This is a genomic window from Melioribacter sulfuriphilus (genome assembly GCF_052656625.1).
In genome coordinates this window covers 1-57,671 of the sequence record NZ_JBQXXK010000001.1, presented here as the reverse complement: position 1 = coordinate 57,671, position 57,671 = coordinate 1, and the positions used below count along the sequence as shown (strand labels likewise).

Genomic DNA, 57,671 nt, shown 5'->3' with positions numbered 1-57,671 from the left:
CACTTTTTCAAATACTAACGACGACATACAAGGTTATATTAGTCAGACAAATGGACTACTTACTAATACAGTTACTGCACTCAAAGTTGACAACAGAGGACAACTGTGGGTCGGTACAAGTCTCGGGATGAACATTATACCCGATCCATCGAATCCGTCCGTATTAAATATTTCCATACCTTCACTACGAGGACTTTCTGTAACCTCGATAGCTGTAGATGCCATCGACCAGAAATGGGTTGGCACCAATAAAGGATTGTTACAACTATCATCTGACGGATTCGAAGTGATCAATTATTTTACATCGCTTAACAGTCCGTTACCCGATGACATGATACGTTCAATTACAATCGACAAAAAGAGAGGAATTGTTTACGCAGGTACAGATTATGGTCTTGTAAAAATTGAGACTACATTTTTACAGCCTTTAGAATCTTTTGGCGAAATTTTTGCTTATCCCTCTCCTTTTATAATTGATAATTCTTCCGAGAACACTTTAATTATCGATGGTCTAATTGACGATTCTTATATCAAGATAATTGATATAAACAACCAATTGGTCAGAGACTTTAAAGCACCGGGCGGAAGGATTGCATATTGGGACGGTAAAGATAACGATGGCAAGTACGTCTCTTCGGGAGTGTATTTAATCGTTGCATACGACAGAGAAGCCAACAACGTTGCGGTTTCAAAAATAGCAGTAATTCGGAAATAAGATTTTTTATGATCGACATAATAAACTTATCCGTTCAATTTACTGGTGAAAATTTATTCGAAGACGTAAGCCTTAAAATCAACAGAAACGATAAAATTGCTCTTGTTGGGTCAAACGGCAAGGGTAAATCAACTCTGTTGAAAATAATTTGCGGACAAGAGCTATCTGAAACGGGCAAAGTACTTATTCAGAAAGGGATAAGAATTGGTTATCTGCCGCAGGAACTAATAAGTTTCAAGGGAAGGACTCTTCTCGAGGAAGTAAAGTCCTCCATGCCCGATATTAAAGAACTCGAAGAAAAAGAAGCTTCGATAATTTCTCAACTGGAATCTACTGAAATACTCGAAGATGAAAAGAGATTGCTAATCGAGGAATTAGGAGAAATACATCATCGCAAGGAACAATACGACTATTACTCGCTGGAAGCGCGTGCAGAAAAAGTTCTTACCGGTCTGGGTTTCAAGAATACCGATTTTGACCGTCGGACTGAAGAGTTTTCTGGCGGCTGGCAGATGCGAATTCAACTGGCTAAAATTCTATTGGGAGAAAACGATTTAATTTTACTGGACGAACCAACAAACCATCTCGATATCGACACTTTAATGTGGCTCGAAAACTTCCTCAATAATTACCGTGGAGCTTTAATAATTGTATCTCACGACAGACATTTTATTAATAACGTAACCAATAAAACTCTCGAAATTTTCAACAGAAAAATCAATTTCTTTCCTGGTACTTACGAGCAGTATTTAAGATTCCGCAAGGAAAGAGAAAAACAATTAAAAGAAGCGGAAAAAAATCTCGAGAAGAAGATTAAAGAAACTGAAAGGTTCATTGAAAGATTCCGATTTAAAGCCACAAAAGCGCGTCAGGTTCAAAGTCGCATCAAGCAACTGGAAAAAATCGAAAGAATTGAAATCGAAGACGAAGAAAAGCAAATCAACTTTCGCATTCCAGAAGTCGAACAAAGCGGAGCTGTTCCAGTTGAATTAAAAAAGATTTTCAAATCGTACGGAAACATAAGCGTTCTTGAAAATATTGATATTAAAATAGAGAGAGGCGAAAAGATTGCCATAGTCGGTCCTAATGGAGCTGGTAAAACAACCCTTGCAAAAATAATTGCAAAGAAAATCTTACCTTCTGCAGGTGAAGTAATATACGGCCATAATACTTTAGTTTCGTACTACGAACAGGAAGTAACTGAATCTTTAAATGGCGAGGAAGACCTTATCGATTCATTGCAGTCTGTAAACGACCAGCTTACTCCTGGACAATTGAGGTCGTTGCTCGGATCGTTTCTTTTTACAGGTGATTCGATATTTAAAAAAGTAAAAGTTCTTTCGGGAGGGGAAAAAAGTAGACTTGCTTTAGCCCGGCTTCTGCTTACAAAAAGCAATCTAATAATTCTGGACGAACCGACAAACCATCTCGACCACTCATCAAAAGAAGTCCTGCAAAACGCACTTATTGATTTCAACGGTACTCTTATCATAGTTTCGCACGACATCGATTTTCTCAAACCAATAGTTAGCAAAGTTTATGAATTGAGAGACAAATCACTTAGAGTTCACTATGGTGGTATAGAATATTATTTATCGAGAAGAGAAGAAGAAAAGACCATTGAAGAATCTGCAAAACAGATTCAATCAAATAAATCAACACGGAAAGAAAATAAAAGAAAAGAAGCAGAACTACGACAGCAAAAATATAATGAGACCAAAGAACTGAAAGAAAGACTCAATTATTACGAAAAAAGAATAAACGAACTGGAAAAAAGCAAACTTGAATTGGAACAAGAACTTGCCACTCCCGAAATATTTAACAACCCGGTAATGTTAAAAGAAAAAAACATCAGCTATAACAATGTCAAAAAAGAACTCGACTTGATTTTTAACGAATGGACTGAATTGTTTTCACAGCTTGAATCGATTGAAGAAAAATATAAAGAACAACTCAATTAAATTAATTCAGAAATTCTTCAGCAAGAGCTATACCGCCGTAGATTGCAGCATCGTCGCCGAGTTTTGTTGCTTTGATTTCGACAACTTTTCCGGGTGCCAGCAAAACGCTGTTGTAAAACGAAGCTTTAACTATTGGAAGCCAGAAGTCTTCCATTGCTTCCACCACTCCACCACCCAGCACAATCGTATCGAAATTTAGAAGAGTTGTAAGACTACCGAGAACTGTACCTGTAACAGTTGCAGCCCTGGATAAAACTTTCACCGTCAGTTTATCCTGTTTTTTTAATGCCTCCAGCAGCATTTTACTTTTCAATTTTCTACCGGCATCGATATGACTTTTGAGTATGGAGCTTTTTCCTCTCTTAATTTCCTTGATAATTGTTTCTTCGATTGCCGTTCTGCTGGCAGTTTTTTCAAAAGTCCTTCTTTTCGGCTTAGTTGCAAGTGCGCCTTTTTTGTCCACCAGCATATGCCCAATTTCGCCTGCATAGAAACTTGAGCCTCTATAAATTTTACCGTCGAAGAACAAAGCGCCTCCAATTCCCGTTCCAATAAACACTACGAGCATATTCTTAATTTTGTCATGAAACTCAAATTTTTTAATGCCGAGACCGGCAAGATTAACATCATTTTCAACTAAAATAGGTAGTGAAATTCTTGAAGTGAGTGCATCTTTTATATTAAAATTGTTGATTCCAAGATTGGGTGCTGTATCGATTATGCCTGTAAAAGGATTCACCGTGCCGGGTACACCCAGAGCAACAGCTTTAACATTTCGTTGCGATAGTTTATTATCTCTTATAATTGTAGCAATAGAGTTTGAAATTGCATCGACCAACCCATCAGCTCCTTTATTTAGCATAGTCGGAATTTTAATACGTGATTTAATATTATTTTCTTTATCGATCAATGCGGTCAGAATTTTTGTGCCTCCAAGGTCTACGGATATAATAAATTCTTGCGGCATGAAGATCTCCCTTTTCAATTTATCGATTTTAGTCTAGTGGATTTTTTATTATTTTGATATCGTAAATCTGTATCTTATTTCTTCGACAAATATAAAATATTTTTCATTAAGTCTGAGGTCTATAATGTACATAAATTATTCGGACATACCCGGTCATCCGAATTTATTTCTCGACTATCTTTATGAATTCGAAAACGTAGAAAAATTTTATGGTAAAAATTTTCGTAATGAACAAGGATATGACAATCACTTTAATTCTATTCTGTCTTACGAACGCCCCCACAGAGAAAAATTAACCACAATAATTAAAGAGCAGTATAGAAACATCCGTGCATCGAAATTGACTCTTTCCAACATCGAAGAATTAAATTCCTCAAATACTATAGCGATTGTTACCGGACAGCAATTAGGAATATTCGGAGGACCTCTTTACACATTTTATAAAACGATCACAGCCATCAAGCTGGCAAATTATTTAAATGATAAATACGACAGCTTTAATTTTGTGCCAGTTTTCTGGCTTGAGGCCGACGACCACGACTTCGAGGAAGTAAGGAAAATAAATATACTCGACAGAGATAATTCACTTAAGACTCTCGTCTACAACGATGGACTGGATGAAAGCATTAACAGAGGGAGCGTTGGAAATATCATTTTCAACCAAAATCTGAGGCAATTACTGGACGAACTATCTGCATCGCTCCGTGAATCTGAGTTCAAAATGACATTGATGGATTTGCTAAAATCTTTTTATCAACCCGATACAACTTTTCTGGAAAGTTTTAAAAATTTGCTTATACGTTTATTTGATGAATACGGCCTTATCGTTTTCAATCCTTCAGACCCTGAAGTGAAAAAAATATTAACGCCTATCTTCAGGCAAGAACTGACCAACTATAAAGAACATACCGTTTCCTTAGTGGAACGCAGTGCTGAGCTGGAAGAAATTTACCATGCTCAAGTTAAGGTAAAACCGGTAAATCTTTTTTACCTCGATGAAAATGAAAGACTTTCTATCGAACCACTCGAGGATGGTTTTAGATTAAAAGGCAGAAAGAAAAAATTTTCCTACGAAGATATGATTTCACAATTAGAATTTGCTCCCGAGAGATTCAGCCCTAATGTTTTATTGAGATCAATCTGCCAGGATTATCTTTTACCCACGGGCTTTTATATTGCCGGTCCTGCTGAAATTAGTTATTTCGCTCAATTGACACCACTCTATAAATTTTTTGACATCAATATGCCATATATTTATCCGAGAGCATCGGCAACAATTCTGGAAAATAATATTGGATCTCTGTTGAGTAAATACCAACTGAAAATTGAAGAGGTCTTCTGTCCGCAAGAAGAATTAATCGAAAAGATAATTGCCCGCACCAGCGATAATAATATCGATGCCATCTTTGAAGATACTCAGGATAAGATTAACACTGCATTAAACGAACTCGGTAATATCTTGAGCAATGTAGAAAAGACAATGCCAGAATTGACGGAAAAGACCAGAGCAAGAATTAACGAAAGTCTGAATCTTTTGAAAAATAAAGCCATCGATGCCGAAAAGCGAAAGCACGAGGTAACGATAAGGCAACTTAAAAAAATACAAAACGTTTTGTATCCCAATGAAAATCTTCAGGAAAGAGAACTGAATTTCGCCTACTTCGCAAATAAGTACGGCCTTGATATACTCAGATGGATATATAACGAATTGTCGATAAACAAATTCGAGCACCAAATACTCGAGCTGTAATTATTTAGCAATCTCGTTTAATTGCTTCAGAAAATCGGGATTTGAAATTGCTACCGATTCAAATTCGTTTATGCTACCTCCCTCTTTAATATTCATCGAGAGAACAGCCAATGCCATTGCTATGCGATGATCACCGTAACTTTCAAAAATTACATCTTTATTCTTTATACTTCCGCCTACTTCAAAACCATCTTCGAATTCTTCAACATAAAGTCCTAACTTCTTATAATTATTACAGAGTGCTGCAATACGGTCGGATTCTTTATAACGTAATTCTTTAGCATGGTTTATTCTGAAGTTCCCCTCAGCGAAAATACCGGCTACGGATAGTATTGGAATTTCATCGATTATATTCGGGATAATCTCTTTTGAAATTTCGGTATTTACAAGTTCGCTCGATAGAATACGGATGTCGCCCTTTTTTTCACCTCTCTCTAAAGATTCATTTTCAATTAAGATATTGGCACCCATCATTTTCAAAACGGATAGGATTCCCGTACGTGTTTCATTTAACGATACATTTCTTATTACAAGTTCCGAGTCAGGAATAAGGAGACTCAGAACGATGAAGAAAGCCGCTGTTGAAATATCTGAAGGAACTGTCATTTCAAAGGGTGTTGGATAATTTTTTATCGAAGCATAAATCTTTTTTTTAGTGCCGTCGTACTCGGTTTCCAAGCCCAGCATTATTTCGGTATGATTGCGTGTTGGAACAGGTTCGTAAATTACCGTTTTATCATTTAAATGCAGTGCAGACAAAATAATTGCACTTTTAACCTGAGCGCTGGGTACACTCATCTCATATTCGATTGCGTGAAGATTATCCGTCGGAGAAATTGTAATCGGGAGAGTGCCTGCTTCGGATGCTTCAATTATGGCTCCCATTTCTTGTAATGGTTCGATAATTCTTTTCATTGGGCGTTTTGATAACGAGTTGTCGCCTGTGATAACGGATTTAAAATTCTGAGCAGTCAATATGCCAGTCATCAAGCGTGCTGTTGTACCTGAATTACCTGCATACAATTCAGTTGTGGGTTCTTTGAATTTTTTTAGACCAACTCCATTTACAACCAGCAATTCGTCTTTTTTTTCTATATCGACACCCAATTTGCCGAAGCATTCGATGGTGGAGTTAACATCGGCAGAATTAGAACAATTTTTTATCAACGACTTGCCTTCAGCCATTGAAGCAAACATTACGGCTCTGTGAGAAATTGATTTATCACCGGGCAAACGGAGTTCACCTTTAATCTTATTGACTTTATGAAATCTCTGAATCATTTTTCGCACCAACTATCGATAAGTTTATTAATTTCTTCTTCTGTAAGTTCGCTTTTACCGTACATCCCTTTAATTTTTCTTTGTCTTTGAGCTTCGTAGAGCGCAACTGCAGCAGCAACCGAAACATTCAAACTTTGAATCATTCCGTACATAGGAATATAAAATTGTCCATCGGCATATTTTTTCATTTCCTCAGAAATTCCTCTGTGTTCATTAGCAAATACCAGCGCTACTTTACCAGTTAAATCAAGGTCGTACAAATTTCGGGCATTTTTATCGAGATTACTGGCAAAAACTTTGAAGCCTTCTTTATGTAGTGAATCAATTCCTTCAGCTACACTTTTGAATTTTTCCGTTTCAATCCACTTGTTAGCCGAAGCAGAAGTTACTTTACTAATTTTAGGAAATTCTTCTACAGTATAAATTAGTGTAACTTTAGGAACACCGACTGCATCGCATGTCCTGAAAATTGCGCTAACGTTATGTGGGTCGTGCACATTTTCAATTACAACTCTCAGTGAAAACTGCCTATTTCTGATAGTATCCGATATTTTTTTAATTCTACTCTCGGTACGAAATTTTCTCATGAAACCTTGTCGAAAATTACTTTATAAACAACCTTATTGCCTTCTTTCCTTGCTCTATCAATTTTGAATTTAAAATCTGGCTTTAGCTGAAGGTAAAATCGTAGCAATTCGAGAGTCTTTTCAATTGCATCATCTTCGTTATGAGCCCAGCTTTCACAACCTTTCATAGAAGGAATTTCAGCGGTATAGCCGTCGTCTGTTTTTAAAATAAGTAGATCTAAAACCATTAATAGCCACCACCTGTATTCGACTCTCCTTTGACAATTTTGACGCTTGCACTTGCACCAATTCGATCGGCGCCGCTTTTGATCATCAGCATCGCATCTTCTGTCGTTCTGATACCTCCAGAGGCTTTCACCCCGACTGAGGATCCTACGACATACTTCATCAAAGCAACGTCGCCTGCAGTTGCACCGCCTTTACTGAAACCTGTCGATGTTTTTACAAAATCCGCTTTAGCTTCTTTGCTTATCAGGCACGCTTTAACTTTTTCTTCATCTGTTAGTAATGCGGTTTCAATAATAACTTTGCAAACGGCGTTATATTTTTTTGCCGTAAGGACTACTTGATTAATATCATTGAAAACGTAATCATAATTACCCTTTTTTAGCATTCCGACATTGATTACCATATCGATTTCCTGAGCGCCGTTTTTCAAAGCTTGTTCGGCTTCGAATTTTTTAACTTCAGTAGTAGTGGCTCCGAGTGGAAAGCCAATAACTGTACAAACTTTTACATCCGAATCACGCAGCAAGTCCCGACATAAAGTGACATAACAGGGATTAACGCATACTGATGCAAAATGATAAGTTCTGGCTTCGTCGCACAATTTTTTTATGTCGTCGGGTGTGGCTTCAGGTTTTAAGAGAGTATGATCAATCATTCTTGCTATCGACCGATCCGGAATTTTATCGCCAATTCCGATGCCTGCGGCAATTCTGTCGGCTCCGTTGTCGATAATATTTTTTACAGCCATTGGTTGATCAACAACACTACGCTCCCAACCTTCGCAGGTATTACCTTTGCAATAAAATTCTTGCAATGATTTTTCAACAAGTACTTCTGAAATTATTTTATCAAGAAGATTCGAGTCCATCTTAATTACCCATTATCTTTTGGTATGCTTCGAATGTATTGCGCAAAAGCATTGCACGCGTCATCAATCCAACTCCACCTGGAACAGGCGTAATATAAGAAGCCTTATCAAATACTTCCTCAAAGTCCACATCTCCGACAAGTCGGTATCCAGCTTTTGTAGTACTATCTTCAATTCTATTAATACCTACGTCGACTACAACCACACCTTCTTTCACCATAGAGGCTTTAATGAAATTCGGTTTTCCGATGGCAGCTATTAGAATATCTGCATCTTTTGTGTAACGCGAAAGATCCTCAGCAGCTGAGTGACACACGGTTACAATGGAATTAGCTCCCTTTTTCTTTTGCAACATCATGTTTGCTATCGGTTTCCCTACAATATTGCTTCTTCCTACCACAACGACATGTTTACCCTGGGTTTCAATCTGATAACGTCTTAATATCTCCATAATTCCGTAAGGAGTACACGGATAGAAAGTGTTTTTGCCAATAACAAGATTACCAACATTTTGAGGGTGAAAACCGTCAACATCTTTCAAAGGATCAATGGTTTCAATGACACGATTTTCGTCGATATGATCCGGCAAAGGCAATTGAACCAGGATACCGTGATATTCCGGCTCGTTATTATATTTCTTTATTAAATCGAGCAATTCTTTTTCGGTTGTATTTTCGGGCAACGACTCTACTTTCGATTTAATGCCTATCTCTTCGCAATCCCTGCTTTTCGAGGACACATAAACTTTCGATGCAGGATTTTCGCCCACTAAAATGGCAACCAGTCCTGGAACAGGTTTCCCTTCGGATTTCAGTTTTTGAATATTTTCTCTCAGTTCGGCTTTAATTTCAGAAGCTATTTTTTTACCATCTAATATAACGGCCATCGAATTACACTCGATTTATTTAAAATCTAATACGAAAATTATTCATTTCATCTCAAAGAGAAAAATAACAAGCAGAAAAATGAAAATTTAGTTTGTCGGCGCCATTTTGTTAAATTCAGGGATAAGGATCCTCTCTATTTCAACCGTCTTGCCTGTTATTGTATCAATCTTTAAGAACAGTCCGCACAGATGCACATTATCATTTGCCACCTGATATTTTTGTGGAGTCTGATAAAGGAAACGATTAATAGCAGCTTCAGTTTTCATACCGATTACGGAATCGTACGGACCAGTCATTCCGCAATCGGTAATATAACCGGTGCCGTTAGGAAAAATTCTTTCGTCAGCAGTTTGAATATGCGTGTGCGTACCGATCAAAGCAGATATTCTACCATCAAGAAAATTTACCATTGCAAGTTTTTCGGCTGTAGCTTCGGCATGAAAATCGACAATTATAACTTTTGTGGTACCTTCAAGTTTTGAAAGCACCCACTCGCTGGCTCTAAAGGGACAGTCGATAGGAGCCATAAATGCCCTGCCCTGTAAATTAATAACCGCTACTTTTCCTTTCTTAGTTTCAGCCACGTAATAACCATTTCCGTAAGTTCCTTTCGGATAGTTAAGAGGCCTTATTACGCGATTATCTTTCCGTAAATATTCCTGTGACTGATGTTTATCCCACGTGTGATTTCCGCCAGTTATCACATCAACACCAAGGTCAAAAAGTGTCCTGGCTTCCTTTTCGGTACACCCTTTTCCGTCTGATGCATTTTCACCGTTTACAATCGTAAGATCTGCTCGGTATTTTTTCTGAAGACTCGGCAACCACATCTGAACAATATCAAGTCCGGGCTGCCCAACTATATCTCCTATAAACAATATATTAATATTCATAATTTTCTTTTTTAATTTAAATTGTATTTAAGGTAACAAGTATAAAGAATTGTTCATTTATAACCAATGATTTTTTTATGAAATAGTAGAGCATAATTAAATTATTAATTAACATTGAAAACAAAACAATTAATAACAGTAAAGTTGCCCAATTAATGTATATAACAAAAATTCATCCTATAAATATCGGCAATCAAGAAAGCGGTATAAAAAGTTACTCTGATTGTAAGTACCTTACCATATTCCTACAATTGCTAAAGTTGGCAAATAGATATCCATAATCACAAAAAACGTCTTCCTGGATACTTCACCTTAATAATAATTTTTTTGCTTATTTATAACATGATGGTAATATAAATTTTCTCTGTGTATTTTAGTTAGTTAAATTACTATATAAAACTAACGAATTAACTATTAGGCTATTCTTTGATGTAACATGGAATTAACGGAAATAAAACTTGACAAAGCAGAATACTGTGTATTTGACTTCGAGACTACTGGAGCATCGGCACGTAACGAAAGAGCAATTGAAATCGGTATTGTAAAGATAAGAAACAAAAAAATTATTAATACATTTTCTTCTTACATAAATCCAGGCAAACAAATACCGCATTATATAACTCAACTAACCGGAATAAGTGATGAAGACGTATCAAATGCGCCGTACTTTGAAGATATTTATAACAAGATAGTCGAATTCTTCGGGGATTCTATATTGGTAGCCCACAATCTTAAGTTCGACTATTCCTTCTTGAAATTTGAATGCTTAAAAACTGGACTTGAACTGCCGGAAAACCCGGCCATTTGCACACTGGAATTGGCAAAGCGTATTTATCCTGAACTGCCGAGTAAAGCTCTCGGAAGCTTAACGCGCCATTTGAAAATTCGCCACAGAAATGTTCATACAGGATTAGGCGATGCTCTGGCAACGGCTAAAATATTAATTAAAATGTTCGACAGGCTTATAGAAGAGCACCATGTAGAAACAGTTTCGGAGCTGATAAGCTTCCAGAAATTTGCTCCCACCCGATCTTATAGAATCATAAAGAAAAGTCTTGCTGAGGACTACATTAAAATTCCTGAAACACCTGGCATCTATTTTTTCAAAGATACAAAGGACGACATTCTTTATATCGGGAAAGCCAAATCACTAAAAAAACGACTGTCCAATTATTTTGTAAACAATGCGCCGCGTAAAACAAAAAAAATTGTTACAAAAGCCAACAAAATCGATTTCCTGCGTACAAATACCGAACTAACTGCGTTATTAGCAGAAGCTGAACTAATTAAGGAACACAAACCAGCTTACAATAAATTATTGAAAAAATATTCCCGAAATTATTTTATAAGAGTGACTTCACAGGAGAGCTTTCCGGTTGTTGAAGTAACTACAAAATTCGATTTTGATGGAAATGATTATTACGGGCCCTATCCAAATCGCGATATTGCCGGATTACTAAAAGAAATAATCGACAAAACTTTCAGACTCAGAGAATGTAAAAACAAAGAGTTTTCAAAAAAAAGGAAATGCTACCTGTTCGACATCAAGAGATGCACTGCGCCATGTATCAACCCAGCCAACAATGAATATGATAATGAACTGGAACTGGTAGACGAGTTTTTGAGAGGAAAGAATCAGTCGGCGCTCGACAGGCTATTACAAAAAATGAAAACACTAAGCGAAGAAAAAAAATTCGAAGAGGCAGCTGAAATTCGTGATGTAATTAATCTAATTTTGAAACAATTACAAAAAGCCTCAATTCTAAATGAGCCGATTAATAAAGCAAAAACATTGATAGAAATAGCAGGTATAGAAAAAAACGACTATTTACTTCTACTGGAAGGTAAACTTGTAATACGGAATTTCATTTCCGAATCTGACAAATATTTTGACGAAATACTAAAAGACTATTTTGACGGTACTATAGAACTGTTCAAGGAAATAAAAGAGAAAGACCTCGAAAGGCTGAAAATCACTTTGAACTGGCTTATAAAAAACAGAGGGAAAATCAAGATTCACGATCTAAACCAGATTAATTCGTATAATGAATTAGCTTCTAAATTATTTTTTCCCGCGCGCGATTAAGTCCAGTTTAGAATGGAAAAACGCAACGTTAAAAATTTCTAAAACGTTCTGAATTTGAATAAGGAATTTTACACAATTAGTAAAATATTTATTAACAATATCCATAGAGGCAAAATAGTAGATAGATACATTAAAGTATCAATTTTTCATTATGGAGTTATGCATAAGAATTGCGAAAACAGAATTGATTGGCGAAGAATTTATTTGAGCCAATCTTTAATATCGATGAGAAAAGACTAATTAATTAGCAACAAATCTTCCAATTAAAATTTTCACCACATAAGCTGTAAACAGTATCAAAAAGCTATAAACCAGAATTGCCTTAAACGATTCGGACGTAATTACTATAGTGGATAAATAGCCCCTCCATCCACATTGACGGCAACGATAAATTTTAAAATAGGTTATCTTTTTAATGATCTGTTCAATCATATTTCTGGCTCTTGAGCGATGCAGTGTAAATTCAGCATTACATTTTGGACAGCGGGAATACTGCGGATCTTTGCTGATAAAAATTTTGTAGTACTTCAAATCTACCCCCTTTTAACCGAGATTTAATGAAAAAAATAGCCCTATAGAAACGCTCAGAACTAATATAAGAACTACAGCAATTGTAATAAAGAAAAATTTTGTGTCTTTTATTTTGTAAAAATAATAACATGAAAAGAGAACCCTCATAATAGGAGTTAATATCAGCACCAACGTGCCGAGATAGAAAAAAGGTGCTGGATCCAGAGCAAAAAATCTCGTAAAAAAATCTTTTAAGGAAACGATGTTAGCTACTGAGAAGAAATCTTTGGCATCACCTTTTATAACGACAATTATAATTCCGCATAGATAAAAGAAAACGGTAGTATAAATTCCGATTGATAATACACCTGAGATATACTTTTTTAAATTCATAAGCCATCACATCAAATTAAAACCGGTAGCCAGGCCGCGTATTATCATTCTTACAGATAAATACCCGGCAACAACTATAAAGAGAATTTTGATATATTTTGTCTGAATACGATTCATAACCATACTTCCGAGTGTAGCTCCTGTAATTGTGCCGAGCGCAACTGGAGCAACGATAAATGAGTTAACTGCACCGTTCAGGAAATACAAAACCGCGCTTGCCGAAGCCGTAATTCCAATCATAAATTTACTGGTGGCCACTGCTACTTTCATTGGCACTTTCATATAACTATTCATAACAGATACTTTTATGATACCCCCACCGATACCCAATAAACCTGATCCGACTCCAGCAAGCATCGATATAAATCCGCCTTTTATCGGATTTAATACTCTATATTCAACTGTTCTTTTTTCGGCGCGGTCGTAAAAAGTATCTTCGAAATCCACCAAAGATTTTTTAGATAGCTTGTAATTATTATCGAGCTTAATTGTCTTTTCTTCTCTGTTTTTAAAGGAATAAAAAGCCATAACGAAAACAAGCACACCGAAAATTACACTCAATATCCAGCCGTGAAGTATAAGCGCCAGAAAAGCTCCAACAAGTGCACCTGCCGTAGTGAAAATTTCAAGAAACATCCCCAGTTTTAGATTTGTTATTTCTTGCTCGACGTATCTGTTTGCGCCTGCAATGGAGGTTGCAATAACTGAAATAAGGCTTGCAGCAATTGCATAATGGACAGGAATGTTAAAAACCAGAGTTAATGCAGGAACTACAATTATACCTCCTCCAATTCCCACAAGAGCTCCCAGTAGACCTGCGCCAATGGCTATCAAATACATCAGAAATAGTTCAGTCAGCATGAGGGTGCAATAATTTTTTGTATAATTTATCGTTATTCAGAACGGAGAGCGCAGTGTTGAATTGTGTATCGTGTTTCAAAGACTCAATTATCCTGGCAACTCTTCCGTTGCTTCTTGCACGTAACTCTTCTCTAATCAATCCCGCTATTTCACTGCTGTATTTTTCAATTTGTTCATCAACTCTCGAGAGTTGATTTTTTTCTTCATTTTTCAAAATAGTAATAAGGTTTTCGGAAAGGTCTTCAGTTTTAGCCTTTGTTAACAATTCTCTAATCAAACGCAACGAGGGAGATTCATACTTGTAATTAATATTTGACAGATATTTCTTGAACTTATCGATAAGATATCTATCAGACAGCGATTCGAAATTGGCATTTACATTGTTGTTGAATAAATTAGTAGCGAAGCGGAAGAACAATCCTTCAGCCAGCAAATTTTGAATAAGGTCGGATTTAATTGAATTGTCCACTATCGAATCTGGCATTATTCCACCGCCTGAATAAACTTTTCTATTATTGTCCGTTTTGAAAATTGTTCCGTTCTTTTCTTTTCGGTTTTCGAGAAGAATTTTTTGATCACTATAGTTAATTTTTTGTATCGAGCGTCCGCTGGGAGTGTAGTAACGCGCAGTTGTTATTTTAAGAGAAGTATTAAAAGAGAGCGGAACTACAGTTTGGACCAGCCCTTTGCCAAATGAATTCTCACCAATTATAACAGCGCGGTCGTGATCTTGAAGTGCTCCGGCAACAATTTCGGAAGCAGAAGCTGAACCTTGATCGATCAGCACTGCCATTTTTACTCTGGAAGCAATTGGTTCTTCTTCCGAATAATACTTCTTAGTTTGAGATGTGTCCCTTCCCTCGACAGAAACTATCAAATCTCCCTTTTTCAAAAATTTTTCGCAAACTTCAATTGCAGCATTTAACAGTCCACCTGGATTACCTCTCAAATCGAGTACGATGCTTTTAATCTCTTTTTTTTCTCCAAGTTCGATTAGAGCTTTTTTTACTTCTTCTCCTGCAGTACGTGAAAAGCCACTCAATTTCAAGTAAACATTATTTGAATTCGCCGGATAAAATCCATAAAAAGATAAATTTTTTACTTCAATATCTTCTCTTACCAAATTGAACACTATAGGTTCACTTGAGCCTTCTCTGATTACCGTAACCGTAACGAATGTGCCTGGTTCGCCTTTGAGCAGTTCGCTCAAAGTTTCATAATTATCTTTCGATACTTCGACTGAATCGATTTTAATAATAACATCTCCAATTCTCATGCCCTGACGTTGTGCTGAATATCCTTCTATTAAATCAACAATGGTAATGTTATCGTTACGCAGTCCAACAGTTGCACCAATACCGCCGTAAGTGCCTTTAGTAATAATGTCGATATCTTTTTGATGAATATCATCAATAAAGTTCGTATACGGGTCGAGAGATTCAAGCATACCTTCAATTCCTGCTTGCATTAATTTTTCTGGGTCGATGGGATCAACGTAGTTGAGAGAAAGTTCTTTATAGACTCGTCCGAATATATCAATGCTTTTATTTATTTTGAAATAGATATCGTTGTCACTGCGGAAAAACCCGCTGAACAAAAATGCAATTAACAAAACAAAGAATAACTGTCGTTTAGTCTTCATGCTTCTACCCGAATATTCTTTTCAATTTCTTCAACGATTATTTTGTGTATCTCTTCAATTGAAAGTGTTCCGTCAATCTTTTTAAATCGCTTTTCTTTATTGGAAAGTCGAAGATAACCTTTTCTCACATTTTCATAAAATTCTCTTCGTGAAGTTTCGATTCTGTCGAGTTCGTGTTTTTTTACAACTGACATTCTTTTGAAAACCTCGTCGATTGGTAAATCGATAAAAAAAGTAAAATTCGGCACTGCTTTTCCGATGACAAAACTCTGTAATTTTTCGACAAAAGTTCGGGGCAAACCTCGACCGTATGATTGGTAGGCAATTGTGGAATCGTGAAATCGATCCGATATTACCCAGATATTATTTTCGAGAGCTGGTAAAATTTTTTCTTTTACCAATTGAGCCCTGCTTGCTGAAAAAAGTAATAATTCAGTTTCATCGAACATTCCACTGTTCTTTTTATCGAGAAGAATGGAACGGATGCTCTCGGATATTTCTGTACCACCGGGTTCTCTTATTACCAGTACTTTTTCTTTTTTATTTTCCAGATATTTTTTTAACAATTTAACTTGAGTTGACTTGCCACAAAAGTCAAGACCTTCGAAAGTAATGAACATAAAATTATCTCTCTCTGATAATATATTTTAATTTAGACGGGGATGTACCAACTAACTCCATATACTTCGGAATAACGACACGTGGAGTAATCATTTCTTCATCATCTCTGATTGCATCTCTGTAATCGGCAAATACCATGATGTTTTCTTTTGATAGTTGCCCGAGCTTATTAAGTCCGCCTCTCAATATCACACTAACTTTTACAGGAAATACCAACAACTCTTTGTCAGGTGGAGTATTGATAACCTTCACTGGAATTTCTTTTAATTCAAGCTCAATTATTTTTTCCACATCGACTTTAAAACTGCATTTATCTATAGAGTAGTCAACGCCCTTATTTTGAAGCAGTTTAACTTCGCCTTCTAAGGATTCATTTACATTATCAAATTTAATCGAATCTGTTTTTACAGATTCAATATTCCTCAGAATCGACTTAGGTCCCGAGATTATAACCGAATCCGGTATAAGAATTATCTCTGAGGCAAGCCCGAAACCAGGAGCAAAATTTAATTTGAGATTTTTCTCAATAGGCACTTTTTTCGTCACTCGATCATCAATTCTCAGTCTAATTTCAGAAGGAATTATTTCAACTACCGAGACAGCAGAACCGATCCACGGATTGTTTTCAAATTCATTTTTCAGATTAATCGTGTGCCTCCCTCTGTTGTTAGGGGATGAAACATAGAATTTATGTTCGCCGCTCAAGCAGACTTTAGCCAGTTCCCATCCTTTGCCTTTTAAACGAATGTAGACGGATTTATTTGAAAGTAACACAGGTGCATGTTTTTGTGAATGTTTTAAAAATTCAATTGAAGCATTAATAGTGCAGACATAATCTTCCGATAGGGCGATGGAACCCCATAGCACAATTGAAATAATTATTACGGAAATAATCGGTAAAAGTCTATTCTTCATGGTTTAAATATAAAAAAAGGCTTTATCAAAAGCCTTTTACATAAATAATTTTGAGACTACAGTTAGCTTCTGAGGCTATCAAACAATTCAATAAGAGTTTCCCTATTGGCTTTCGAAATTTCTCTCCCTTTTATAGGAAAATTCGGGAAAGCACGAGCTAACCTTCTGAGCTTATGTACATTTAATTTAGATAATTCTTCGAGTGGTGGAACCACTGTTATCTCGCCGCTACTGAAGAAATTGTCTTCTTCCAATTCCTCGTTCTCAAGTTCTTTTATTGCCTCATGCTTTAGCGATGCCAGGTGATTATCAATTTTATTTGGCTCTTCGGAATTTTCCTGGATTGGTTGTTCGGTATTATTTCTTTGCTTTTCGATTTTATTTTCGTGATCGGGTATTAACAATTTGTCGATTTGCTCATCTGGCCTTGGGATTACATGAACCGATACTAACTCTCCTACACGTTGTGCTGCGGCTGCTCCTGCATCTACGGCGGCTTTAACAGCAGCAACTTCCCCAATAATTTCTATTGTAACAAGTCCGGCTTTTACTTTTTCTTTACGGAGTAATTTTACATTAGCTGCCTTGAGTATAGCATCGGCAGCTTCGATTGCTGCTACCAAGCCCCTGGTTTCAATTAATCCTAAAGCCAGTTGCATCTTTCAATTACTTTGGACGTTTGGGAAGGATCAATTCAACATCTGTATGAGGACGAGGAATAACGTGAACAGAAACCAATTCACCAACACGTTGTGCAGCTGCAGCACCAGCGTCTGTAGCAGCTTTGACGGCTCCAACATCACCACGAACCATAACGGTTACATAGCCGCCGCCAATGGTTTCTTTCCCGATTAATTCCACTTTAGCAGCTTTGACCATTGCATCTGCTGCCTCGATGGCTCCTACCAATCCTTTGGTTTCGATCATGCCAAGTGCATCAAGTGTCATATGAGGGCTCCATATTGTGTTTAAATTTTGATGTCAAAATAGCTTATATAACTAAAAATGTCAATTTGATTTTTTCCGGAGATAATCTTCAAGCAGAATTGCTGCGGCATTTTTATCGATCAGACCTTTATCTCTCCTCTTTTTCTTCGTAGGCACGCTTTCGATTATTCTCCTTTGTGCAATGTGCGATGTGTATCTTTCGTCTACGAATTCAATTTCAATACCGCATGCATTTTGAAGTTTCTGAGAAAAATCTTTTACTATTAGCGAGACTTTAGATTCTTCCCCGCTTTCTTTCAGTGGATTACCGATAATAATTTTTGTTACGTTATATTCGTCGATCAGTTTCAATATGTTGGTGATCAAATTGGCATCGTTGTCGAGAGTAGTAACGGGATAGGCAAAGATATTCAGCGGATCTGTTACAGCCACACCCACACGTTTTTCGCCGTAATCGAGCGACAATATACGGGATTCTGTTACAGACATATCATTGATTTTCGGCATCGAACCGCTCAACAGAGTAGACGCCCTTATTTTTTTTGAGTCGTTCAATCAATTTATTAAGGTGATTAAGATCCTTTACATAAACTGTTATAGTACCTTTAAACATTGAATCCGCAGTGGTAAAATTGACAGATTTTATATTTGTGTTTTCAAAAGTAGTAATGCTGTTGGAAATATCTTTCAGTACACCGGGCATATCTTCGCCCTTAATAATAATGCCTGCCACAAAGTAAGAACCATCAGTTTTGGGCCAGTTAACAGGTACAACTCTCTCTTCGTTGTTTTTTAACATATTGATGAGATTCTTACAATCTTTACGATGAACTTTAATTCCTTCGCCGATGGTCACATAACCAATTATTGGATCGCCAGGTATTGGGTTGCAACATTTTGCATAACTTATTGACAGTCCTTTCTGCTCGCCTTCAACCACCACACCACCGGCAGTATGACGCGCCATGTCTACAAAACGATCGAATTCAAGTTCACTGCTTTCTTTCTGGCTTTCTTGTGTTTGTAAATTTAGAGCTGTATTCAATAAATGGTCGAGGTCAATATGGTTCGAAGCAATAGCTTTATAAAAACTTTTTACATTTTCAAATTTCAGCTTTTTTGAAAGTTTAACAATATCGTCAGGGGTTAAGGTAAGTTTATATTTTTTTACTTTCTTCTCGAATATATCTTTACCGTTTTCAATTAATCGCTCTTCTTCTTTATTTAAATATTTGCGAATGTGACTTTTTGCTTTGTGAGTTTTTACGAACTGCAGCCAGCTCTTATTGGGATGTTGATTTTTGGAAGTGATAATTTCAACCTGGTCGCCGCTGTGTAATATTGTGTTCAAAGGAACAATTTTGCCGTTAACTTTGGCACCAATACAATGATTACCAATGTTACTGTGAATTTCATAAGCGAAATCGACCGGAGTGGAATTAATGGGCAACCTTTTAAGTTCACCTTTTGGAGTAAAAACGTAAATTTCATCCTGGTAAAGATTAAGTTTGAAACTGGCAAGTATTTCTTTTGTAGCTTCATCTTTTGAAGCATTTTCAAAAATATCTCTTACCCAGCTAACCCATTCTTCGAGTTCTTTATCTGTACTCGTAATATTTTCTTTATATTTCCAGTGCGCTGCCACACCTCGTTCAGCAATTTCATGCATCTTGCGCGTTCTAATTTGAACTTCGACAAGTTTTCCTTCGGGACCGATAACAGTAGTATGAATCGATTGATAATTGTTTTTTTTCGGTATCGAAATAAAATCCTTAAAACGATCCGGTATCGGTTTGAAAAGTTCGTTGACAATTCCCAGCACAAGATAACAATTGTTCTTATCGTCGCTTTCCAGAATTATTCGTATAGCAAGTTTATCGTAAATTTGTTCGAATGGTAGATTTTGAGTAACCATCTTTCTGTAGATACTGTAAAGATGTTTGGGCCGTCCACTGATTTCGAATTTTAGATTATATTCTTTCAGTTTTTCGGACACTGGTTTAATAACTTTGTTGAGGAAAGCTTCTCTTTCTTTACGAGTGTCGGATATTTTTTGGGCTATACTGTCGTATGCTTCTCTATTGAGATACTTAAAAGCGAGGTCTTCCATTTCCCATTTAATGGCGCCGAGACCGAATCGATGGGCAAAAGGAGCATAGATTTCGAGCGTTTCTTTTGCAATTCGTCGTTGTTTTTGAGGACTGACAAATTCAAGAGTTCGCATATTATGGAGGCGGTCGGCAAATTTAACAAGTATGACGCGCACATCCTTAACCATCGAAAGCAAAAGTTTACGGTAATTTTCGGCTTTTATTATCTCCTGCTCTTTAAACACGCCGCCAATTTTGGTTACACCATCGACAATTTCGGCAACTTCCTGCCCGAACTCTTTTTCAATAAATTCGATATTAATTCCTGAATCTTCTACGACGTCGTGTAACAATGCGCTTACGATTGAGATGTCGTCGAGTGGAATTTCTCTGGCAAGAATCATTGCCACTTCATAAGGATGATTGAAATACGGTTCACCGGAAGCTCGGAAGTCGTTTTTATGCGACTCGTAGCTTAAATGAAATGCTTTTTCAATCAGAGCTTCGTTAACGACTCTTAAATTTTTACGGCATACTTCAAGAAGCTCGTCAAGCATTTTTTTATGTTTAATACCGATTACCGTTTCCATGTTGAGCTAATTTTTATTGAAATTAAGCGAAAATATTTGAAAAAAACAATTGTCACGAATTTATACACCTTTGCAGCAAAATAAGTTCTTCAGAAGGTGCCAAACGTTCTATCTCCTGCGTCACCCAAACCGGGGACAATATAACCGACTTCATTTAATTCTCTATCGAGAGCGGCTGTAAAAATTTTAACATCGGGGTGCTCTTCTTCCATTTTTTTGACTCCCTCCGGCGCTGCTATCAGACATGCAAGGTAAGCTTCACCTGCATTTCGTTCTTTCAAATATTTAAATGCCGCTGTGGCACTTCCACCTGTTGCGAGCATTGGATCAAGCACAATGGTAATCGAAGTTGCAATCTCCTTCGGTGTTTTATAATAATAATCTTCCGGCATTAAGGTTTTTTCGTTCCGCTGCAATCCTATATGCCCCACTTTAGCGTCGGGTATCATATCCAGAAACGAATTGACCATACTGAGTCCTGCACGCAACACCGGTATAAGAACAACCTGTTTTTGTAATTTATAACCCGTAGTAGTCTCCAGCGGGGTAACAACTTTTATTTCGTCAAGTTGAAAATTTTTAGATATCTCAATTGCGATCGAATAAGAAATTCTATCCAGCGCCGCTCGGAAGTTAGGAGGGTCTGTATCTTTATTACGCAAAATTGTTATATCTCTTTTTACAAGTGGATTATCCACTATAGTAAGATTTTTCATTTTCTTGCCTCGTTTGCTTTTCTTCCCAAAATCGACAATAAATTTATGAATGGTGATAACGGTGGGGTGTAATTGTAATCGACATCGCTCAATTTAAAGACCGGTATTTTATTGTTTATAAAGACTGATATGATATCCGCATGACCTGCAACTTCCTTTCCACCCACGAACTGCGCACCGAGAATATTTCCGGTATATTTCTCGAATAAAATTTTTCCGAATCCATTTCTGCTGTCTGGCATAATCTTTACGAGATTAGGAGCTGTAGCGTAAACGGAATTGAAATTAAGATTATATTTGCGAGCCGTTGTGCAACTGATTCCAACTGTCGCAATGTAATAATCAAAAATTTTCAAAGTAACATTCGGGACAACACTACGTACAATAGCATTACCGCCGGCTGCATTTTCACCAGCGATATGACCGTAATCTCTGGCAATTGTTGCCAGCGGAATATAATCGTATCTATTTGTAATCCGATTTTTCACTTCGATATTATCACCTGCGGCAAAAATATTTGGATCGGACGTTTTGCATCGAGAATCAATTTTCAGCCCACCGTATTCGCCTATCATTAAGCCGGCAGCTATGGCTAAGTCGTTATTCGGTTTTACACCCGCTGTTAGCAACACTAAATCGATCTCGATATTCCAGCCCTGATATTTTATGGCTTTAATCCAATTGTCTTTGATGATTGGTTCAATACCAGCAGCCTCCCCATAAAATTCTATCTTGTTCTCTTTTAGAACTTCGTTTATAATATTTCCAATTTCCACACCTGAGTTTGGCAACGGTAAATTTTCTCTTTCAAAGAGTTTGACTGAAAAACCTTTCTTTCTGAAAGCTTCAGCTGCTTCCAGACCGATGTACCCAGCTCCTATTACAGCAACATTTCTAATTTGATCATTTTTATGCAGGAAGGTATCCAGCTTTATTAAGTCGGAAACGCTTTTTAATGTAAAGAGATTATCTAACGATTTGTCAAATTTTGGAATGTAAACAGGTTTTGAACCCGTAGTCAATATTAATTTATCGTATGGATATTCAATCTTTTGATTTGTTATTTTATTTAAGACTGAGACTATTTTATTACGTCTGTCGATTTTTTCCACGTGATGGTTAACATAAACTTTAACACCTTTTTTTTGTTCGAAACTTTCGGAATCAAAAAGAATTAATTCCCTGGCATCTGAAATTTCGCCTGAGAGTGCATACGGTATTTCACAGGTTCCTGTTGAGATGAAAGGACCGGCTTCGAATAAAACAACATTTGAATTGGGGTCTATTCTTTTAGCTTTTGCTGCTGCCGCTGGACCTGCTGCATTGCCACCAACAATAATTATATTTTTGGGTGAATACAAAACATAACCCACAAATTATTTCAAATAAATATAATCAATTCCGATGTGTTTTGGGTAGGTTGTGGTAATTTATTATTTGTCTTTTATACTGATAGTGATCGGTACACCTTCGAAACCGAAATGTTTTCTTATAAGCCTTTCAAGAAAGCGTTTATAATTTTCCGGCACATACTTATGTTCGTTTGCAAAGAAAAGGAAAATCGGGTAATGTTCGCCTACCTGAGTTATATATTTTATTTTTACTTCTTTGCCAGTAGGAGTGGCAGGTGGTGGAGTTTTTTGAATTTCCGGCAGTAGCGTTTCGTTTAAATGGTTCGTGGGAATTTTTTTCTTTCTTTCTTCGTGAATTTTAAGAGCCAGGTCTATTAGTTTAAAAATCCTTTGTTTGGTAAGAGCAGAAATTGTAATGATTGGCACATAATCGAGCGTGGCAAGTTCTCTTCGAACAGCATCTTCAAAAATCTTAGCAGTATTGGTATCCTTTTCAATTAAGTCCCATTTGTTGATGGCAATAATCAAACCTTTACGTCGACGTACTGCTTCCTGGATAATCCTTTGGTCCTGATTTTCAATGCCAACTTGGGCATCGATAAGCAAAACGGCAACGTCACTGTTCCAGAGAGCTTTGAAAGTACGAACGTTCGAAAAGAATTCCACGTTTTCTTTAATCTTCGATTTTCTTCTTAAACCAGCTGTATCGACAAGGATGATTTCCTGTCCGTAGTATTTCATAACCGAGTCGACACTATCTCTGGTGGTACCAGGAATATCGGTAACGATTGAGCGGTTGTAACCCAATAAAGAATTTACAAGGGACGATTTACCGACATTTGGTCTACCGATAATCGAAAGTCTCAAGCGAGGGTCGGGCTTTTCCGATACATTCGTAAAATCGAGGCTTTCGATCAGATCGTCGAGTAGATCGCCCAGGTTTCGTCCATTGATGGCGGATATATCGTAAATTTTTTCGATACCTAAACGGTAAAAGTCGTTTTTAATAATTTCAAGTTCGGGACTGTCAGCCTTATTGACTAACAGAAAGTTTGGTTTGGTAAACTTGCGAAGATTCTGAGCAATTTCAATATCGAGAGGAGTAAGGCCGCTCTTACCGTCTACGACGAAAAAAATTGCATCGGCTTCCTGGAAAGCAATTTCTACCTGTTCTTTTATAGCAGCTTCAAAAAGGTCTTGAGAATTTGGCACCAGTCCACCCGTGTCGATTACACGAAATTTTTTGCCGTTCCATTCTGCCTCGCCGTAGATACGATCGCGCGTAACGCCGGGTGCATCGTCCACAATTGAAGTTTTGCTTCGTGTCAATCTGTTAAAAAGTGTTGACTTGCCAACGTTCGGTCGGCCAACTATTACAACAACGGGTTCATTCATATCATCTTATAGATTAAAAATTATATTGCAAATTTAATTGAGGGAAATAGTAAGTTCTATATCCTACATTTATTTTATTGAGTTCAGCATTAACTTTGATATTTTTATTATAGCTATTTGCCGTGAGCGCCGCATCGATAGCACTAATTATATGATTCGTAAAAATAACAAGTACGGCTTTATATGCAACGTTATAGAAATCGTTGGCTTTACCTCGTTCTTTTGAATAGAAAATAAAATTTTCTGTCAGAGGGTCGCCATATTTATAAGGAGTATTTTCGTCGCCAAAGTCGTCCCAGCCTACATTAAACTGAGGATATTTACCGATCATTTCATAATATTGCTGGTCTCCATATGGGGCTAAGCGATGTGAATAGTAGCTGCCTAAAGCATTTTCCAATTTATTTAATTCTTTCCAATTGACTGTTCCGTCTGAATTAAACACAAAATAATTTCCTGGATCGACTGAAGGATTAATTTCACTTGCATGGGCAATAGTCCACTTAGCATAACGAGTTACGTCCCAATGTTGATCGGCAAAGTTCTGAAATTTTATCGTCTGGTCGTCGCCCTTTTTGTCATAAATCAATCCGACAGTAATTGCCGCAGCTTCCACTGCTACAAAAAGTGCACTCTTAAGATAGCTATTGGAATAAAATTGTCCCGCTCCAGGAAATGCAAAAGAAAGAAGCGCCGCTGTAAATGGAGCTTTCTTCTGATGATTATTGGATGCATCGTTGGTTAAATCAGCAGAAGTCTCTTTGAAAGAAATCTCTGAATCAAGATACAAGCTGCCGGTCAAGTTTGACTGCGCTCTTATTGAACTGGCAATAAGTAATATCAATAATACCTTTTTCATTTTCGTACCCAAATTAAAAATTAAAGTCGAACAAAATACCACCGTAAAAATTCCATTCTTTGCCGTAAGTTACATCTTCATTTAGAATAGTTCTTGTAAATCTGTCGAAAGAATATGCGGCATTTAAAAAGAAACTTGTCGGGAATAGGTAGAATGAATTCATCTTTATTCTAAGTTCTAAGCCGGCTCCTTTTTTAAAGTTATCCAGTTTAATACGATTGCCATGCCAGGCATTACCAAAATCTGCATAGAACGACATATAAATCTTATCTATATAAAGATGACCTAACCGTGTATCGATCTCCTTAAGAAGTGGGAACCGATATGTTAGATTTATCCATGCAACTTCATTACCGTTAACCGAATAAAACGGGTAACTTTTCATTCCGATCAAACCGCCAAGATAAAAATCGAAAAATTCCGGTACGTCTGGTCCTAGAATGCTACCAAAGCGCATTTGTGCTGTGAGCGTATGCTCCATATAGACCCGCATATACTCTTTCCAGTTTAATTCAATTCTGTGAAAATTGTAGTTTTTGTAGACCGGCTTCAATATGCCGTCGGCAACTTCATAAGTGCCGTCGGGATTATAGCGGTTAAATTCATAATCGTATTTAAGTTCAATTTTTCTACCTACTGGATTTATATCCGAGTCTTTTGTTGGAATAATACCTTCGTGACTGAATTTTAATTGGAAATCGTTGCCAATATAATACGTATCGTTTGTAGATGGATAGAGCAAACTTGTATTCGGAAATATAAATGCATCCAGTGTCGCGGTATAGCTGCTGAATACGTATCTAAACTCCAGCATATTCCCTGCCGTAATAATTTTATGCCGGGCAAAGAAATCGGCTTCGAATAAATTGTATGTGACGTCGGTACTCGTTCGCAGAGAAGTATCGAGCGAGTCGAAGATAATGTCCGTATTGGTTTTTCTACTAACACTATAAAGTTCGATACCCATTTCAGGTCTTAGTCCCAGGTTAAACAATAATGGAAGTTTATCCCTGTATTCAAAAGAGAGAAATAAATCGCGTTCGAATTTTTTATTTATAGCCCCACCGCCGAAAATGCTGAATCTGTTCAAATAATCGCTCGAAGCCGCATAAATACCTGGTTTTATTCTATCGGCAAAATTATTTGACGTAATATAGTTGTCGTAACGAATAAAAGGAATTATGCTGAAACGGGAAAAGTAGCCTGAATATTTAGAGGGTTTAACGTCGGGCAATTCATAATCGTTGTAGTTTTTTAGACGTTCTATATCGAATCGAACGAGATCGCCCTTCGGCTTATCCTTGTCCAATGGCGGATTACCGATCCAGACATATTTTTTATTGTCATCTACTTTAGCCTGACTTTCTTTATCGAGCAAGAATATTTTAAATCCATCAGAGGTGTAACCGGAATAAATAACATTCCCTTTTTTATCGACATCTGGTTGAAAGGCACCACCCACAACGTTTGAAATTCTTGTAGTTTTTTGAGTATTAAAATCATATCGATAGAGATTAAAGATGCCAGTAATATCAGAAGCAAAAATCAAATTACCTTCACTGTCAAAAACTGGATCACGGTTGTCGTGGCCATTTTGTATTAAAACACTATATCCGGTTCCATCTGTATCCACTCGGGCAATTTCTCTCGAATTTTTCAGAGAGTATCCAAATACAATATACGAATCGTCAGGTGAAAATTTAGGATTATAAACCTGTTCACCGTTATTAAAAAATGTCAGCTGTTTAAAATTCTTCCCGTCAATATCGACCGTACCGATATTGGATGTCCCATCTTTTTGAAAGACGAATACAATTTTAGATCCATCGTTGGATACACTGGGGTTGTTGGCTCTCAATCCGTACGTAAGCCTTGTCGATTCTTTATTGCTTATATCATAAACATACAGGTCATGAATATTATTCCAGCGGGGATTATCGTCGCTCAACTTTGCATAAATTATTTTGTCAGTACCGGGAATAAAAGCGACAGTAGAGCGCACCATAGGTATAAGCAATTTTTCTTCCTTAGTATTAAAATTGTACAAATAAACCGAAGAGACACCGAAATAGTCGCTGAATTTATTCGATACATAAACCATCTGAGAACCGTCTTCGGAAAAAGAAGGATAAAAATTTCCGAAACCAACTGGAGTAATTAAGTTACCTTCAATACGATTTTCTAATACATTTTTAATTCTTTCCTGGTAATCATTTCTAAGAAATGTGCTCCATTCCGTATAAAGTTGATTACCGGAAATATTGAGAGTTTGTTCAATGGCGGCATCAATAGTAAAATTTGCAAGTTCTCTCAAGCGATTGTTAATTTCAACTAATTTATCCTCGCCGTATTTTTGTGCGATATAACGAGTAAGAGCAAAACCGGCGTTATAAACAGATTCGTTGCCAAGACTTGTTTTTCCAAATACGCCCATTTGATTCCAGGAGAGCATATTTCCGTCGAGGGCATAACATCTAAGGATCATATCCCTGTGAGTATCCCAATTATCATAGTCAAATTCTTTGCGCATATATTGAGCAGTGCCTTCGGCAAACCAGGCAGGCACATTAACAGTGGCTATTGGATAAGAAGCTATAAAATTGGGGAAGCCGTATAAAATGTCGGGACGTCGTTTGTCTTCATAATTCATAAACTGAAGGTAAACGGCGGGTACTTTTCTTCCAACTTTCATTGCAGCTTGAATCTGAACCATGTGAGTAAATTCATGAGAGATAACGTTCCTCAACCAATTGTGCGAGCCGCGCAAATCGAAATCCAGTGCAGAAGCCCATATTTCAATTTTATTGTCGAAAAAATAGGTTGCGCCATTGGAATAATCGTCGATATCCTTAATTACAAAATGGACTTTTTCGGGTTCGTATCCGTATAATGACGTAATTGGTCCCCATACTTCTTCGGCTATCTTAAGTACTGTTCTAGCTGTTCTTTCGGCTTCTGTATGATAATGAACAAAAACATGCTCGCCTTTCAAAGTATACCAATCGTATTCGGGATTATACTCATTGAATTGGGCTATTAGAAGAAACGGGGTCAACAAAAAGAATATAAATATTCGCATAAGGCTTCTATTTGATGATTGCAATTTTGATTAGTTTAGTAGCTGTTTTATTTAACGAGGAAGCATTAATACGCGCGAAATAAACTCCACTCGGCACGTCGGAAACATCCCATCTTATTTCGTTATCAAATCCGCCTCGTCCGACACCACGAAGCTCTGTCACATAATCCCCAGCAGCATCAAAGATAATAACTTCGATTTCTGAATCTTCAGCCACAAAATACCTTATATACGTTTCGTTACCATACGCTGGATTTGGCCAATTGTAGGCTTTGCTCTCCGGGAAATATTCTGCACTTTCATTTCTTTCGGGCAATTGAATAGTATATGAATGATTTAGTCCACCAATTGAATGCCAGCCATTCGAAGGATTCTCAACAGCAATAAACCAGCTGTTTAAATAATTGTTTGAATCGATTGCAGCATAGATTATACCGGATTTAAAATCTGTGATGCTTTGACTATTTGTACGGAATAAAACAGGCGGGACTATTAAAGTCGCTCCCGTTGACAGCGGAAAATCACTCAACAACTCAGCGCTTGTAGCGTCCCATGCATAGAGATTGCCGTTAACAGAACTAGCTATTATATCCCAAACTTCATCATTGTTCAAATCAGTTGTTAATATGTAATCGTTTAATTTTTCTGTCACCGTTAGCGGAAAATTATCGTTTAAAATACCGTAACCGTTGTAGGACAAAATTTTATTGCTATCGGCTACAATTATCGAATATGTCCCCGCAATTTGATTTACTGAAATTGCAAAGTCTTTTATCTCAGCAGTTGTATTAATTGCAAAACTGTTACGGATGCCACCATCGGTTATTATATCAAATATATTATTGTCGTTTAAGACTATAAACTCGTCATTACCGTCCTGCCTTACTAATGTTATTAATTTTACCGGTTTACCACTTAATTTTATTACAGTGCTTTTCAAGCGATCGGGCAGTGAACCATTAATAAAAAATCCACCATCAGTAATCAAAGCAAATTCATTTTGTATGCTGTAAGCTGAAACCTGCACAATTTTACCGTATTCATTGAAATCAAATGTGTTATAACTACCTGTAAAATGCTCCACTCTCAACAATCGGGAAACATCAGTTCCCATTAAGGTATAAGAATTCAGTTCGTTGCATGAAATGGGAGTTACAACTCGCGAACCTTCGTTTTCAGAAAAATTAAAACTGGTTTGCGAAATAATTTGATCGAGGGTAGAATTCAATCTAACAGTGTTAAATTGTCTAATATTTGCTCCTAATATGAAAATATTCGAAGAGGAGCGAAATATCGAGGGATTGACTTCAGAAAATTCAGGGAACACTAATGTAAATTTCGATTCGATATTACGAATAAGCAAGTCTTGATTGTTAATGAGGAATATATAAGGGAGGTTATCGAGTCCTCCGACAAATTTATAATTGCCGTCCAGGCGAATATTTTCGAGTTTGATAAACTTATCGCTCCCGATCTTAAAGTCGAAAGTCATTACATTTCCAGGTGCTGAAAAATTATCGAGGGTAATAAACGATTTAGCACCGGAGTTAGAATTGCTGTTTGGTTTTGTATCGCTGCTGAATCGATTTTTATAAAAACGAGCTTTATTTCCATAGTACCATAAGTCTTCTTCGCCTGCGATGCCATATACTTCGCCGAGTACCGTATTGAACAATTCTCCGATATCCTGAATGCCGTCTGCCTCTTCTATATCGACGCCTTTGTTATACAAATCAGCATTAATTTTATTGTCAGCATATTTTTCGCTTATAATTTTTTCATCGACGTGCCAGATAACAATTCCGTTAGCAGGCACAGCCCAATCGAATTCGTCTACATCCACCACTACACCGTGTAGAGTGTCGGCGTTGTCGAATCTGAATCTGCCCGTGTCCTTTTGAGTATGAAACGTATAAACATTGTTACCAATTTTATAAGTAATTGTTATTCCGTCTTTATTAACATCGCGCTGACGATTTTCTACCAGGAAATATTCATGGTCGTTTATTGGAATTTTGACGATTACCGTGTCGCCTGCCGAAGCTGCAAGTTTTGCCGTAAGATGAACATTATTGATATTCGATTGCAATATAACCGGATCTACCCACCCCAGGAATATTTTTTCCCAGGGAGAAGGCTCCGGTGGGAACAAGCCGCTATAAGCAAAAATTGCATTCCCATCCATCAATCCAAATCGATCGATTGCCGTAACTCCCGTTTCGGTATTGAACAGGTCTGGTAATCCTAAATAACTTCCAATATTTGATACGATCAAACCGTTGATGGACATCTGGTAAAGATATTTTTTCCCGAAAGATTCAACTTCTTTCGATTCAGTTGAGGGAAGTATAATACTGTTACGTATCTTAAAATTTTTCTTAACAGGGAATCCGGAAAAATTTATGCCCAGATACTTTTGAAGGGTGTTAAATCCAAGAAATACAGAAGGCAAATCCCTTTCATAGCCGATCTTACCAGTGGGATAAAATGCAGCTCCAGCTCCGGCATGAAAAATTGTAAAGAGGTCGTATTGAGAAAAATCGATATCGGTATATATCGAATCGGCTAAAGTCCAGACTTCCTCAGTAAATTTTGCAAGTCCACTTAAATCGTCGGGATTGTTCAACGGTGGAGCATAGTTACGCATTGTTTGTGATACTGTAATAATGTCGGGCAGTACTGTATATTCGATATCCAATTGACCATTAGAAACTTTTTTAAAATAATTTTTAGCAAACTGGAGGTGATTTTCGAAATAAATGCGGTCGTGTGGTAAGGGATCAATTATAGTATCGCCGTAGTTTTGAGTATAAATCGAACCGAACTTACCATTTCCGTAAGTATATTCATCGTTGTCCTCCTGAAACTCGACCATAACAGCCAGAATCTTCAGTTTGCCAATAGCAACATTCCTGGTAGAAATCTGAGGTAATGAATGAGCTTTTGTGAATTTCTTTTCGCTTTTCGAAGCGGCAAATAAAAGGCCGGGAATCAATATTCCCAGCCAAAAAAATATTTTGAAAATTGATTTATTCATAATCGATTAAATGCCTCTGGGAAAACCTAATTGAGTTTGAGGTACGGCACCCCATCCAATAAAAATAGTGAAACGGAGCGTATTATTGAGCGGGTGATTTTCGCCTTCCTTAAACACGTCGGTAGTTAAATAACTGAAATCAAACCCATACATGTCGTATCTGATTCCGGCACCGATAGTGACGAATTTTCTATTTCCAAACGATGGGTCTTCATAAAAATAACCTGCTCTTAAAGCAAACATAAAATCTCCAGGTTGTCCGTACCAGTATTCAAGACCCATAGCGGTTGTAATATCTCTTATTTCCTCGCTCAATGGTTGGTCGCCCCATGCGGTAAAAATTGCTTCGTAAAAATCCTTCCTTTGTTTCGGAGTGGCGTTACTATCAACTTCCCCGCGAAATGCTTCGCCTTTGTCGACCAATAATTTGCTGAAATCAAGAGTCATAGTAATTGAGTTGAAGTCATCCTGATAGAGGCGGGTAGCAATTCCAAGTCTGAAATTTGTCGGGATTGGGTCGGCCTGTGCTTGATCGATGTAATAAATTTTTGGACCAATATTGCTGAGGTTCATACCGATGCTAAGACGATTGCTCATATCACCAATTAAAGGCAAATTCAGGTGTTCCGGACGCCACATTGCACCTACGTCGAAACTGACAGTTGTGGCAACGCCTTTACCCTGTTCGGCTTCAGTTGGCTTGTCCGCAAGACGACTATGGATAATTCTGAAGTTCAAGCCGAGTCCCCAGTCATTGCTCAATTTAGTTGCGTAACCGAGTGTAAGAGCGGCATCGAAAGATCTAAAAGTTCCGATTGGCTCGGGAGAATCTGAGCCTGTACGTACAATTTCTCCGTAGTTCATGTATGTTACGCTCGCTGTAATACTGCCATTTAAATCTTCAATATATTGACGATAAGTTGCATAGTCGTAAAATAAATCGAGATGGAATTGCGGTAGCCAGTTACTATGTGTAAAGCTGACTTCCGAACCAGTCAGGAATGCAATTCCAGCAGGGTTCCAGAAAATTGCTGCAGAATTGTCAGCCAATCCAGCGCCGGATTCACCAATACCGCCAGCTCTCGAATCGGGAGCTATTAAAAGGAAAGGCAATGCAGCTTCTCCCTGAGCTTTTATTTTTGAACTGATTCCAACCATCATTATCATAACCATCGGAATCAAAATTATTCTTTTCATTTTTTATACCTCCTTGAGTAATTAATTTTATCTTATTATCGACAACTTACCGAGTGCGCTCTTTTTGTAAGAACCGTCGGTAGTGTGGGCTACAATTTTATACAAATAAGTTCCATTTGCCAATGAATTCCCGTCCTCGTCCCTGCCATCCCAGTCAATTCGAACAAACCTGTCCATCACCGAGTATTCTTCAATTTCTTTTATCAATCTTCCTGATACGGTGTAGATTTTAATTTTTACGTCCAAAGCGCTATTTGCATTGTGCTGGAATGTAAAAGTGGTTGAGGACGAAAAAGGATTCGGATAATTATAAACATTTCTCAGATATAATTCATCGTTTTCGTTTACAACGGTAAAGAAGACTTCGGTTTCGGAAAAGTTATTAAATACATCCCAGGCTTTGATTTTAATATTATGTTCGCCTTCAGTAAGGGATGTAAATTTATACATAACCGCTCCCGATTTGCCGCCGGAATTCAAATCTCCAACGAAGTAATTCGTAAAATCGATGGCATTGTTTTCGTCTCCATCCAGTATCCCTTCGAGTTTATGACCAATGCCGGTTCCAGTCGTATTGAGACCGGTTTCATCAAATAATTTAATGATAAGTGTAAAATCGGAATTAACAAGATACGCATTGTCAAATTCCTCATTATCAAAATAAATTTCTATTTCTGGACCCTTACCGTCGTTAATTGCATTTGGATTTGTTCCTCCGACAATAACATTATTGGTGTAACCGACAGCATCATTATTTTCATTGAAAACATAAGCGGTGATCTTGCCGTTTTTATTTTCGTATGAAATGTCTTTGGGTACGATAAACTCTGTGCTGTATTTGCCATTTTCGACAGACGATCTGCCTCTGTATATCAAACCACCTGGCATCGTAACGGTATAACCTATTTCATCATAATAAACTTTCCTTTCGGAGTCGTAAACACTAATAATAGCTTCGCCGTTGAAATTGGTGGTAGAATTAGTGCCTACCGACCCTTTAATATTCACATTTCCGAGGGCATTAATTTGAACTGTTTTATTGACCGGTGTACCGTTAACCGAATCGATTCTGGCATTATCAGCAGGAATTTTTAGCCTGAGTGCTGGATCGCAAAACAGATGAAATTTCTCGTCGTTTATTGCCGTACGATTTTGTTTTGTGAGCATAAAAACATCGCCAATTCGTATTGGTTTTCCTTCAGTTGTACGTTTGAAAAGATGCGTATAAAAAGTGTCGTTTATTGCTGCGTTGGAAGTTGCATAAACAACGCGTGCAGCTGTAAAAATTCCAATTGCACCGCCATCAGGCATATTGACCATTAATTCAGTTGAGCTTTGTTCACTCAAATCGTCATACTTTCCGAAATCGCAGGTAGCGGCTGTGAGAAAGAAAAACTCTGAATTTTTTAGTTGGGGAATTGTCGTAGCTTTTTCGAAAACATATTCATGAGTCCATGTATTGGGATTTCCATGACCGATATAATTCACAAGCAAAGTACCGTTATTGAACGCATTGACGATAGCTTTGTTTACTTCCGGTTTTCTTCTTCCAAGTCCTGTAATAACTGTCGGATAAGCGACAAGATAAATTTTATTTAAATCGTATGCACTCGATATTTTTCTAAGGGTCAGTTCTTCCGACTGCCGCGTGTGGAGTGCTGCGTCGTCTCCTTCTGATGTGAGGCCATCATCCGCAATTAACGTTATCCGATAACGCCACGGTCCGGTAGATGATTCCTGTTCATATTTTTTTATTTTATCGACAACTGCCTCGGCGTCTGAGAGCGTTTGGACAGCCAATCTACCCGTAGCTAAATCTACAGCTTTGTCGATGCCGGAAACTCTGGCGTAGTAATCATCAGTCGAATATGAGTTAATTTCACTGAGCGATTCGATGGTTTGATAAGTGGGCACAAAGTTTTTGTCGATATCTTCAGGCACCACGTTTAAATAGTCATAATCTCCATCTCCAAAGAAAAGAACATAATGGGGCTTTGTCTGCCAATTGTCGTATGCATATTTAAGGAAACTACGTATAGAAGTAGGATCGAGCATACCTCCACTAAATTGATTCATAATATCGTCTACATAATAAATTGAAGTCGACAGAGGGTCAGGCGATTCCGAACTTCTATATGCAGCATACTTTTCTGCCTGCTCTTTGAAATATTTATTTGTAATCACTATCATTTGACTGCCAGCTGTATTACTCAAAATATCCGTCGGCGTAATTTGTGCTCCGTTTACAGGAGTTTTGAAAGCAGATGAATTTAACGCTATATATTTCGACACACTGTTTTTGTTTTCCAGTGATTGAAATCTTATCTCACCACCACTTATAAAAGCTCCAGTGATTATCTTAACGTTGTACGGATTGGTTAAATCGAAAGCCCAGAGATCGCTATTCGAAAAATCGGTTATTCTATACTCAACGGTTGCTGTAGTATCTTTAGAGAAAAATATCAGGTAATCCATCGTCGATTGCAGATACCTTTGATATTCAATTTCGAAATAATCGATATAGACGCTGGCTGTAGAAATATTTGTATTGATTGTGAATTTTAAATTACTACGGTTATCCGTTAATTGGTTCGAATAGGAAGCCATGCCGACACTCTGCATTCCGTATGTATAAGAATACCTGGCATTTAATGAAATTGAGCCAGAATAAATCAGCTGGTTACTCTCTCTTACGGTGTAATTAATAAAATCCGAAGAAGTATTAATAAGTCTGAATTTATAATTGATCTTTGTACCAGGTACCAGGCCGTACAAAGTATTCAAATAAATTCTTTCACGGCGCGTAGCGGAAAACACATCTCCAAAATAATCTCTTCCCGATGCAGCAATTTTAACACTGTCTTTATCACTAAAAACATAAGCAAGGGTTGTACTTTGTTTATAAGCGCTGGACGAATTTAACGAAGGTTTTTCTGGCATTCTTTTTCCTTTATTACCTCCAAAAGTAAGCCAGAAGTAATTTTTTCTCGTGAATGGATTTTTGACTCTCTGAATTGCATATCTACTCTTATCGTATTCCCAGGCTTGAATTCCTCTCGAATAAAACAAAATATAGTCACCGTCGTTGAAAACTCCATCTTCTTCGTCCTTGATGTATATTGCGTTTTCGTTGAAACCAATCGATTCGTCCTCAATATTTTCCGGTAGAGCGTAACCATTTAAGGAATAAATCTTAATTGTCCTGGGATCGACTTCAGCAATATTGATGCCCATCGATTCGAGAAAAGATTTATCTATTTTATAAATCCCTTCTTCATTGGCTTCGAAACGGAACCATTTACCTGACGAAAATATCGGAACATTTACTTTCGAAAGACGATTTTGTTTAATTCCCCAGTTTTTAGCAATTGACCAATTAAGCACTGAAAATTGTAAAATCGAATCTGCCACAAAAGTTTTTTCAACATTAGAGGAAAATAAACTAATTCGTACCCTCATTCTTTTAATTATATGCGTCTTGCCCGTTTCGGTATCAATGCGTACGGGATAAATTAAAAATGACTGGAATGGCAAATTCCTAATTAGTCCATACTCGCCGAATGTGATGTAATCACGTTTTCTTTGCTGCGGTAAAATATCTGGTGTTTTATCGAATGAATAAATTCCATCAATCTGGCTTTCTTCAACAAATAATATCTGAATTGTATTTCCCGTCTCGCTGTCAACACCGAGCTTGAATTCTCTAACGGGTAATTGTACCGAATCCGGAAAGTTTTCATTTTCAATATAAGTTCCCTCTATATCCAGTGTGACGTAATTTTTCCCATTATAAACGAAAAAGTTTGTGTCTTTTATATTTGGAACGTAGTCGAAAACAAACTCTGACTTAGTGGATTTGAGGATATGTATATCCTGGCCTGCTGCAATCGACGTGAATATTATGAGAAATATTACAGAGAATTTTGTTTTCATCAGATTACTTATTTTTTTAGATAGACATTAAAAATAAACAAAATTAAGGTAGCGGAAATTCTCTATAATATTTCTCCCTGATATTTTGGGAATCAAATTTATAGAAGATGGTATCAACTTGTCAAGTTTAAATCAAACATTTTCCATTTAAGAAAAAATAGCAGAGGGTTTTCACAGCCCAAGAATTTCTTTATTCTTTTTCATTGCATCGATACAAAATTGAATATGCTCGTCAAGTGGTATTCCTAATTCTTCTGCACCTTTTTTAATATCCTCCCTGTTTACGGTTCTGGCAAAAGCTTTGTCCTTCATTTTCTTCAATACAGACTTAACTTCTACTTCATCAATCGACTTCGATGGACGGACATAAGTAACGGCCGTAATAAATCCGGCAAGTTCGTCGCAGGCATACAAAGTCTTTTTCAAAAGATTATTTCTTTCGACGCCGGTATAATCAGCATGAGAAAGGATTGCATCGATAAATTCTTCCTCGAAACCGAGTTCTCTCAAAATTTCAGCACCTTTGAAAGGGTGTTCTTCTGCAGTTGGATATTTTTCGTAATCGAAATCGTGCAGCAATGCAACGTTACCCCAGTATTCGACGTCTTCTCCAAATTTTTCAGCATAAGCTCTTACACAGGATTCAACTGATAGAGCATGTTTTATGAGGCTTTCGCTTTTCGTATACTGTTTCAATAAATCAAAACAATAACTTCTATTTCTCATTTTATCGTTCATTTGACCACCTTATTTTTGTTTTTCGAAGGGCAATAATTTGATATAATGCATTCTTCGCATCGGGGACGACGGGCTATGCAAACTTTACGGCCGTGGTTCATTAAAAGGTGCGAAGAAACAATCCATAATTCTTCTGGCAATAATTCCTTCAGTTTAATTTCAATTTTCTTTGGGTCGTTTGTATTCACAAACCCGAGCAAATTAGACAATCTAATAACATGCGTATCGACTGCTATTGAAGGAATACCGAAAGCATTGCCGGCTACCACAGAGGCTGTTTTCCTTCCCACTCCCGGCAATTTCGTCAAAGCTTCAAAATCAACCGGCACTTTGCCCTCGTATTTTTCGATCAATTCCTTGCAACAGTTTTTAATACTTTTTGCCTTTTGCTTATAAAAGCCAGTTGAAAAGATATCCTTTTCGAGTTCTTCGTTATTAACCTTAAGATAGTCTTCCGGTCTTCTATACTTTTTAAATAATTTCTCAGTAACGATATTGACGCGTTCGTCTGTGCATTGAGCGGATAATATTGTTGCTATCAGAAGTTCAAAAGGGGATTTATAATTGAGAGCCGGTTTTGCATCAGGATATTCTTCTTTGAGAATCTGAAAAATTTTTCGGGCTCTTTTTTCTTCGGGATTCATCCTGTCCCATTTGGTATAAGATAGAGGAATTACGTTCTAGTTCGTTCAAAGTATTAGTAGCGCGTACGGGATTCGAACCCGTGGTCTCCGCCTTGAGAGGGCGGCGTCCTCGACCGCTAGACGAACGCGCCATTATTACGGCTCTAAAAATAAAATTTTTTTATATCTTTTGCCCTCCTTAAAATTAAATTTTACAAAACATCGATATATCGTTAAAAAATTAATATCTTTGCTTTCGCTCTTTTTAATAAATTATAGAAATTAAATGACAACAATTTGCCTTGATAATTGTATAAAGTGCGACTATTTTTATTTCAAACTGGGGGTTAAAAATCTACTTTGAGGAAAAAACTGACAAATAAAGAACTTCAGGCTATCGAAGAAATCAAAAGCAAGGGAAATATACCGCGTCATATTGCAATCATCATGGACGGTAATGGTCGATGGGCTAAAAAGAGAAATTTACCCAGAGTGGCCGGTCACAGAAAAGGAGTCGAAATTGTTCGAATTGTTGTAGAAGCCTGCGTAGCGCTCGGCGTGGATGTCCTTACACTCTATACTTTTTCAACAGAGAATTGGCGCCGTCCAAAGGACGAAGTTTCCACTTTGATGCGACTTATTGTTAAAAGCCTTCAAACTGAAACTGACGAACTAAATCAAAATAATATCCGTCTTACAACCATTGGTAACAAAAATATTTTACCGAACATAGTAAAAAACGAGCTCGACATTGCGATTGCCAAAACTGCCGGGAATACAAAAATGACTCTCAATCTCGCGCTTAGTTACAGTGGCAGATGGGAACTTGTTGAAGCTATTAAAACTATAATCGAGCACGTCGAAAGTGGAAAAGTAGACAAAAACAGTATTGACGAAAATCTTGTTTCTAATTTTTTAAATACTGCCGGTCTGCCCGACCCAGATTTGTTGATACGGAGCGGCGGCGAATTTCGAATTAGCAATTTTTTACTCTGGCAAATTGCTTATTCAGAAATTTTTATTTCCAATGTTCTCTGGCCAGATTTCAGATGCAAGCATTTGCTTGAAGCCATCGCCGATTATCAATCGAGAGAAAGAAGATTCGGTATGGTAAGCGAGCAAATTAAAAATAACGGTTTACTCAATATAAGTAGAAATAATAATGGCGATATCAAAAAAATTATTGAATTTTAGTCTCTTTATTCTGGCGATCACGTCGTCCTTAATTTATCCGCAGTATCAAAGAAACACTTATAAAATTTTAGGTATTACAGTCGAAGGAAGTAACACGGCAGACCCAAATACAATTATTGCAAGCAGCAATCTTAAAGTGGGCGATGATATTACAATCCCCGGTGATCAAACAAACAATGCAATCCAGAACTTATGGAAATTCGGCATTTTTGAAGATGTCCAGATAATAGCAGAAAAAAAGATAGAAAATGGAATCTTTCTGAAAATTATCGTAAAAGAATATCCGAGACTTGAACAGTTTGTATTTCGTGGTAACGACGAACTGAGTGAATCGGACATAAATAAAGTAATTACAATTGTCAGAGGGCAGACTCTCAAAGCGCAGGAAGTACAAAAGATTATTACAAAAATTTACGACCTCTACATCGACGAAGGGCATCTAAATGCAAAAATAAAACCACTCTATTTCCATTTTTTTGATGCTGATACTTCAGACGACGAAATTAAAATTACCTGGCAAAATAAAGATAATCCAGACGATTTTTACGAAACCACCTACGATAAAGAAAAAACTATTTCAATTAATTCAGTCGAAAGAATTAAACGCAGAGTACTTGTTGTTCTCGACATCGACGAAGGAGAAGAAGTTAAAGTACGCAGCATTGAATTTAACGGTAACGAAGCTTTCGACGACGACGATTTGATTAGTGAGTTTGAAGAAACTAAAATCAAAAAATGGTGGAAATTCTGGTCCTCGGGAAATTTTAAAAAGGAAGACTACGAAAAAGACAAAACTTTACTCACAAAATTCTACCAGAAAAACGGCTACCGCGATTTTGTCATACTCAAAGATTCAATCTATTATACAAACGATAAGCAGGACCTTCATATAGTAATCGATGTTTATGAAGGACCTCAGTATAAAATAAGAAATCTGGTCTGGGAAGGGAACACAGTTTATGACGATAATTTACTTTCGGCACGACTCGGTTTTCGTAAAGGCGATATTTTCGATTACGAAAAATTTAATACCAACTTACATTACAATGAAAAACAGACTGATGTATCGTCGCTTTATCAGGACAACGGTTATCTCGGTTTCAATCTTCAGGCAAAAGAAGTTAAAGTTGAACCCGATTCGATTGACATACTTATAACAGTCAACGAAGGCAACCGATTCAAAATCGGCAAGGTTGATATTCAGGGAAACGACAAAACAAAGGATAAAGTCATAAGGCGTGAATTATATACAATTCCCGGCAATTACTTCAGCCGCGCTTTAATTCTTCGTAGTCTTCAGCAACTGGCAAACCTGCAGTACTTCAATGCTGAAGAATTATACAAATCCGGTTTTGATTATCGACCGGTAAACGACAGTACGGTAAATTTAATTTACAAAGTACAGGAAAAATCGAGCGACTATTTGAATGCTTCTGTTGGTTATAGTGGCGCATTTGGATTCAGCGGTGCAATTGGTTTTACACTCACAAACTTTTCAATTACAGAACCGTTTCAGATGGGCGGTGGACAGATCCTGAATTTCAACTGGCAGTTTGGCGTGGGCAATTTTTATCGAACATTCACACTCGGTTTCACAGAACCCTGGCTAATGGACACTCCTACTTCTGTCGGCTTCGACCTTTACGATACACGTCAACGATATGTGTACGACATGCGACAGTCGGGTATTTCGTTTCGGGTTGGTAGACGCCTTACTTGGCCCGACGATTATTTCTATATTCAAGGCGGCTTTAAGTTTCAGTACAACAATACTATCGACGGAGCCAATATTTATCCCGAAGGGTTAACGAGACAATATACAGTGAGCACTATTTTATCTCGTACCGACATCGATAATCCAATTTTTCCATCACGCGGATCAAAATTTTCATTGAACCTGGAGCTTTCAGGCGGACCGATTCTACCTGGCAATGTCGATTATTATAGAGTGGAATTAAATACAGATTGGTATAAATCTTTATTTAATACTAACAGGATAGTTCTTTACAACGGAATGAGACTCGGTTACATCCACAATTTAGGAGATTATAAACATATAAATCCATTTGACTTTTATTATATGGGCGGCAGCGGAATGATAATAGCTACCATTCCATTGCGCGGATACGACGACAGAAGTCTCGGCGTTGTTAGCAGCGAGGGTAATATCATTGGAAGCCGTGTTATGTTTAAGAATACGCTCGAACTGAGAGCTGCCCTTGCACTCGAACCGATTCCTATTTATCTTTTGGCATTTGCTGAAGCAGGTAATGTATATTTCGACATCAAACAAACAAATTTATTTGATTTGAAACGCTCTGTAGGTATTGGTGCTCGTATACTAATTAATCCTATTGGTTTAATCGGTTTCGATTATGGTTATGGTTTCGACCGCAGAAGCGTTGACGGGAAAGATCCACAGTGGATTTTCCATTTTCAGTTTGGACAAGGTTTATAATTTATCAATAAATAAAATAATGAGGTTATCGTGAAAAAAGTATTATTACTCCTACTTCTATCAGCAGTTGTTGCATTCGGACAAAATCAGCCGTTTCAATTAAAAGTGGGATATGTTGATTCCGAAACAATTCTGGCTCAATATCCTGCGGCAATCAAGGCAAAAAGTGATTTAGAAGCATTGGTTGCAAAATGGAGACAACAGGTAGACAGTATGACCACAGACCTTCAGCAGGCTTATTCTGATTTCCAGAAACAAGCGCAAACTATGACTCCGGAAAAACAAAAAGAAGCTCAGCAAAAACTCGTTGAAAAAGATCAAAAAATACAACAATTCAGAGAACAAAAATTTTCTCAACCAAACGGTGAATATTTCGTACGTCAGGAACAGCTGATGGCTCCAGTTAAAGAAAAAGTATTCGAAGCAATTGAACAGATTGCAAAAGAAGAGGGAATGCACTATGTGCTCGACAAAGCGGGCGACGTTGTCGTTCTCTATGCTGACCCGCAGTTCGATATTACATTCAAAGTGCTTGATCTTCTTAAAAGAGGCAAAAAATAAAAGTTAAGGTTATGAAGAAAATATTATTATTAATACTTGCTTTCTCTTCGGTCTCTTTTGCACAACTGAAAATCGGTTATGTCGACAGTGAAGCAATTATGAGCCAGTTGCCCGAAGCTCAGGACGCCCAGAAAAAACTCGACGCCATAATTAAAGAATGGCAGGAAGAATTAAATAAATTGGAAAAAGACTGGAAAACCAAATATGAAGATTACGAAAAGCGGAAATTAATTCTTAGTGAACAAAAGCGCGTTGAAATCGAAAAAGAACTGGTCCAATTAGAAGAACAAATTTCCAAATTTCGGCAGGAAAAATTCGGCGTCAAAGGTGAACTCTTCCAGAAAAAAGAGGAACTCGACAAACCGATTTTAAATAGAATTTTCAATGCCATTGAAGAAGTGGCAAAAGAAAACGACTTCGACTTCATTTTCGACAAGAGCGGCGATATTATGTTTCTCTATGCAAAAGAAGAATACGACGTGACCAATCTCGTTTTAGAAAAATTAAAATGAAATACTATGAAAATAAAATTGAAAGAAGCCGCCGACTTTGTCGGCGGTACTGTTATCGGAAATCCGGAACTCGAAATCTACAACATTGCAAAAATTGAAGAAGCCGGCGAAGGCGATCTTACTTTTCTTTATCTTCCCGCATACGAAAAATTTCTCGAAACCACTAAGGCTTCGGCTGTAATTATCAGCCCGAAATTCAAAAAAACTCGCTCCGACTTAAGTTACATTGAAATTGATAATCCAAACGTTGCAATACAAAAAATAATTTCGACATTCTTAAAACCCACTATAAAGTTTCAGGGCATTGACTCTTCGGCTTCAGTTGACAAAACAGCAACACTTGGCAACAACGTTACACTCGGAAAAAATGTTGTAATTTCAGCTGGATGTAAAATTGGGGATAATTCAGTCATACTGCATAATACTGTAATAATGGAAAATTCTACAATAGGTAATAACTGTCTGATATATCCTAATGTTACCATTCGCGAGAATACTTCAATCGGCAATAACGTGATAATTCATTCAAATACATGTATCGGTTCCGATGGTTTCGGATACGTTATGAATCAAAAACACGAATACGAAAAAGTACCCCAAATTGGAAACGTCGTTATCGAAGACAATGTTGAAATTGGTTCTAATGTATCGATTGACCGGGCAGCAATCGGTTCTACTTTAATAAGAAGAGGAGTTAAAATCGACAATTTAGTTCAAATTGCTCACAACGTTCAAATCGACGAGCACACTGCAATTGCTGCACAGGCAGGAATTTCAGGCAGTACTAAAATAGGCAAACACTGTATGATTGCTGGACAATCCGGTTTTGTGGGACATATTGAAATTACTGATGGTGTAATAATTGGTGCTCAATCCGGTGTATCAAAGTCGATAAAAAAAGCGGGGAAATATAGAGGAACTCCGGCTCAGGAGATGTCCGAACAGCTCCATATGGAAGCCCACATGAGAAACCTGCCAAAGTATGCAGAAAAGATTAAGAAATTAGAAGAAAAAATTGCATTTTTGGAGAGTCAAATTTCAGAATTAAGGAAAGGTAATTAATGCTCGAACTCCAACGAACTATTGCAAAACCCGTTTCGCTTTCGGGAACGGGACTTCATACAGGCACTTCATGTACAATTACTTTCAAACCTGCACCAGATAATCATGGAATTAAATTTGTAAGAGTAGACCTTGGCGGCAACCCAGAAATTCCAGCCACCGTCGATTATGTAGTTGACCTTTCCAGAGGTACTACATTGGCAGTTGGCGAAGCAAGAGTGCACACTGTCGAACATGTACTGGCTGCAATTGTTGGTCTCCAAATCGACAATATAATTATAGAAATTGACGGTATTGAACCACCTGTTGGCGACGGAAGTGCAATGCCGTTCGTAGAAAAATTGCTCGAAGCCGGGTTTGTCACTCAAGAGACTCCAAAAGATTATCTGGTTATTGACCAGGAAGTTATGTATCATGACGAAGAGAACCAGATTGATATTGTTGCCCTGCCACTAAATGATTATCGTATAACAATTATGGTGGACTATCAGAATCCTGCGCTCGGCAGTCAGCACACTGGATTGTTTAATCTCGAAAAAGAATTTGTCAAGGAATTTGCACCGGCACGTACATTCTGTTTTTTAAGTGAAGTTGAAATGTTAGCCGACCAGGGATTGATCAAAGGTGGTAACATCGATAATGCGGTTGTAATTGTAGATCATGAACTCAACGAAGAAGGTCTCAATAGATTGAAACAAAAACTTAAACTTCCCCCTGATGTATCTGTAACACACGAAGGTTTTTTATCCCACAATAAATTACGTTTCAAGAACGAACCTGTACGACACAAACTCCTCGACATGATAGGTGATCTGGCATTAATCGGCGCCCCGATAAAAGCTCAGATACTCGCAGCTCGCCCCGGTCACAGAGCAAATGTTGAATTTGCAAAAAAAATACGTGCTCTTTATCAACAGAAAAAACTTGTTAAAAAATATCAGTTCGTAAAAAAGGAAGGCGTGGTATTCGATGCCAATGCAATTCAAAGAATTCTTCCACACCGCTATCCATTCCTGCTGGTTGATAAAATCATCGACCTCGAACTCGACAAAAGAGTCGTTGGTGTAAAATCGGTAACTATTAACGAGCCATTCTTCCAGGGTCACTTCCCGGGGCAACCAATCATGCCAGGAGTTTTGATTGTTGAGGCGATGGCGCAGGTTAGCGGTATCATGATACTCAATTCTTTTATTGATCCCGACAAACATCTTGTTTATTTCATGAGCATTAATAACGCAAAGTTCAGAAAACCGGTTGTCCCTGGTGATCAATTAGTTATGGAAGCCGAATTGATATCTAAGAAATCAAAATACTTTTCAATTAAAGCAGCTGCCTACGTCGACGGCACTCTTGTTGCCGAAGCCGAATTTATGGGAGCTATTATCGACAAAGAAAATAAAAAACAAGACTTATAAATTATGTCAGCCACCATCCATCCTACTGCAATTGTAAGCCCAAAAGCAAAAATTGGCAAGAATGTTACAATCGGTCCTTATGCCATAGTTGAAGACGACGTGGTAATTGGTGACGACTCAACTATTGGACAGCATGCGTGTGTTTATAACGGCGCAAGAATCGGTAACAGGGTTAAAATATTTCAAGGAGCGTCGGTCTCCAATTTACCGCAGGATTTGAAATACAACGGAGAAGAAACATATCTAATTATTGGGGACGATACTGTTGTGCGAGAATTTGTAACACTTCACAAAGGAACAACAGCCACTGGCAAAACGGTTATTGGTCAAAATTGTTTATTGATGGCATACACACACGTTGCTCACGACTGTACAATTGGCAGCAAGGTGATTTGTTCAAACGGAGTTCAAATAGCGGGCCATGTAACCATCGAAGATAATGTTATAATCGGTGGATTGAGTGCAATTCATCAGTTCAGTAAGGTTGGTCAGCACGCTATGGTTGGCGGGGGTTCGATGGTCAATATGGATGTTCCGCCGTTTGTAATGACCAGCGGCTACCCAGCACGTTACATGGGTTTGAATGTTGTTGGACTTCGTAGAAGAAATTTTTCGAACGAGTCAATCAATGCAATTAAGGAAGCTTACAGAATACTTTATCTTTCCGGGCTTACATTTCGTAATGCTCTGGATAAACTGAAATCTAATTTTCAATCCAATGAATACGTAGCCTCGATCATCAGATTTATCGAAAATTCCGAACGCGGAATATTGCGAAAATGAAATGGCATCTGATTGAATACAGCGTTCAATCGGGTCGAGAAAATATGGACATTGATCTTTCACTCGCCCGTTCATGCCGCCCTGACGAAGCATTTTTCAGGCTTTACGGTTGGAACCCTTACTGCATATCGCTCGGCGCCAATCAAAAATTTGAAGATATCGATTTGGAAAAAGCATCTAAAGAATCGATCGATATTGTGCGAAGACCTACAGGCGGCCGAGCAATTTTACATGCCGAAGAAATAACATATTCTGTTATAATTCCTTATTCTAATGAATTGACTCCAAAGAAAATTTACAAAGCCGTTTCACTTGCGCTGATAGAAGGATTAAAATTATACGATCCTGTTTTCGATGAACTTTCGCTCGAAGATGAAAGTCCCCACTTCCCTTCCCTGCTTCAACAGCCCGAAGGCGTTCTCTGTTTTGGCAGTACTGCAAAAAACGAAATTAAATTCCGCGGAAAAAAAATTGTTGGAAGTGCACAACGTAAATTGGATAAGGTAATTTTACAACACGGCTCCATTTTGTGTGGAAAATTCCATCGTCGACTTCCTGAATTTATTGCAGTTGACGAATCGACACGAACCGCTTTACGTCAAGAAATGAATTCAAAGACAATCGAAATCGAATCGATTACAAATGCTAAAACTGATTACTACAAATTAATAGGATGTCTAAAAGAAGGTTTTGCTAAATTCTGGGATATTAAATTTGACTCGGTAAAAAATTATAAAAGTGAGTTTTCATTCCAGCAGTCATAATATTATTTTTCCATTCAAAATTTTTGTAAATTCAAAGCACTTATGAAAAAAATAATTTTTTACTTTCTGTTTTTTGCTTCGTTGCTTGTTGCACAATCTGAAAGCAACAACTTCGATTTTTTTTTAAAAGGAACTAACATTACAGACATTCATAAAGATGGTAATGATTTGTGGGTTACTACAAATGGAAGTGGTATTTTCTTATATAGAAACGATCGATGGGAACATTTTGCAACTTCGAAGGGAAACATTCAGCACGATTATTTTTTCTGCATAACTTCAAATAAAGATTATGTTTGGGCTGGCTCAATAGATGGATTATTCACATACGACAAAAAAAGGAAAAGCTGGTCGAAAAGAAAATTCGGATTGGGTGGACAGTTAGCTAACTGGATTCGTTCCATCGAATATGACCGGTATGAAAACGTTGTCTGGATCGGCAGATTTAAATATCTAACAAAGTACGATCTAAAAACTCGTAGATATATAGATTACGACTTGACAGTTGGCGGCAATAACCAATCCAACACAATTAAGACTATCAAGGTCGAAGGTGATTCGCTGGTATGGTTCGGAACCGAAGCCGGCCTGCACAGATACGACAAATCGAAGGAACTGACTGACCCCTCGGCAATTATATTTTTCGACAACAAGCTTAATTACTTCAACGGCGAAGGAGAACAAATCTCAATTTCATCTATCCTTTCAGAACGAAATTATTTATGGATAGGACTCGATGAATTTATCACCGAAGAACGCCCTGAATTCAATACCGGCGGATTATTCAGATACGATAGAATCAATGACTGGTTACGTTTTGACGTCACGAACGGACTTACAGGAAATGGCATATACGACCTTACACTTATTGGGAATTACATCTGCGCTTCGCTATATCAATTTGGCGTTCAGACAAAAGAACCTTATGGCAGAGGACTTGTATTGATTAATAGATTAAACAATCAGATCATTCCCGTTCGGGACAGCAGGATACCCTCCACAATAAATAAACTTTTTTTCGATGGCAGCTATCTATGGCTCGGAACCAGTGACGGTCTAATCCGTATCAATTTCAAAAACGAATTTGCACAATGGAAATAGGAGCTTGATAAAATGTTAAATATTTCTCACAAACAGCTTATGACCCTGAAGGATAAATTCAGAAACAAACGAATTGCGGTTATCGGCGACATGATGCTCGACAGTTATTTCCAAGGGAAAGTCAGCAGAATATCTCCAGAAGCACCTGTCCCAATAGTAGAAGTAGAAAATGAATTTATGAGATTTGGTGGCGCATTAAACGTAGCTTACAATATTTTAACGCTCGGCGGAATACCTTTACCCATCGGAATTATTGGTGACGACGCCGAAGGGAAACTACTCAAAAAGTTGATGAGGGAAGCGAACATTTCCGATGAAGCAATTTTTACGGACAAATCGAGACCTACCACTTCCAAAACGCGTGTTATTGCCCACAGCCAACAAGTTGTACGAATCGATAAAGAATCGACCGCACCGCTATCAAGACAGTTAGAAAAAAAAATTATCGATTATATTAAACATGACTTTTCAAACATCGACGCAATAATTCTGCAGGATTACAACAAAGGCGTTCTTACACAAAACCTTATAAGAGAAGTAATTAAAAAGGCTAACGAGGAAAATAAAATTGTTACCGTAGACCCTAAATTCAATAACTTCTTTGAATATAAAAACGTAACTGTTTTCAAACCGAACAGAAAAGAAACTGAAGACGCCTTGAGTATGAAACTCAAAAATGATGATGATATTTCTGAAGCTGGAGAAAAATTACTGCACAGTTTAAATGCTCGTTATATTTTGCTAACTTTAGGCGAAGCAGGTATTGCCTTATTTGAAAAAGGAAAGCCAGAGAAAAGAGTGCCTACTAAAGCCCGAAAGGTAGCAGATGTATCCGGCGCGGGCGATACCGTGATATCAACAATCACAATAGCGCTGGCTGCAGGTGTTGATATTTATAATGCAGCTTATCTTGCAAATTATGCAGGCGGTATAGTATGTCAGGAAGTCGGAATAGTTCCTATTAATATCGATGATTTAATTTCTGCAGTTAAGGAAGAGTTGAAAAAATGAACATTATTTTATCGCACGAGGAGCTTCTACTTATCCGAAAACAATTAGCCATGCAAGGCAAAAAGGTTGTTTTCACAAATGGTTGCTTTGACATAATTCATGCCGGTCATGTTGATTACCTTATTAAAGCAAAACAACTCGGTGATATTTTAATTGTAGCAATTAACTCGGACGAATCCGTCAGGAGAATTAAAGGAGAAAAACGACCAATACTAAATCAGAAAGAGCGTACATTTATTGTTTCGAATCTCAAACCCGTCGACTTTGTAACAGTATTTGAGGAAGATACTCCTTACGAGATAATTAAAAAAATAGTACCCGATATTCTTGTAAAAGGAGCCGATTGGTCAAAAGATAAAATTGTTGGAGCAGATATTGTTGAAAGCAATGGCGGCAAAGTTGAGACCATTGAATTTGTCAACATTCAATCTACCTCTAATATTATCAATACTATTTTAGAGCGGTATAAATAATGCCGGCGGAAAAGAACAAATCAAAAAAGTCATTGTTCAGAAGAATTGTAAACATTTTTATTGCAGCTGGATTGCTATTTATCGGACTGATTATTCTTTTCATCGGCTTTTCTCAAACACGTACATTTCGAAATTTTATCAAGGATAATCTTGTAAAAATTGTCAATTCGAATACAGATGCAAAATTATCAATTGAGAATATTGAAGGAACAATCTTAACCTCTGTTTTTATCAACAAACCTCATTTGACAACCGGTTCAGATACTTTACTCAACGCAGAAAAATTGATAATCAAAACCAGCCCATTACAACTATTATTGAAAAGAATTTATATAAGAGAAGTTGAATTAAGGAACGCCTCAATAAATCTATTACAGGATAAAAACGGTGAATGGAATTTTTCTGCTTTATTCAAACCAAAAGAAGAAAAGGAAACTAAATCCGAGTTTACATTCAAAATAATTGCCCCTCGAATAAGTCTGGTTAATGTAAATTTCAGAATGCAGAAATATAATTATCGCGGTTCAGTTTCCGATTATAAAATATTAAATACCGACGACTTGAGAATCGAGAACCTGAATTTCGATGCGGCAGCTTTTGCCTCCCCTTCCGAAAAAGCTTATATGCTGAACATCAAGTCGATGTCAATGGCGGGCAATTTCAATAACTTTTTGATAAACAATCTCAGTGGCATTTTCGAAGTAACAAGTAAATATGCATCGGTTAAAAACCTCAATATTCTGACAGGTCGCTCGGAAGTCAAAATAAGCGCCCGCTTCGACAGTCTGAATATTTTCAGCAAAATTAATTTGTCTGATTTTGAGTCATATCCAGTAGGATTGAAAGCTGAAATAAAAGCCTTTGACTTCGACGACCTTTCTTCGTTCGTCGGCAGCACGGAAATTCTTAAAGGCAAACCATCACTCACACTCGAAGCAGGGGGCGTATTTGGCAATATTAAAATTGACAAACTTTCTCTCAGATATTCTGATACTGAACTAAATCTTAATGGTTATCTCAAAAATTTACACCGTCCATCGGAATTGTACATCGATGCAAATATTAAGAATTCTTCCATAGTTTATAAAAATGTATTGAGTTTGCTTCCGTCTTTGAATCTTCCACATTTTAATAACCTCGAGCTTGCAAAGTTAAACATCGATTATCACGGTTATCCTACAAATTTCAAAGCCAGGCTGAGTGCAGAAACAGGAAGGAATCAGAAGCTTGACATCGATTGCTTATTGAATCTGAACAAAAGCCCGGTGGAGTATAAAATTAATTTTATAACAAAAAATCTAAATCTACAGCCCGTTATTAACATACCGACACGCATAAACGGCAAAGGAGAAATTGCAGGCAGTTCGTTTAACTTAAACACTCTCAACACTTTATTAAAACTCGAAGGCACTGATTCAGATATCAATAATATTCCGATATCGAATTATAAAATAAATTCGACAGCCTCTAACGGCGAAATTGAACTCGAAGCCGTAGCATCGGGAACAGCGGCTCAGCTCGACATTAAAGGTAATCTTACATTTCTTCCTGAATACATACCTAAATATTTCCTCGTCGGTAGACTGAATAATCTTGATCTATCGAGATTTTACAACGACGAGAACTACAAAAGCGACTTGAATTTCTATTTTAAAGCCGATGGCGTACACTTCAATCCCGATAGTATAAAAGGAACATTCTCCTTTGGAATCGATTCTTCTTCAATTAACGATAAGTTCATTGACTATGCAAATCTGGATTTAAAACTCTCCAACAGAAAAGATTACCGTGCCATCAATATCAACTCCGACTTATTGGATTTCAACATTGAAGGTAATTTTTCCTTAAATGATGCCATAGCTCTCATTAATTACCAGACGAATACAATCATAAAAATTTTCAGGGAGAAAATTGAAAACGTAAACCCAATTAATATTGTATACAGTGAAGAGGTTTCAGATTCAATGGAAATAGAATTGCCCGACGTAATTAAAAAAGAGATAGAATTCGAGTTTAATTTTACATTCAAGAATTTTGAACTGGTTGCTGCGCTGATCGGAAAGGAGAATCTCGATATTTCAGGCACCGGATATGGCACTGTAAGAAACAAGTCGCCTAATTTTTCCATAAACACTTCAATGAATCTTGATTATGTTATTCTTCTGGATAAAAAGTCAACAATCTATCTTTCCGATGTTGATGCCGATATCAATTTCATAAGAAACAATTATTATAATTCATTCGATAAATTATTCGGAATAGCATCGTTTACATCGAAACGATTTTACAGCGGAACAAATGTTGAGAATATAACCGCCGACCTTGTTTTCAACCAGAGCAAATTGTTTTATAACCTATCGGCAGACATTGAAGACTATGCCTCTGCTCATGCAGAAGGATACCTTACCACAACCCCAACGACAAAATATTTCAACATTAGTAACCTGGTAGTTCGATATAAAGAGATCGAGTGGAAAAACAAGGACACTATCAAAGCTGTTTATGACGACAACAATTTCCGTTTTGACAACCTGAATCTGTGGAGCGATACAACTTTCCTAGCTGCTTCGGGATTTGTTGATAGCAGAAGTAACCAGAAAATTTCAATCGAACTGAAGAAACTGTCGGGAAAAATTTTAAGCTCATACTTCCTCGGCGGTGAAGATCCTTTACTCAATATTAATTGCAATTTAAGTGCCGATATTGGAGGTAGTCTGAATTCGCCATTAATTAAATCAAAAATTGATTTCAAGTCAATCTATTACTCGGATTATAACTTAGGGAAAATGGAAGGCAATTTAAGCTACGGAGATAAAATTATCAGTGTCGATTTTGTCTTTATGGATTCAACTTTCAATTACAACAAACCTGTTATGACGATCAAGGGAACAATTCCATACGACCTTGCATTTACGAAAGTTGATGAAAGAGTGCCAGCAGATAAAGAAATGAGTATTAGTATTTTCTCCGACAATTTTAATTTAAAAACGCTTGGTAAAATTCTGCCGGGAATCGAAGAGCAGGATGGGCTACTTCTATCCGATATTAAACTACGAGGGCGAATCGACAATCCCCGATACTACGGTAATTTATCGATAATTAACGGTTCATTCAAATTCCTGGCAAATAATATCAACTATAATTTTGGTCTCCATTTTAGACTAAACGAACAAAAAGTTGATATCGACACACTCTACATCTCAAATACTGGAGGTACAAAAAGTGGTGGTACTATTTACGGTATAGGCTCAATCCTTATGGAAGGATTTTCATTGAAAAATTTGTCAGTTAAAGCCAGAGGTAAGTTAACGATATTGAATGAAAATTCGAAAGCCGTAAGTCCACAAATGTATGGTAACCTTACAATTGAAACCGACCCCGAATGGTTATTAACCTGGCGAGACGATCGTATCTTTATTCAGGGTAATGTAGTGGTCGATAATGCTAATCTATTTTATACATTGGGAGAAGAAACAGGTGGAACGCAGAAAAATGATTATCGAATTGTTTTCCTGGTCGACTCATCAAAAATCGACAAAGAGCTGTTAAAGTTTCAAGAAGTCCTCGAACAAGAGAAAAAAATACGCAAAGATTTAATGATCAGCAGAGAATCTTCGATTAACGTCGATTACTCGTTGGGAATACGCGTTCCAGACCGTGCGCAACTTGTCTTTATTCTATCACAGGTTGCAAATCAAAAACTCATTGTAGAAACCAGGGGAGATATGACTTACGAGAGTCTTTCCGGAAATACAAGAGCTCAAGGAGTATTCGAACTGTTAAACGGCTCAAAGCTGGAATTCTTCAAAACATTCGACGCTGAAGGATTTATCCGTTTTGAAAGCAGCATCTCGGAACCTTATCTGGACATAACTGCAACTTATCAAAACGATTATGTGCCGCCTTCTGACCCGAATGCCACGCCTGAGGAAGTGGCAATTAAAATTTTCATAAAAGGCCCCCTGTCGTCTATCGGTAGAAATCTGGTAAACAATTCCGAAAGCATTGCAATTTATGTGGGCAAAAAAAATATTCAAAACAACGTACGCGAAACTAAATACGACTACTCGGATGCATTTTCTTTTATTTTGTTCGGCAAATTTAAAAACGACTTAACCGCTGAGGACAGAGCAGAAACAGCCGGAATATTGAGCGATTTTCAGAGTACAGCCACATCTTTTCTCGGTTCCCTCTTAACGAATTTTGTGAACTCGGCAGTAGGAGATCTCGTTAACAATATTCAAATCAGTAGAACTGGCGAGCAAACTAAGTTTCGTTTTTCCGGAAAAATTCAGAACTTGCGTTACAGTTTCGGCGGTACTACTGAGGTTTTTCAAAATATAAACAAAGCCAATATAAAAATTGAATATCCATTTAACCCGAGTTTCCTTATCAGGTTGGAACGTAAAGATCCGATTATTCAAACTCCGGGTCTGGACGAAAAAGTAAATGAACTTGCATTAAAATATAAATTCGAATTCTAAATGAAAAACAACGTCAAAGCCTTCTTTAAAAGGCATCCCGGGCTAAAAATAAAAGCCAAAGATTTAGCCAGAGAATTGAACATTATCACCGAGCATCAGTACGCCGAATTGAAACATGTTCTTTTCAAACTCACAGAGGAACAATTTTTAACCAAGCTGGGCAAACGTTATCAGCTAAATTCAGGTGGAAATAAAAATTTGATTGGGACTCTTCAAATAGTCGAAAACGGGGCTTACGGTTTTGTAGTTCTGAAAAACATGAAAAGGAACGACATATTTGTAGCCGGCAAAAACCTCAACACAGCTATGGACGGCGATTTAGTTGAAGTTAAATTGCTCGAAAAGCGACGAGGCAAAAATATCGAGGGTATTATTACAAATGTTCTTGAAAGGAAACGCAAAGAGATAGTTGGAACTTTGAAAAAAAGTGACTCTTTCTTTTTCTTAGAACCCGACGACCCGAATATACATCGCGATATTTATATTCCACCGTCAAAACTCAAAGGGGCTCAAATCGGTGATAAGGTTGTTGCAGGCAATATCATCTGGGAATCCCACAACCTCAATCCGGAAGGCGAGATTATTGAAGTGCTCGGCAAAGCGGGATTATACGATACCGAAATCGCTTCAATTGCCAGAGAATTGGGACTTAAATACAAATTCCCGAAAAAGGTATTAAAGGAGGCTAATTCCATACCCGATAAAATTCCCGAGGAAGAGATTGCCCGGCGTATCGATTTAAGAGATAAAAATGTTTTTACAATTGACCCGGAAGATGCAAAAGATTTCGACGATGCGCTCTCAATTGAGACACTGCCAAATGGAAATTTCGAGGTGGGAATTCATATTGCAGACGTAAGTTATTATGTCGATGAAAATTCATATCTTTTTGAAGAAGCACTGGAAAGAGGCAATAGCGTTTACCTTGTCGGCAAAGTCATTCCAATGTTGCCCGAAAAATTATCCAATGAAATTTGTTCGCTTAATCCAGATGTTGATCGACTTACTTACTCTGTAATCGTCCAGATGACTCCAAATGCCAAAGTAGAAAGCTATGAAATTGTAAAAACAATCATTCAGAGCAAGCGACGTTTTACTTATGATGAAGTGCAGGAAATTCTTGATACAGGTACCGGAGACTTTAAAGACGAGCTTCTTCTGTTAAATAAAATTGCAAAAAAACTAAGACAGAAAAGAACTAAAAGAGGCAGTATAAACTTCTTCAAGCCTGAAGTTGTCTTTAAACTGGATAAAAATGGTAAACCTATTGATATCCGTATAAAGGAGATAAAAGAAAGCAACAATCTTGTAGAAGAATTCATGTTGTTAGCAAATCAAATAGTGGCGCGCCATATAAAAATTGCACGAAAAAATAAATCGAATGATTATCCCTTTATTTACAGGGTTCATGACGTACCAGATCCAGACAAGATTAAAGAATTTGCGCGATTCATCAAATCCCTGGGATACTCGTTTGACCCGAATTCTGCTAACAAGCCGATGGAATTTCAAAAACTTCTCGAATCTGTCAAAGGAAGCGAAGAAGAAGCTGTTATAAATGAAGTTGCAATCAGGTCGATGGCTAAAGCAGTCTACTCGACAAACAATATCGGTCATTATGGTCTTGGCTTTAAGGATTATACTCATTTTACTTCTCCAATAAGACGCTTTGCCGACCTGATGGTACATAAACTGATATATGATTATTCAAATAACAAAAAAACCAACTACAAGATTGAAGAGCTCGAGGAGATTTGCGATTATATTTCTGCCCGCGAGCGAGATGCAATGAACGCTGAAAGATTATCCGTAAAACTGAAACAAATTGAATATCTGCAAAGTAAACTCGGTGATGAATTTGAAGGCGTTGTATCGGGAATTACAAACTTCGGCATTTTCGTCGAATTGAAAGACACGCTGGCAGAAGGTTTGATAAAATTGAAAGACATGGAAGACGACTACTACATATTCGATGAAAAAAATTATATGCTAATTGGTAAACGTACAGGCAGAAGTATTCGGCTCGGCGATAAAATCAGAGTTCAACTTATTCGACTGGATGAAGAAAAACGAGAAATTGACTTTATTTTAATCGATTAATTGTCTGGAGTTAAGACGATGAAAAAATTCATTTTGATATTCCTTTTGTTTATTCAAGTCGTAGTTTACCCGCAGTTCGGGCAAAATAAGGTTCAATATAAAACCTATGACTGGTATTACATCCAGACAAAACACTTCGACATCTATTTTGCCGGAGGCGGCGAAACAGTAGCGGAATTTACAGCTTCGGCTGCTGAAGATGCATTGCAAAGAATTGAAGATGATTTTAATTACCAGATCAACAACAGGATTATTTTAATAATTTATAATTCTCACAATGATTTTCAGGAAACCAACGTAACTGATGAGTATACAGGTCAGGGAGTTGGTGGTTTTACCGAACCGTTTAAAAATAGAGTAGTTATCCCCTTCGAAGGTTCTTATGAAAAATTTAGACACGTCATACACCACGAACTTGTGCACGCCGTTATGCAGGACCTCTATTTCGGCGGGTCAATTCAAAATATTATTTCAAAAGGGATTACACTGCAATTGCCACATTGGTTCATGGAAGGAACTGCCGAGTACTTTTCGCAAGGCTGGGAAACTTATACTGACATGTTCATCAGAAATGCCATAATCAGCGAGGTTTTACCCGATATTCAGGGACTTAGTGGTTATCTCGGTTACAGAGGCGGACAATCCGTCTTTAAGTATATCGCCGATACATATGGAAGAGAAAAACTGGGAGAATTGATTAATAAAATTCAGGGACTCGGCTCGCTCGAAGCAGCCATGAAGGCTTCGCTTGGAATCGACCTCGAAGAGTTAAATGAAAGATGGAAAAAAAGTCTAAAAAAAGATTATTGGCCCGATATTGCTAATTACAAAGATCCCGATGAATTTGCAAAAAGATTAACTGATAACGAAAAACAGTACGGCTTTTATAACACAAGCCCGGCACTTTCCCCTCAGGGTGATAAAATTGCTTTTATTTCTGACCGCGATATTTTCCTCGATGTTTATATAATGGACGCTATCGAAGGAAAAATCATTAAAAAGGTAGTTGAAAGTGGTAAGACTGCGGACTTTGAAGAACTAAACATTCTTTATCCATCCCTTACATGGGCACCAGATAATATCCATATTGCACTTTCAACAAAAAGTAAAGGTTACGACGTAATATCCGTCATTAATACAGAAACTGGCGAAGTAGAAGAATTACCTTTTCGATTGCCCGGTATCGAATCGGTCGATTGGTCTCGCGACGGGAAAAAAATTGCTTTCTCGGCACATAATGAAAAGCAATCCGATATTTATTGCTACGACTTTGACAAGAAACAACTGATTAATGTGACCAACGACATTTTCAGCGATACCGACCCGAAATGGACTCCCGATGCAAGAAAAATAATTTTTTCTTCCGACCGCCGAGAATATATCAATCCCGATATGATTCCGAGTGATTTTATGATGAGCAATCACAATTATAGTCAACTTGATCTTTACATTGTTGATGTCGATTCCTACAAAATCGATAGGATAACGGACTGGGATTTAAGTAATGAAAGGTATCCAGAATTATCGCCCGATGGTAAAGAAATTCTTTTCATATCGGACAGAAACGGTATAAATAATATTTACCGCAAAAAGATTGTTCCCGATTCTACCGAGTCGATAGTTAAAATAAAAGCCTATCCAATTACGAATTCACTTTGTGAAGTCAGCCAGCCTTCAATTTCTTATGATGGGAAAAAACTTGTATTCACTGCGCTTTACAAACAGGGCTACAATCTTTTTATGCTGAATAATCCTTTCGACATCCATCCTGCTTCTGACTCCTTGAAGCCGACAAAATTTATGGAGTCGTTGTTTAGAAAAGATGTTTTTGTTTTGAGCGATTCCCTTGAAATTGATTCATTGAATTTAACGAAAGAAACCGAGCCCGATTCAACTGATAACAGAACTACTCCTAAATTTTTCATAGGGCAGTATAAAGAAAAAGAAGATAAGGATACAACGAGTTATGATTTAAGCAGATATGTCTTTGGAAAAATCGATGCAAACGATACTACACAAGTAATAGCAAGA

45 protein-coding genes and 1 tRNA gene (1 of these 46 running past the window's edge) are annotated in these 57,671 nt (G+C 37.3%); 18 read left to right on the top strand and 28 right to left on the bottom strand.

Going from position 1 to position 57,671, the window contains the following annotated elements; translation table 11 throughout:
• Both porZ and ACUN8G_RS00225 read left to right on the top strand, forming a co-directional pair.
• Positions 1-715, top strand: the 3' end of a protein-coding gene (gene porZ / locus ACUN8G_RS00230; RefSeq protein WP_437346627.1) for a type IX secretion system anionic LPS delivery protein PorZ. It extends 1,505 nt beyond the left edge of the window; 715 of the gene's 2,220 nt are visible here — the last part of the coding sequence; its start codon lies off the left edge, out of view; it ends in the stop codon at positions 713-715.
• Between the two features lie 8 nt (positions 716-723).
• A complete protein-coding gene (locus tag ACUN8G_RS00225) occupies positions 724-2,676 on the top strand; it encodes an ABC-F family ATP-binding cassette domain-containing protein (protein WP_437346626.1) in 1,953 nt (650 codons plus the stop codon).
• 1 nt (position 2,677) lies between these two features.
• On the opposite strand, the gene ACUN8G_RS00220 is transcribed toward ACUN8G_RS00225, so the two are convergent.
• Complete coding sequence (locus ACUN8G_RS00220) at positions 2,678-3,643, bottom strand: ROK family protein (RefSeq protein WP_437346625.1); 966 nt, start codon at positions 3,641-3,643, stop codon at positions 2,678-2,680.
• A gap of 124 nt (positions 3,644-3,767) precedes the next feature.
• Between ACUN8G_RS00220 and bshC the strand changes: the two genes are divergently transcribed.
• On the top strand, positions 3,768-5,393 hold the full coding sequence (gene bshC / locus ACUN8G_RS00215; RefSeq protein WP_437346624.1) for a bacillithiol biosynthesis cysteine-adding enzyme BshC: 1,626 nt from the start codon (positions 3,768-3,770) through the stop codon (positions 5,391-5,393).
• Here the strand turns inward: bshC and aroA are convergent, their stop codons facing one another.
• The 6 genes from aroA to ACUN8G_RS00185 all read right to left on the bottom strand — a co-directional run bounded on the left by aroA (position 5,394) and on the right by ACUN8G_RS00185 (position 10,137).
• A complete protein-coding gene (gene aroA, locus ACUN8G_RS00210; protein WP_437346623.1) occupies positions 5,394-6,674 on the bottom strand; it encodes a 3-phosphoshikimate 1-carboxyvinyltransferase in 1,281 nt (426 codons plus the stop codon). It abuts the gene before it with no gap.
• A complete protein-coding gene (locus ACUN8G_RS00205) occupies positions 6,671-7,261 on the bottom strand; it encodes a TrmH family RNA methyltransferase (protein ID WP_437346622.1) in 591 nt (196 codons plus the stop codon). Before ACUN8G_RS00205 ends, aroA begins: the two co-directional genes overlap by 4 nt.
• Positions 7,258-7,488, bottom strand: coding sequence for a type II toxin-antitoxin system HicB family antitoxin (locus ACUN8G_RS00200; protein WP_437346621.1), 231 nt, complete (start codon positions 7,486-7,488; stop codon positions 7,258-7,260). Before ACUN8G_RS00200 ends, ACUN8G_RS00205 begins: the two co-directional genes overlap by 4 nt.
• Positions 7,488-8,144 carry a deoxyribose-phosphate aldolase gene (gene deoC, locus ACUN8G_RS00195; RefSeq protein ID WP_437346673.1) on the bottom strand — a complete coding sequence of 219 codons (657 nt, stop codon included), beginning with the start codon at positions 8,142-8,144 and terminating at the stop codon, positions 7,488-7,490. Before deoC ends, ACUN8G_RS00200 begins: the two co-directional genes overlap by 1 nt.
• A gap of 214 nt (positions 8,145-8,358) precedes the next feature.
• Positions 8,359-9,243, bottom strand: coding sequence for a bifunctional methylenetetrahydrofolate dehydrogenase/methenyltetrahydrofolate cyclohydrolase FolD (folD, locus tag ACUN8G_RS00190; protein ID WP_437346620.1), 885 nt, complete (start codon positions 9,241-9,243; stop codon positions 8,359-8,361).
• Between the two features lie 87 nt (positions 9,244-9,330).
• Positions 9,331-10,137: a TIGR00282 family metallophosphoesterase gene (locus ACUN8G_RS00185; protein WP_437346619.1), complete on the bottom strand. Its 807-nt coding sequence runs from the start codon at positions 10,135-10,137 to the stop codon at positions 9,331-9,333.
• A 436-nt stretch (positions 10,138-10,573) separates the two neighbouring features.
• Here ACUN8G_RS00185 and ACUN8G_RS00180 point away from each other — a divergent pair, with 436 nt between their 5' ends.
• Positions 10,574-12,223, top strand: a complete 1,650-nt coding sequence (locus ACUN8G_RS00180; protein WP_437346618.1) for an exonuclease domain-containing protein — start codon at positions 10,574-10,576, stop codon at positions 12,221-12,223.
• Between the two features lie 240 nt (positions 12,224-12,463).
• Here ACUN8G_RS00180 and ACUN8G_RS00175 read toward each other — a convergent pair whose 3' ends face one another.
• The 21 genes from ACUN8G_RS00175 to ACUN8G_RS00075 all read right to left on the bottom strand — a co-directional run bounded on the left by ACUN8G_RS00175 (position 12,464) and on the right by ACUN8G_RS00075 (position 37,874).
• Entirely contained in the window at positions 12,464-12,754 is a 291-nt protein-coding gene (locus tag ACUN8G_RS00175) for a hypothetical protein (RefSeq protein ID WP_437346617.1), read from the bottom strand.
• Positions 12,755-12,766: 12 nt separating this feature from the next.
• The gene (locus ACUN8G_RS00170; RefSeq protein WP_437346616.1) at positions 12,767-13,126 is read right to left on the bottom strand and encodes a DUF1634 domain-containing protein; all 360 of its coding nucleotides are present in this window, start codon (positions 13,124-13,126) and stop codon (positions 12,767-12,769) included.
• A 6-nt stretch (positions 13,127-13,132) separates the two neighbouring features.
• The gene (locus tag ACUN8G_RS00165) at positions 13,133-13,966 is read right to left on the bottom strand and encodes a sulfite exporter TauE/SafE family protein (protein WP_445480881.1); all 834 of its coding nucleotides are present in this window, start codon (positions 13,964-13,966) and stop codon (positions 13,133-13,135) included.
• Positions 13,967-13,976: 10 nt separating this feature from the next.
• Positions 13,977-15,629: a S41 family peptidase gene (locus ACUN8G_RS00160; protein WP_437346614.1), complete on the bottom strand. Its 1,653-nt coding sequence runs from the start codon at positions 15,627-15,629 to the stop codon at positions 13,977-13,979.
• A complete protein-coding gene (tmk, locus tag ACUN8G_RS00155) occupies positions 15,626-16,249 on the bottom strand; it encodes a dTMP kinase (protein WP_437346613.1) in 624 nt (207 codons plus the stop codon). The genes ACUN8G_RS00160 and tmk overlap by 4 nt, the downstream gene beginning before the upstream one ends.
• A 4-nt stretch (positions 16,250-16,253) precedes the next feature.
• Complete coding sequence (locus ACUN8G_RS00150; RefSeq protein ID WP_437346612.1) at positions 16,254-17,165, bottom strand: CdaR family protein; 912 nt, start codon at positions 17,163-17,165, stop codon at positions 16,254-16,256.
• Between the two features lie 62 nt (positions 17,166-17,227).
• Positions 17,228-17,824, bottom strand: coding sequence for a BMC domain-containing protein (locus ACUN8G_RS00145; protein ID WP_437346611.1), 597 nt, complete (start codon positions 17,822-17,824; stop codon positions 17,228-17,230).
• A 7-nt stretch (positions 17,825-17,831) separates the two neighbouring features.
• Positions 17,832-18,113: an ethanolamine utilization microcompartment protein EutM gene (gene eutM, locus ACUN8G_RS00140; protein WP_437346610.1), complete on the bottom strand. Its 282-nt coding sequence runs from the start codon at positions 18,111-18,113 to the stop codon at positions 17,832-17,834.
• 60 nt (positions 18,114-18,173) lie between these two features.
• Entirely contained in the window at positions 18,174-18,620 is a 447-nt protein-coding gene (gene ruvX / locus ACUN8G_RS00135; RefSeq protein WP_437346609.1) for a Holliday junction resolvase RuvX, read from the bottom strand.
• Positions 18,604-20,793: a RelA/SpoT family protein gene (locus ACUN8G_RS00130; protein ID WP_437346608.1), complete on the bottom strand. Its 2,190-nt coding sequence runs from the start codon at positions 20,791-20,793 to the stop codon at positions 18,604-18,606. The genes ruvX and ACUN8G_RS00130 overlap by 17 nt, the downstream gene beginning before the upstream one ends.
• A gap of 89 nt (positions 20,794-20,882) precedes the next feature.
• Positions 20,883-21,509 carry a uracil phosphoribosyltransferase gene (gene upp / locus ACUN8G_RS00125; protein ID WP_437346607.1) on the bottom strand — a complete coding sequence of 209 codons (627 nt, stop codon included), beginning with the start codon at positions 21,507-21,509 and terminating at the stop codon, positions 20,883-20,885.
• On the bottom strand, positions 21,506-22,870 hold the full coding sequence (locus tag ACUN8G_RS00120; protein ID WP_445480880.1) for an FAD-dependent oxidoreductase: 1,365 nt from the start codon (positions 22,868-22,870) through the stop codon (positions 21,506-21,508). The genes upp and ACUN8G_RS00120 overlap by 4 nt, the downstream gene beginning before the upstream one ends.
• 72 nt (positions 22,871-22,942) lie before the next feature.
• Positions 22,943-24,256, bottom strand: coding sequence for a ribosome biogenesis GTPase Der (gene der, locus ACUN8G_RS00115; protein WP_437346605.1), 1,314 nt, complete (start codon positions 24,254-24,256; stop codon positions 22,943-22,945).
• A 13-nt stretch (positions 24,257-24,269) separates the two neighbouring features.
• Positions 24,270-25,115, bottom strand: coding sequence for a hypothetical protein (locus ACUN8G_RS00110; RefSeq protein ID WP_437346604.1), 846 nt, complete (start codon positions 25,113-25,115; stop codon positions 24,270-24,272).
• 13 nt (positions 25,116-25,128) lie between these two features.
• Positions 25,129-28,194: a TolB family protein gene (locus tag ACUN8G_RS00105; protein ID WP_437346603.1), complete on the bottom strand. Its 3,066-nt coding sequence runs from the start codon at positions 28,192-28,194 to the stop codon at positions 25,129-25,131.
• Between the two features lie 7 nt (positions 28,195-28,201).
• Entirely contained in the window at positions 28,202-31,231 is a 3,030-nt protein-coding gene (locus ACUN8G_RS00100) for a T9SS-dependent M6-like inactivated metalloprotease (protein ID WP_437346602.1), read from the bottom strand.
• Positions 31,232-31,237: 6 nt separating this feature from the next.
• Positions 31,238-32,428, bottom strand: a complete 1,191-nt coding sequence (gene porV, locus ACUN8G_RS00095) for a type IX secretion system outer membrane channel protein PorV (protein WP_437346601.1) — start codon at positions 32,426-32,428, stop codon at positions 31,238-31,240.
• A 27-nt stretch (positions 32,429-32,455) separates the two neighbouring features.
• Positions 32,456-36,361 (bottom strand): type IX secretion system sortase PorU, encoded by a 3,906-nt coding sequence (gene porU, locus ACUN8G_RS00090; RefSeq protein ID WP_437346600.1) that lies wholly within the window; start codon positions 36,359-36,361, stop codon positions 32,456-32,458.
• A gap of 171 nt (positions 36,362-36,532) precedes the next feature.
• Positions 36,533-37,099: an HDIG domain-containing metalloprotein gene (locus tag ACUN8G_RS00085; protein ID WP_437346599.1), complete on the bottom strand. Its 567-nt coding sequence runs from the start codon at positions 37,097-37,099 to the stop codon at positions 36,533-36,535.
• Positions 37,096-37,743: an endonuclease III gene (gene nth, locus ACUN8G_RS00080; RefSeq protein WP_437346598.1), complete on the bottom strand. Its 648-nt coding sequence runs from the start codon at positions 37,741-37,743 to the stop codon at positions 37,096-37,098. The genes ACUN8G_RS00085 and nth overlap by 4 nt, the downstream gene beginning before the upstream one ends.
• Positions 37,744-37,800: 57 nt before the next feature.
• Positions 37,801-37,874 (bottom strand) — tRNA-Glu (locus ACUN8G_RS00075).
• Positions 37,875-38,082: 208 nt separating this feature from the next.
• On the opposite strand from ACUN8G_RS00075, the gene uppS reads away from it, so the two are divergent.
• The 14 genes from uppS to ACUN8G_RS00005 form a co-directional block, all read left to right on the top strand.
• Complete coding sequence (uppS, locus tag ACUN8G_RS00070; protein WP_437346597.1) at positions 38,083-38,916, top strand: undecaprenyl pyrophosphate synthase; 834 nt, start codon at positions 38,083-38,085, stop codon at positions 38,914-38,916.
• Entirely contained in the window at positions 38,885-41,374 is a 2,490-nt protein-coding gene (bamA, locus tag ACUN8G_RS00065) for an outer membrane protein assembly factor BamA (RefSeq protein ID WP_437346596.1), read from the top strand. Before uppS ends, bamA begins: the two co-directional genes overlap by 32 nt.
• Before the next feature lie 30 nt (positions 41,375-41,404).
• Entirely contained in the window at positions 41,405-41,935 is a 531-nt protein-coding gene (locus ACUN8G_RS00060; RefSeq protein WP_437346595.1) for an OmpH/Skp family outer membrane protein, read from the top strand.
• Positions 41,936-41,946: 11 nt separating this feature from the next.
• The gene (locus ACUN8G_RS00055; protein ID WP_437346594.1) at positions 41,947-42,447 is read left to right on the top strand and encodes an OmpH/Skp family outer membrane protein; all 501 of its coding nucleotides are present in this window, start codon (positions 41,947-41,949) and stop codon (positions 42,445-42,447) included.
• 6 nt (positions 42,448-42,453) lie between these two features.
• Entirely contained in the window at positions 42,454-43,509 is a 1,056-nt protein-coding gene (gene lpxD / locus ACUN8G_RS00050; RefSeq protein ID WP_437346593.1) for a UDP-3-O-(3-hydroxymyristoyl)glucosamine N-acyltransferase, read from the top strand.
• Entirely contained in the window at positions 43,509-44,924 is a 1,416-nt protein-coding gene (locus ACUN8G_RS00045) for a bifunctional UDP-3-O-[3-hydroxymyristoyl] N-acetylglucosamine deacetylase/3-hydroxyacyl-ACP dehydratase (protein ID WP_437346592.1), read from the top strand. Before lpxD ends, ACUN8G_RS00045 begins: the two co-directional genes overlap by 1 nt.
• Positions 44,925-44,927: 3 nt before the next feature.
• Positions 44,928-45,707 carry an acyl-ACP--UDP-N-acetylglucosamine O-acyltransferase gene (gene lpxA, locus ACUN8G_RS00040; protein ID WP_437346591.1) on the top strand — a complete coding sequence of 260 codons (780 nt, stop codon included), beginning with the start codon at positions 44,928-44,930 and terminating at the stop codon, positions 45,705-45,707.
• Positions 45,704-46,471, top strand: a complete 768-nt coding sequence (locus ACUN8G_RS00035; RefSeq protein WP_437346590.1) for a lipoate--protein ligase family protein — start codon at positions 45,704-45,706, stop codon at positions 46,469-46,471. Before lpxA ends, ACUN8G_RS00035 begins: the two co-directional genes overlap by 4 nt.
• A 42-nt stretch (positions 46,472-46,513) precedes the next feature.
• A complete protein-coding gene (locus ACUN8G_RS00030) occupies positions 46,514-47,572 on the top strand; it encodes a ligand-binding sensor domain-containing protein (RefSeq protein ID WP_437346589.1) in 1,059 nt (352 codons plus the stop codon).
• Between the two features lie 12 nt (positions 47,573-47,584).
• A complete protein-coding gene (rfaE1, locus tag ACUN8G_RS00025; RefSeq protein ID WP_437346588.1) occupies positions 47,585-48,583 on the top strand; it encodes a D-glycero-beta-D-manno-heptose-7-phosphate kinase in 999 nt (332 codons plus the stop codon).
• Positions 48,580-49,056, top strand: a complete 477-nt coding sequence (rfaE2, locus tag ACUN8G_RS00020; RefSeq protein ID WP_437346587.1) for a D-glycero-beta-D-manno-heptose 1-phosphate adenylyltransferase — start codon at positions 48,580-48,582, stop codon at positions 49,054-49,056. The genes rfaE1 and rfaE2 overlap by 4 nt, the downstream gene beginning before the upstream one ends.
• The gene (locus tag ACUN8G_RS00015; protein WP_437346586.1) at positions 49,056-53,540 is read left to right on the top strand and encodes a translocation/assembly module TamB domain-containing protein; all 4,485 of its coding nucleotides are present in this window, start codon (positions 49,056-49,058) and stop codon (positions 53,538-53,540) included. The genes rfaE2 and ACUN8G_RS00015 overlap by 1 nt, the downstream gene beginning before the upstream one ends.
• Positions 53,541-55,640, top strand: coding sequence for a ribonuclease R (rnr, locus tag ACUN8G_RS00010; RefSeq protein WP_437346585.1), 2,100 nt, complete (start codon positions 53,541-53,543; stop codon positions 55,638-55,640).
• Positions 55,641-55,658: 18 nt separating this feature from the next.
• A partial coding sequence (locus tag ACUN8G_RS00005) for a peptidase MA family metallohydrolase (RefSeq protein WP_445480879.1) occupies positions 55,659-57,671 on the top strand: 2,013 nt, incomplete at its 3' end.

Excerpts from the sequence above, each read along its gene's own strand:
- lpxD (WP_437346593.1), top strand. The coding sequence starts at position 42,454 with ATGAAAATAAAATTGAAAGAAGCCGCCGACTTTGTCGGCGGTACTGTT.
- ACUN8G_RS00185 (WP_437346619.1), bottom strand. The coding sequence starts at position 10,137 with ATGAATATTAATATATTGTTTATAGGAGATATAGTTGGGCAGCCCGGA.
- der (WP_437346605.1), bottom strand. The coding sequence starts at position 24,256 with ATGAATGAACCCGTTGTTGTAATAGTTGGCCGACCGAACGTTGGCAAG.
- bshC (WP_437346624.1), top strand. The coding sequence starts at position 3,768 with ATGTACATAAATTATTCGGACATACCCGGTCATCCGAATTTATTTCTC.
- ACUN8G_RS00145 (WP_437346611.1), bottom strand. The coding sequence starts at position 17,824 with ATGCAACTGGCTTTAGGATTAATTGAAACCAGGGGCTTGGTAGCAGCA.
- ACUN8G_RS00105 (WP_437346603.1), bottom strand. The coding sequence starts at position 28,194 with ATGCGAATATTTATATTCTTTTTGTTGACCCCGTTTCTTCTAATAGCC.
- ACUN8G_RS00165 (WP_445480881.1), bottom strand. The coding sequence starts at position 13,966 with ATGTATTTGATAGCCATTGGCGCAGGTCTACTGGGAGCTCTTGTGGGA.
- ACUN8G_RS00200 (WP_437346621.1), bottom strand. The coding sequence starts at position 7,488 with ATGGTTTTAGATCTACTTATTTTAAAAACAGACGACGGCTATACCGCT.
- ACUN8G_RS00180 (WP_437346618.1), top strand. The coding sequence starts at position 10,574 with ATGGAATTAACGGAAATAAAACTTGACAAAGCAGAATACTGTGTATTT.
- rfaE1 (WP_437346588.1), top strand. The coding sequence starts at position 47,585 with ATGTTAAATATTTCTCACAAACAGCTTATGACCCTGAAGGATAAATTC.
- eutM (WP_437346610.1), bottom strand. The coding sequence starts at position 18,113 with ATGACACTTGATGCACTTGGCATGATCGAAACCAAAGGATTGGTAGGA.
- ACUN8G_RS00150 (WP_437346612.1), bottom strand. The coding sequence starts at position 17,165 with ATGAAGAATAGACTTTTACCGATTATTTCCGTAATAATTATTTCAATT.
- ACUN8G_RS00160 (WP_437346614.1), bottom strand. The coding sequence starts at position 15,629 with ATGAAGACTAAACGACAGTTATTCTTTGTTTTGTTAATTGCATTTTTG.
- ACUN8G_RS00220 (WP_437346625.1), bottom strand. The coding sequence starts at position 3,643 with ATGCCGCAAGAATTTATTATATCCGTAGACCTTGGAGGCACAAAAATT.
- ACUN8G_RS00205 (WP_437346622.1), bottom strand. The coding sequence starts at position 7,261 with ATGAGAAAATTTCGTACCGAGAGTAGAATTAAAAAAATATCGGATACT.
- ACUN8G_RS00055 (WP_437346594.1), top strand. The coding sequence starts at position 41,947 with ATGAAGAAAATATTATTATTAATACTTGCTTTCTCTTCGGTCTCTTTT.
- bamA (WP_437346596.1), top strand. The coding sequence starts at position 38,885 with ATGGCGATATCAAAAAAATTATTGAATTTTAGTCTCTTTATTCTGGCG.
- ACUN8G_RS00085 (WP_437346599.1), bottom strand. The coding sequence starts at position 37,099 with ATGAACGATAAAATGAGAAATAGAAGTTATTGTTTTGATTTATTGAAA.
- ACUN8G_RS00100 (WP_437346602.1), bottom strand. The coding sequence starts at position 31,231 with ATGAATAAATCAATTTTCAAAATATTTTTTTGGCTGGGAATATTGATT.
- ACUN8G_RS00015 (WP_437346586.1), top strand. The coding sequence starts at position 49,056 with ATGCCGGCGGAAAAGAACAAATCAAAAAAGTCATTGTTCAGAAGAATT.
- rnr (WP_437346585.1), top strand. The coding sequence starts at position 53,541 with ATGAAAAACAACGTCAAAGCCTTCTTTAAAAGGCATCCCGGGCTAAAA.
- porU (WP_437346600.1), bottom strand. The coding sequence starts at position 36,361 with ATGAAAACAAAATTCTCTGTAATATTTCTCATAATATTCACGTCGATT.
- ACUN8G_RS00045 (WP_437346592.1), top strand. The coding sequence starts at position 43,509 with ATGCTCGAACTCCAACGAACTATTGCAAAACCCGTTTCGCTTTCGGGA.
- ACUN8G_RS00130 (WP_437346608.1), bottom strand. The coding sequence starts at position 20,793 with ATGGAAACGGTAATCGGTATTAAACATAAAAAAATGCTTGACGAGCTT.
- porV (WP_437346601.1), bottom strand. The coding sequence starts at position 32,428 with ATGAAAAGAATAATTTTGATTCCGATGGTTATGATAATGATGGTTGGA.
- tmk (WP_437346613.1), bottom strand. The coding sequence starts at position 16,249 with ATGTTCATTACTTTCGAAGGTCTTGACTTTTGTGGCAAGTCAACTCAA.
- aroA (WP_437346623.1), bottom strand. The coding sequence starts at position 6,674 with ATGATTCAGAGATTTCATAAAGTCAATAAGATTAAAGGTGAACTCCGT.
- ACUN8G_RS00030 (WP_437346589.1), top strand. The coding sequence starts at position 46,514 with ATGAAAAAAATAATTTTTTACTTTCTGTTTTTTGCTTCGTTGCTTGTT.
- ACUN8G_RS00035 (WP_437346590.1), top strand. The coding sequence starts at position 45,704 with ATGAAATGGCATCTGATTGAATACAGCGTTCAATCGGGTCGAGAAAAT.
- deoC (WP_437346673.1), bottom strand. The coding sequence starts at position 8,144 with ATGATTGATCATACTCTCTTAAAACCTGAAGCCACACCCGACGACATA.
- ruvX (WP_437346609.1), bottom strand. The coding sequence starts at position 18,620 with ATGCCGAAAATCAATGATATGTCTGTAACAGAATCCCGTATATTGTCG.
- ACUN8G_RS00170 (WP_437346616.1), bottom strand. The coding sequence starts at position 13,126 with ATGAATTTAAAAAAGTATATCTCAGGTGTATTATCAATCGGAATTTAT.
- lpxA (WP_437346591.1), top strand. The coding sequence starts at position 44,928 with ATGTCAGCCACCATCCATCCTACTGCAATTGTAAGCCCAAAAGCAAAA.
- nth (WP_437346598.1), bottom strand. The coding sequence starts at position 37,743 with ATGAATCCCGAAGAAAAAAGAGCCCGAAAAATTTTTCAGATTCTCAAA.
- rfaE2 (WP_437346587.1), top strand. The coding sequence starts at position 48,580 with ATGAACATTATTTTATCGCACGAGGAGCTTCTACTTATCCGAAAACAA.
- ACUN8G_RS00110 (WP_437346604.1), bottom strand. The coding sequence starts at position 25,115 with ATGAAAAAGGTATTATTGATATTACTTATTGCCAGTTCAATAAGAGCG.
- folD (WP_437346620.1), bottom strand. The coding sequence starts at position 9,243 with ATGGCCGTTATATTAGATGGTAAAAAAATAGCTTCTGAAATTAAAGCC.
- upp (WP_437346607.1), bottom strand. The coding sequence starts at position 21,509 with ATGAAAAATCTTACTATAGTGGATAATCCACTTGTAAAAAGAGATATA.
- ACUN8G_RS00225 (WP_437346626.1), top strand. The coding sequence starts at position 724 with ATGATCGACATAATAAACTTATCCGTTCAATTTACTGGTGAAAATTTA.